Here is a 54,165-nt window from a genome sequence, read left to right as displayed (position 1 = left end):
TGCTCGCACAGCCCCTTGTACTCCCCCTTGACGTCCCCGGCGATCAAGGTCCGGTGGCCCAAGGCCATCAGCCGGAAGCACAGCGCCTTGATGTGCGCCGACTTCCCGCTGCCCGGAATCCCGGTGATCATGACGTTCGGGTTGGTGGCGAGACCCTCCTTGACCCAGGCGGCCGGGTGCGCCGAAAACGCCTGCATCGTCAGTGTGTTCCACCCCATATACACGCCGATCGGCGGCAGGCTCGCCGCGTGCAGGAAGGGGTAGATGCCGGAGGCCCGTTCGGTGTCGGCTCGGAAGACCTCCGCCTTCGCGAGCGAGGCGGTGCGGCCAGCGAAGGGCATCGCCCACCCCTTCCGGGGGGCGATGCGCATGGCCGCCTCGGGGCTCTCCAGCAGGCGGGATCGGCGCAGCTCCTTGGCGGAGAGCTGCTTGGGAACCGGCGCGCCTTCCATCTCGTCGAGGAAGTCGCCCAGCCGGGATGCCTTCAGGTTCGTGTCGCCGCCGTCGCCGCGGCGGAAGGGGAAGCCCATCAGATGCCCACCCGCCGGTCGGGCAGGCCCTGGCCGAGCGGCAGGGCAGCGACGGTGAACGCGTCGTCCTGGGCGCCCCACACCCGCCGGATCTCCAGGCCCGCGGACGAGGCGTCCGCCTGGAGTTCGGCACACGCCGTCTCCAGCTGCTCAAGATCGGTGACCGTGACGGCGATCAGTGCCGTGAGGCGGACGACACCGTGGCCGCTGGCTCGGGCGACGTCCTGGGACCGCGCGGTCATCGCCTCCCGGCGCTCGTCCTCGCTCTCCGCCCTGCCCGTCTTGGCGCGCAGCTTGCGCGCGGCATCCCTCTTCGTCTTCTCCCGGGCCAGCTCCTGCCGTGCCTTGGCCGGGCCGATCGGCTCGTACACCAAGGTCAGCGAACGCCGGGCGTTGCTGCGGGGGCGAAGCAGCGGCTGGAGGAACGTCGCGTAGACCTCGGACTGGGGGAAGCCCCGGACCTGGTAGCTGACGGTCCACGCGCCGTCGTGCCGGTACAGGCCCCAAACGGTCTCGGTCGCCGCCGGGCCCGCGAGCTCCGGTTCGACGCCCTTCGCGGCGCCGGCCCACTGAGGGTCGTCCGCTGCGGTGGCGCGCGCGGACAGCGCCAGCTGCGCCTCCGGGTCGAAGGCCGTGCGGATCGTCTGGGCCACGCCACGGGGCGGGAGCCACTCCTCGACCTGGAGACCGGCGCTCGACAGCGAGCCCGCCATGGCGTTGATCTCGCGGACCAGCACGGCGGCCGCGCCGATCTGCCCGCCGCCGGCACCCTTGACGGCGAGCCGTGCGCGCGGAGCGGACAGGGTGACGGACAGATAGGTCTCGCGGATCGTGGCGGCCGGGCCCGCGCCTTCCATGAGCTCATCGAGTGCCTGGACGGCGACGGCGGGAGCGTCGGGGGAGGTGTGGCGCTCGACCCACGAGCGCAGAGCGGCCCCGTCGTCGGGCAGGCTGCGCTGGTGGACGGAGATGCGGGTGACCGCCCCGTCCTCCTTGCACTGGCTGCGCAGGAAAGCGGCCCAGCCCTTGACGCGGATGTTCTGCCGCTCGGTGTCGATCAGGGCGAGGCCCGGGAAGGTGACCCGGCAGATCGCCGTGTACGTGTTGTCGACCGGGTTGTGCATGATCCCGATCTGACCGCCGAGCCCGTCGGAGGCTTCCAGCAGGTGCAGCCGGGCGAGCCGTCCGGGCAGGTCCATCGGCTGGCTGCCGTCTTGGGTCTTCGGGGCGAAGACCCCGGAGAAGAAGAGGTTTCTGTTCGTTGCCACTGAGATCTGGTGCCTTACTGCGAGGACGATCCATTCATCTGCCGACAGACCCAGCACGCGGCCGTACGCGAGCACGAGCAGCACGGCGGCCATGGGCAGGGCGATCAGCGCCGAGCCCCACGAGCGGGTGTAGATGGGGATGAGGGCGATGACTGCGGAGGACCCGACGAGGGTGAACCCCAGGCCGCTGAGGTCCCCCATGAAGCCGGAGCGTTCCGACTGCCATCCGCCGTAGAGAGCCGGTTCGGTGTTGGACACAGGGCGTCAGCTCCCGTCGGTTGAAGTAGGTGGTGGCGTAGCCGAGACCCCGCGGCTGGCGGAGTCCGGCGGTCGCGGCGGCGGCGGTGCCGGGGTTTCCTGGGGGACCGGCTGCATGGCCGGCTCCGACGGGCCCGAGGCGGCCGCAGGCGCGGGGGCTTCGCCGCTCCGCGGCGGGACGACCACGTGGCGGCCGCCCTGAGCACCGGTGCCGAGGCCCGCGTTGGCCGCCGAGTTCTGGAAACTCGACTCGGCCATGTCCTTGCCCATGGCAGCGACCTGGAGCCCGACCCCGACGACGCCGCCGGCCTTGCCCATGAAGCTGCCGCCCTTGGTGCCCTTCATGGACTTGGACCAGAAGCCGCCTCCACCGCCGCTTTCGGAGGCGGTGGAGTTCTCGCCTTCCAGGGCCTTGGTGTAGGCGCTGCCGCCACCGGAGGTGCCCGCGCCGCTGGGCGACGCCTGGTTCCCGCCGAACATCGAGCTGACGGAGCTGCCGACGCTGCTGATCATGCCGCTGGCCGTGCTGTTCCCGTCGCCGTTGCTGGTGATCACGATGAACTTGGCCAGCACGGGCCAGCTGGTGCCCGCGACGACGAAGATGATCAGACCGACGATGACGTTGCGCACGCCCTCGGCGGTCGACATCGCGGAGAATCCGATGCTGAAGACAATGACGATCGTCGGCTTCATCAAGATGAGCGCGGTGATCGCGTTGCGGGTCTTCGGCCACCAGTCCTTCGTCGCGTCCGACATGGACCCGGCGAGGGCGATCGGGGTCATCACCACCAGGATCATGATCCCGGCTTGGCGGACCAGCATTTCGATCCACAGGGCGCCGATCGCCAGGATGCACAGGATCGAGACCACGATCACGAAGCCCACCGCGGTCGGCGCGATGCCGCTGCCGGTGATCAGGGCGCCGCCGGCCGCCGCGGCGCCGCCGGTGCCGACGAGGCCGCTGAACAGAGTGCCCAGCTGCTTCTCCATCGCCTTCGAGGCGTCGCCGTCAGGGCCACCACCACCGTCGAAGGTGTAGTTGATCAGCGCCGTGCTCAGCGTGTCGGACCAGTTGAGCGCGACCTGCGTAGCAACGAGGTACACGCCCAGGATGGCGCCGTACTTCGCCAGGCCGACGACGGCGGTGACCAGCGGCCCGCCCGACTGGGAGATTGCGAGCTTGCTGAACTGCACCAGCAGCATGAAGGTCGCGATGATGAGCGACAGCCCGGTGGTGATGCCCAGGATCGGGCCGATGCCGGTCTTCGACAAGTCAATGGTGCTGATGGAGTTGAAGGCTTCGGCGAACTGCTTCAGCAGCCAGACCACGGAGTGGCCGAGCATCGCGGCCGCCTCTTCGAGTGCGTTGGCGGCCATTTCGGAGATCTTGCCCGCCACCCAGTCAAGCGGTGTCTTCGCTGGGGGCGGCGCCTCCGCAGCGGCCTTGGCGTTGCACTCCTGGAAGCTCTTTTTGTCTGTCTTGACACATTTTACGAGAATGTTGTGGTACTTCTCGTAATTGGGTGCATTCTTGTCGGCCTTCTTCTCCCATCGCGCCAGCTCGTTGAGCTCGAACTGGCGGGCGTCCTCGGGGTCGTTGGACCCTTCACCGATACAGACCGTCGAACCGGCGGGGAAATCCTGGCAGTCCTCGGGAGCCCGGCAGTTCATCCGGGCCGCCTCGTTTCCTGCGTCCATGTCGCAGTACTCGCCGGTCTGCTTGTTGATCCCGATCCGCTCACCGTGGCTGAACTCTTTCGGATACGGGTCCGGGGGCTTGGCGCCCGCCAGGGCTATTGACGTGCCCGAGGTCAGCACGATCAGGACGGCGGCAAGCAGGGTGACCAGACGTGCGAAGTGCCTAGCCATCGTTCACCACCCGCCATCCGTCGGCCCACGCGTACTTGCTGGCCGGGTCGTAGGCGTGGGGGTACTTCACCTTGGCCGTGTACTGCGCGTCGGTGGTGACCTTCCAGTCGGCGCCGTCCCACTTCAAGACCAGGTTGGTGACCTCGTCTCTCAGCGGGTTCTGGTCGGCGCCCTTGTCGCGGATGGTCGCGTAGCGGTCGAAGACCATCCACACGTTGACGACGTCCCCGCTCTTGTCCAGCGAGCGGGCGAGAGCGGCCTTCACGCTGGTGGCGAAGGTGATGCCGTCGGGAGTTCCGCCCGACGGCGGCAGCCCCACGCCCTCACGGACCTTGCGGACCTCGGTGACGCCCTGGTCGACCGTGCCCGGCGAGTCCTTGGATGCGATGGCCGTCCACTGCTTCCGCGCAATGACGTCGTCCAGGAGGTCGAGGTCCTGCCAATAGGACACCGCGGCCGACGTCGCGCCGAGCGAGGAGTGCTCGAAGCCGGTGCCGATCCCCTCCCCGTCTGACTTCGCCTTGAGCAGCCGGATGTGGGGCGCGTCGGCCGGGGTGAACTCCTTGACGACCGGCGCCGCCGAGCTGGCAGCCGGCGAGGCACTGGGCGACGCCTTCGCGTCCTGCTTGAGATCCCCGTCGTCGGCGTTGAGCGTCATGACGCCGAGGACCCCACCGGCGACGAGAACGGCCGCCGCAGCGGACCCCATCAGGATCAGGCGCAGCCGGGCCTTGCGGGCCTTGCTGTCGTACGAGGCCATCTACTTCCCCTGCGTCATCGAGTAGAAGCCCCAGACGAGGCCGCTGGTGACGCCGATGCCGATACCGGCGATGAGCGACCACACGATGGCCGACTTGCCGCGCGAGGCGAGCTGTGCGCGCTCGGAGTTGTGCCCGATGGCGACGCATGCCCAGCCGGTGAGGCCGCCCAGCACCGCCAGGGAGAGGCCGACACCCGCGGTCCAACCAAGAATCTTGCCGGTCGGGGTCTGGAGCGTCCCGGGCAAGGACGGCGTGAACCCCGGGATAACCGGGTCATCCGCGAGGATCATGACGTCGTTCATGGTCTGGAGCATCTGGCTCATGGTGTAAGGACCCCTTCAAGTGCAGGTTGGGCAGGTCGAACAGGAACGGATTCGGTGGGCAGGCCAGCCGGCACGGGGGCCGGAGGCAGTGGGTTGCCCCATGTGCGGTGCGCCGAGGCGAGGACGGCCGCCACCAGGGCTGCCCCCGCCTCCGCGGTGCGGCGGCCCAGACGGGTCGACTGGGCCATCCCGTGGATGCGGATGTGCGGATCGAACGGCACGACCACGACAGCCGACACCAGGGACTGGAGCATCGTGGCGGCCGCCTTCGCCGCCGCCGGCAGGCGCCCCTCGCCCGTTGCGGTCAGGGCCACGACCATGCGCTGGAGCGGAAGCCCCTCGGCAGATGCGGCCTTGACGGCGGTCTGGAGCGCGGCCACCCCGGAGCCGGTCGTCGGTGCGCACAGCACCGGGACGGCGAAGGGCAGCGAGCACCAGGCGGCGCTCAGGCCCGGAAGGCCCTGGGTGCGGGCGGCGACGATGTCATGGGCCATCGGATGGCACGTGTCGGCCACGGCCGCCTGCCAGCCGCCCCCCGACGCGAGCTGGTACCAGGCCGCCGGCTCGGCGGGCAGGTCCAGCGGACCGTGGCTCCACTCCCGGTGATCCGTGAGGACGGCCCAATCACCGGCGGGGCCACGGGACCGTGACGCGGCTGCCAGGACCTGCGCGGGCGTGAACGGCTGATCCGCCGGTACGGACGCCAGCCCCGAGCCGGGTGAATCGGGCCACGCCGGCCACGGCGACGCGAGCCGTGGGGCCGTGTCCAGCACGACGCTGGTTCCCAGAGATGGCAATGAACAGGCCAACAGGCCCGCGATAGTTGAGCGGCCGCAACCGCCACCCGACCCCAACACCGGTACAAGCAAACGGCTTTGGGTGGGCAACGCCACGGCCGTCTGTGGATTCCTAGCCAACGCTCCCCCGCATTGCAAACGTAACCATCACAGCGGTCACTGGATGTGAACACGTGTCCGGAAGTCTATGCCGGGCAGGCGTAACACTAGTGGTGCCCTTGGGGCGTACTGTGTGTCAATTCCTTTATGCGGCACGGCAGTTGTCAGCATTCATGACCTTTAACTGCCCTTTGCCCTGATCTGTTGCGCCTCGTGCGGGTGATCCCTCGGGCAACCGTCTTACTTGCTTTGGGGGTGGAAATGCGATGTGGCAGGGTGACGTTGACGCCGCCGCGGGGGTTCTGCTGGACGGGCGACGTGCTCACGGGCCCAGGGCTTCCCTCGCGATGGCACCGGACGCGTGGGCGCATGCAAGGGGGAATGTGGCTTGAAAGCCAAAGGGGGGATCGCGCTGCTGGCGGCGGGCTTCGTCGTCAGCCCGCTGGCGCTGGGGCTCGGGCTCATCCTGCTCGTCGCGGCCTTCGACGACGACAGTGGTGGCGGCGGTGGCGGCGACTTCGGGCTGAGCGCCGGAGCGCTGCGCGTAGGGCCCGGCTACGTGCCGGCCAAGTACGCGGGGATCATCCAGAAGGCCGCTGAGGCGTGCAAAGAGGGCCTGCCCGCGGCGGTGCTGGCTGCGCAGCTTGAGGCGGAATCAGGCTTCAAGCCGAATGCCCAGTCCATCGACCCGGTCACGAAGAGGCCGATCGCCGACGGAATTGCTCAGTTCATACCGGAGACCTGGGCGACCGAGGGGATCGACGGAAACGGTGACGGGAAAAAGGACGTCTGGGACCCGGAGGATGCAATTCCCTCGCAGGGCAGCATGATGTGCAAGCTCCTGAAGACCGCCAAAGGGCACCCGGAGTACAACGGTTCGCCGATAGAGCTCGCGCTCGCTGGATATAACGCTGGCTGGGGAGCGGTGCAAAGGTACAAGGGTGTTCCCCCCGCCTCCTTCGCAGATGGCCAGACCTACGACTACGTCAAAAGCATCATGGCGAACGTGGCCAGGCTGACCGCCCCCGACACCTCAGGAAAGCCTGAGATGTCAGGTGAATGGACGCGGCCGGTTGATGCGCCGCTCGGGACGCCGTACCACCAGGCCGGTGGAATGTGGTCGAGCGGCTACCACACCGGTATCGACTTCGTCGCGGGTACCGGTACCCCGATAAGGGCCGCCGGTCCTGGAACGGTTGTCTCCGCCTCGCGGGTCAATGCCTACGGCCGACAGGTGATCATTCGTCACCCCGACGGCATGTATACCCAGTACGCCCACATGTCGGAGATGAAGGTCTCTACAGGAGACACCGTCAAGGGCGGCCAGGTTATTGGCCTCTCGGGCGCCGACGGCAACGTGAGCGGCCCACACCTCCACTTCGAGGTCCGTACCGGCCCGGACTACGGAACGGACGTCAGCCCGGTCACCTACCTGCGCAGCAAGGGCGTGAACCTCTAGGGCGCGCCCAGCCGTCCACGAGGCGCAGCAGCGCGCCAAGTACCTACACCGAGGAAACATCGTGCACGACGAACAGCAGCAGCTCCGGCCGTGGGGTGCCGTCACGTCCGACTTCTGGGAGCGCGGACAGACCCCGCGGCCCGGCACCGCAGGCAGCGAAGCCGACTCCGCCGAGACCGAACCGGCGCCCCGGCGGCCACCGGCAGCCCAGGAGTCCGGCCGGCCGGCCGCTGCCGCCCCGGCCGGGCGGCCGGAGGAGAAGCCCGCTCAGTCGGAGGTCGTCCAGGCCGGGAGCGTCCAGACCGCCGAGGCGACAGTCCCCGCGCAGGGGACCACCGCCTCGGCGTCCCCCTCGCACGCCGCAGACCGGCCAGTGGCCCATCTCGACCGGATCAACGCCATCATCGCCACCTTCAGCAGGCCTGACGACCGCGACGGCCTGGCCACCGCGGCCATCGAGGCCGAGCGGCTCGATCAGGAGTTCACTGCGCAGTACGGGCAGCGCGACCCCCACACCGTCAGCATCCGCGAGATCCGCGGCTGGCTCGCCCTCCTCATGGGCCAGCCGACCGTTGCCGCTCGCTGGTACCTGCACACCACCGGGCTTCAGATCGCTCTGCACGGCGCGACCCACGCGAACACCGACAGCTCCATGCAGCGAGCCATCCACACCTGGCAGCAGGTGAAGGACCCCGCCGAGGTGGTGCAGATCGGAACGGATCTCGCCAAGGTCGTGACCGCGGTTTTCGGCGAAGACACCGACGCCTACCGCTACATCCAGGCCCGCGTCGCCCACTATCGACGGCCGCAGCAGTAGAGCATCCTGCCCATGGAGAGCCCCCGGCCCAAGGCCGGGGGCTCTCCTGCTTCCCGGCCGGAATCAACCACTTCCAACTGCCCGCTGACACATGCCGCTTGACGCATGGCGGGGTTCCCCGACAAACTCTGAACTGTCGGGGAATCCCGACAGTGAGCGGAGGTATCTGTGACCACGTACAGCCCCAGTTACACGGGCGCGCAGTGGAGGATCGCGCAGGTCGAACTGGACCCGGAGACTCGGGCGCCCGTGAAGACCGTGATGGAGCCGACCGAGCTTGCCGGCCCCACCGTCTTCTGGCCCGACGGCACCACGTCCTACGTCCTCCACTTCAAGGGAGGCAGTGCCACCAGCTGGGTCGTCGCCGACGAGGCCGAGACTGCACTGCGGGCGCTTGAGGCAGTTCGCGGCGGGCAGGAGATTGCCCCGGAAGTCCTCCGGTCGTACCTCGGTACCGTGCGGCGGCTGGAGACGCGGATGACCGCGCTGAAGGAGGAGTTGCTCCTGGTCGCCCGGGAGCCCGGCCCGAACGGCCGTCCTCGGCTTCCATTCCGGGACATCGGCGAGGAGCTTGGGCAGCACCACAGCACCGTCGCCGAACGCCATCAGCGCATCCTCGACGGCGACACCGCCCGGTGGCGGCATTGGGTGGCCGGGCGCACGGAGCGCGCGGCCATGTACTTCAACGGCGGCGAGCTTCCTCTCACTCCCAAGCCGCAGCGCGAGCACGAGACCGGCGTCTACGACAGCCAGGAGGAGCTGGGGAAGGTGCTGGCCCGCTGCCGCTGCGGATGGTCCGGTCCCGCCGGCACCAACACCGTGACCGCAGGACGGCAGGGCAAAGCCCATGAGGACAACCCGGACGCCTGAACCCCGAGGCAGCCGACTGCTTGCAGGCGTGGCGGCCGCCCCGGGGGCCCTCAATCCCGAAATGACGAAACGAGGAACATTCATGATGACCGATCGGTCCGCCCCCGTGCAGGCCCTGGCGCTGACCGGCGCCCTACTGGCGACCTGGGACGCCTTGCACCCCTTGTTCGACCAGTGGTGCCAGGGAAGCCAGGATGCGGCCAACAAGGGCGCCCACGGCCGCCACCTGGTCTACCGGGACGGCACACCCGTCGGCCGAGAACCGAAGGGAGGCCGCGGAAGCGGCCAGCCCACCATGACCGCCACCCGACTGGGCTGGATCAGCGCAGCACGGCACGTCGCCAGCTACTCCGCGGGCCAGCTGACGGGGACGGTTCTCCTCACCCGCGCGCTCGGCTACCGAGTGCCGGCCTCGGCCCTAGCCGCCGGTGCGGGGATCAATGCGCTCACCCACCTTGTGATCGACAAACGGCAACCTCTGCTGTGGCTGGCCGCCAAGGCGGGAAAGAGTGGCTACGTCGAGCACTGCACCGTCGTGCGCCATCTTGACGCGGACGGCACCGCCCGCGTGGAGGACTCGGGGCCTGGCACCGCCGCTTTCGAGCTCGACCAGGCGCTCCACCGAGCCATCGGCGCCGTCGCCGCCGTCACCACGGCGTGGATGGCCATCCATGCGACGAAGAAGGGACGTACCCGATGACCGAGGACCTGTGGAGCCTCCTGCGCTCGACCTGCGAGGTGCAGAACATGTGCGACGACCTTCGCCTCAGCGATGCGGCCGGCACGACCACGCCGGAGCAGGAGCGGCACTACCGGCTGTGCCGCGCGGCGCTCGCGCAGCGCCACCTCGCGGCCGCCGACGCCACCGGCAGCAACCCCGAGGAAGCCCGGCAGGACGCCGAGCTGACCGCGAGCCTGCTGTGGAAGCACGACACCCTGCACGGCAGCCACCACGGACCGCTCCCCGCCACGCATCCGAGGTGGAAGGTCTCGAACCTCGGAGACTACGTCCGCCAAGAGGCCGACGCCGCGGGCCTGAATCCCCGCTGACCATCTACCCCGACACGGAGAACGCCCCCGCCATCGGCGGGGGCGTTCTCCGTGTCGGCCGGCTACGGGAGGGGGGACACCAGGCCCCGGCCAGGGAAGGGGTCCGGAACTTCATGTAGGGGGCGCACCTTCCCGTCCGGGGTGATCGGGATGCTCGCCCCGTGCATCCACCGGTAGAGCTCCTCGCCGCGGCACAGCCCGTATACGTACCGGACCTTGCCGTTGTCCGCTTCCGGGCTGTTCAACAGGCTCAGCAGATAGGTGATGAGTTCACCACCGCGCTCGGCGTTGACCGTTGCCGCCTCCTGCCACGGCTCCTCGTCCCCGTCGACCTGGAGCATGATCCGCGCGGGCTCACCGTGTACGACGTCGGTCTGCTTCTCCCCGTTCGGCGGCCCCCACAGGTCGACGGCCACGATCCGGTCACCTCGCACAAGACGATCCGTGGCCGTACGAACCCATGTGTTCACCAGTGCCGACATGCTGCCTCACTCCCCGCGTGCACCGAACAACCGGACAATCGCGCCTACTTGCGCGCGAAGGCCCAGAGTGGCGCGATCTATCCCACACCACCATCTGAGTTCTATCACTGGGTAAAGGCGCCCGGCCCGCGAGTTTCTTCCGCGGGGCCGGCTGCTTCCGCGGGATCAGTGCAGATGGGCGCCGGAACGGCGTCGGCCCGACAGGAGGGTCTCCTGTCGGGCCGACGCCGTTCGAGCTGTGCTCAGCGGGGCATCTCATCCTGCTCTGTCGCGAAGGCAAGGAAGTTCATCCAGGTCGCGCGGTCGAACTCGAAGGTGCCGCCTTCGGGGTTCTTGGTATCCCTGACCGCCATCCTGGCAGCGGGGCCAGAGGCCAGGCGTCGGGCCTGGACGCACTGGCCGCCCTGGTTGTCGCTGTAGCTGGACGTGAACCAGTCTGCGGTCGGGCCGTCGTCCCGGTGGGCCATGTCAGAACTCCTTGATTGCCTTGTGGATCATGCTTACGGACTCCGTGTGTCCTGGAGCTGCCGCTTGCAGGTCGGTGAAACTCTCGTCGTAAAGGTCGGTGTCGGAGCTCCTGCGCAGGACCCAGGCGTCGGCGCGGTTCTCCAGATAGACGATTGGCGGGAACGGGGAGCGGTCACCGAATCGAAGGATGGTGAAGGCGCCGTTCATGCCGGGGTGGGCGCCGAGATCGAACGGAACGACCTGGATGCGGACGTTGGTGAGGGAGGTCGCCAGCTCTGCGATGTGTCCCAGCTGCTCCCGCATCACCTCTGCGTTGCCGACGCGCCGCTTGAGGACGGACTCGTTGATGATGGCGGTCAGCTTGAGTGGGGATTCCTCGCGGCGGAGGGCTTCCTGGCGAGTCATCCGTACGGCTACGAGTTTGTCGATCTCGGCCGGGCTGAGTTCCTGGGTCGGCAGAGGCAGAGCCCTCACGTACGCCTCGGTCTGCAACAGGCCGGGCACGAACTCGTTCTCGTAATTGTGGACGGCGGCGGCAACTGCCTCCTGCCCGAGGTACGCCTTGAACCCGGGGCTGATGACCGGGGCGAGCTCGCGCTTCTGCCACCAGTCCTTCCGCGTCTTGGTCACCGTCGCGTAGCCGACCAGGGTGTCCCGGTGTTCCGTGTCCGCGCCGTAGATATCACACAGCGCCATGACGTCCGCCGGCTCCACGATCCCGTTCTCGGCCGCTTCGAGACGGTTGATCTTCGAGGGGCTGACCACCAGGCGCTTGGCCACTGCGGCCGCGGTCAGTCCCTTCTCCTCTCGGAGGCTCCGCAGCTCGATCGCCAGCTGGAGACGGCACAGCGCCGGCGCTGCCGATCCTGCTTCCTCACTCATCCCGCATCCCTTCGTCGAGCAAGGGCCAGTGTCTCGGTTGCTCTTCTGTCGCGGCAAGAAATCTTCTGCACCAGCGCGATGAATTCTGCCAGCCCGTGAACATCTGTCAGGACCGCCTCCTTGTACGGGAGTTCGAGCGGGAAAGCTCCGCGCAGAATTCTGCGGGAAGGGTATCCACGGTAACGAACCTGGTGGCATCCTGGGTCGGTCAGTACAGAACGCGCTCGCCTCGCGACTCCAGGTGATCTTGACGCTGGTGGCTAGCGCGTACCGACCGGGAGGGAACCCGGATGTCGAAGCCCAGCCAGGTCGGAGAGCGACGGTTCGAGATCCCCGTCAGCCACGAGCTCTTACGCCAGCTCCAGGGCGCCCTGTGCATCAGGTGCGGAATCCAGGGTGGTCAGCTCTTTCCGGACGGGCAGGCGTTCACCATCTCCCCGGGAGATGCCGCTCCGATCACCTGGGATGTGCGTGCGCACGCGATGTGCGTCGGAGCCTCCCGGTGAGGGCCGAGTTCGTCAGGCGCGCCTGCTGCCTGGCCTCCCTCCGCGCGCACCTTCCCGCCGGCATGACGGGCGACGCCGTCGCCATACCGGCCCACCTAGGCGACCGCGTGCTGCACACGCTCGACGTCCTCTTCCCCCAACTGCGGCTCGTCGTGCTGGAAGAGCTGACCCGGGCCCGCACGTACTTCCTTGCCGAGCCCGGACAGGGAGGGGCCTGGGGAGAAGACGTCTGGACCCTCGACGCCGGAACCTGGCACACCCCCCACTCGCCGAGCCGACCCTGTGGAGACCTGACGGTCTGGCGGTGCCGCTCGGACGAAGGCGGCTGCGTACTGCCCGCCGCGGATCTACGGCGCGCGCTGCGCCTCGCGTATCCCACCTTCCGCTCGCCCGCCGCAGAGGCATCCGCGCAACAGAGCAACCCCGGAGGCATCTTGTGACGCCCGTAACCGCATCCCCCGGAGCCGGCCCCGAGAGCCGCCGGGTGTACGTGCTCGACCGAACCGCCACCGTGCCCACCATCGCCCGGCGCAGGGTCCGCGCCGCGCTCGTCGACTGGCAGGTACCCCCAGAGGACATCGACACAGCGGTGCAGGTGATTTCGGAGATCGCCACGAACGCGATCGAACACACCCTGTCCCGCCGCGTTTGCCTCGAAGTCGAGCGCTACCCCGACGAGATCCAGGTCGCGGTACGCGACAGCGGCCCCAGGCCCCAGGCTCCCCTCGCCGCCCGCACCGACGCGGGGATGGAGGAGGGCGGCCGCGGCCTGCTCCTGGTCCATGCCCTCGCGGCGCGGTGGGGGGCAGAGCCGGTACCGGGAAACGGTCTGCGGGTCTGGGCGACGATCCGGCCGGGGGGACCGGCATGAGCGTCTCCGCCCCCTTGCCGCCCGGTATCCGCCTGCTCGACAAGGTCGAGAAGGAGATAGTGCTGCTGATCGCGGCCGGGATCTCCACGACCGGACTCGTCGAAGCACTCGACGACCTCACGGACGGCAACGTCGCAACCCGAATCCGCAAGATCGCCGACAAGCTGGGCAGCCCGACCGTGGTCCGCAGCGGCTTGGTCTACCGCGCCCTCTGCCTCCGCCTGGTCGAGGAGCCCACCCCCCTGCCGCGGGTATCCCTGCCACGTCGCGAGCTCAAGATCCTCCATGGAGTCGCCCAGGGCCGGCCGCTGACCCGCATCGCCGAAGACCTCGACATGGAGGACTGGGACCTGAATCCGCTCGCCCTTCAAATGCGCAAGCGGCTCCGGGCCCAGGACTACGCCCACGCGGTGTACCAGGGCTGGCGAATGCAGCTGTTGACCCGAGACAGCCCCGGCATCCCGACCGGCGATACCCGGTCCTCCTCCCAGATCACCGCGGCGGCCTGGATGAAGCGCCCCCGTCCGTCGCGGTCCGTGGGCGTACAGCCGACGCCCACCACATCGCCCCCGGCCCCGGACGTCCCTCCGCGGCCCGGCCCGGGGGCGACGTGAACAGCACCGTGGACGCCGCACTGCCGCGCGCGCAGGCGGTTGCCGCCCGTCGAACGCCGGGCGCGATCCGCTGCACGCAGTGGGTCGCGCTGCCGGACGGCCGACAGCTCCTCGTGGGGGCCGAAGGGGCCGCGGATGCCGAGGCCGCCGTGCGCTGGCTCGTCGAGCGAGGCCACGCCACGGCGTCCGCCTTCGAAGACGACTGGGCCAACGCCCACAGCGACATCCTCCGGTCCCGGCTCGTGGCGGCGGACTTCGTCCAGCAGGCGCTGGACGCGCTGCGCGCAGGACACCGGCTCGTCCTGGAAGTGGCCGCGCCAGGCTGCCTCACCGAGTTCGTCATCGAACCCACCAATCTCTTCCGCTGACCGGTTCCGCACCCGAAGGAGAAGGGCACCACCATGTCCGACATCACGACCGATCAAGCCCCCAGCGCCCTACTCGGCAGTCCCCACCCCGCCCCGGCCGTGACCTCTGAGGAAGGCCGGGCCGAAGCCGAGAAGCTCACAGGCACACCGGCGACGTGGGAGCTCAAGGCAGACCGCAGTAGCACGACCGTGTGGCGGGTGACCGGTCCGATGGGCCAGTGGGCCCTGAAGGTCGGCCGCGGCGAGGGGACGGTCGTCGTTGCACGCGAGGCGGAGGTGCTCGCCCGAATCGGCGCGACCGTGCCGACAACCTCCTACGGTGCCCGGACCAAGAGCGGCGGAACCTCCACCAGCGCATGGCTGCTCACCCCTTGGCTGGAAGGGCCCTCCACCTGGGACGCTCTCCGCCCAGTCCGTGATGGGAAAGTCGACCAGCGGCAGGCGGCTCTGGCGGCCGCCGCCGATATGGCGGCCGCCGTGGGAGCGCTGCACCACGCCGGATGGGTTCACGGCGACATCCAGCCCCACCACTCCATCCACATGCCCGGCGGCGTACGTCTGATCGGCTGCTCGTGGGCGTGGAATACGAGCATCGCCCCCTCCAACGCCTTCCACGGCGGCCTGCTGCACCTCATGTCGCCCGAACTGATGACCCGAGCCGCAGCCGGACAAGGCCCGCTCGGCCCTACCCAGCCCGACGAGGTGTACGGCCTTGCCGCCAGCCTGTGGTGGGCCTCCACCGGCTCGTGGCCCCTGGACTACGCCCAGCTCGGAATCGACCCCGGCAAGTTCACGGCGAGCGCCCTGCGGCAGGTCCTCGTACGCCGTTGGCCCCCATTCGGCAACATCCCGGCCTGGCCACAACTGGAGGAGGTCCTGCGCGCCGTACTCACCGTCCGACCGGACGGACGGCCTTCGGCGCTCCACCTCGCCCAGTGGCTTCGGGCCTTGCCGGCGTAGCGGGAACAGGCGCGGCGCACGCGAAGGGGGACCCGATGATCTGTCGGGTCCCCCTTCGTCATGCCGAGCCACCACTACGCCAGCGCGGCCTCCTTCGTCGCCTCGTTCGCGTCGGTAGACCGTTGGTGCCCGATGACGGGTTCCTCGTCCCCCTGACGCCCGTGGGCGACGGCCAAAGCCGCCGATCCCTCCGCCGGCTGATGCTGCGGCGCAGGCTCTGGAGCCGCAGCCGCTTCGCGGCGGGTACGCTCCGCCTCCGCTGCGGTGACCCGCAGTTCGGGCAGGAGCTGCTTGACGGCCGTGCGCACCGCACCCGGCTTCAGGAGACCCTCCTGCTTTCCGTCGCTGTCGACACCCAGCCCGGCGCCCCTGCCGAGCGCCATGTTGGCCCGGTATGCCGCCCCGTTCGCAACCTGGGCGTTGGGGTCCAGCACACTCAGGTCACCGGCAAGGATCTGCGCCACCAGAGCGTCACGCAACTGATCCTTCTTCGGCATGGTGCTGGAGGTGACCAACGGCTGGACCGTCGCCGGCCGGACCGGGGACGGAACGGGAGCCGGGGAAGGCGCGGGTGCCGGCGCCTGCACCGGGACGACTATCGGTCCGGCGACCGCACCGCTGGGCTCCGCGACGGGAGCGACCGCCGTGGTGTGCTGAACCGGAGCAGGCCGCAGCTCGCGCGGCGCGGCCTCCACGCGGGGAGCGGGTGCCGCCCGGGGAAGCTCCTGGGGAACTGGCCGCGGCTCTGCGCGTGAAGTCTCCACCTCCACCATCGGAGCTGATCCTGGAGCTGTCGCCGGTGCGGGGGCCGGGTTGCGGGAGCCGGGTGCACGGACGTACTGCAAGGTGTCGTGCAGATCCTTCCGCCACTGCTTCCACATCTCCCGGGGATAGCCGATGAAGGGAACCCACAACAGCAGGCTGTAGCCCCGCTCTGCGTTCTTCCTTTTCTTCTTCGGGTACTTGCCCAGGACCAGCTGCTCGACCTTCTTGAGCAAGGACTCCAGGAAGATTGCGTACACCAGGGGCGGGATGACCGCGACGAGCCGACCGCCGAGGGTGGGAGACTGCCCGGCCCCGTGCGGGGTGTGCAGCAGGTTCATCACGGCCGAGGCCACGATGAATCCGACCAGGTAGAGGCGGGTCAGTTGGCTCGACCGTGCCGTCAGCGCCTCGAACAGCCTTAGCAGTGACAGGCCGAGAGCACCGGCATCCAGCAAGAGAGCGAAGCCCGTTGCAGCGGTCCATGAGCCTCCGTTGCGGTCGAAGGCGTACGCCTTTTGGGCGCCGAAGCTGAGCCAGGCCGCGATGCCTGCGATGCAGAAGATGATGATGAAGCTGACCGAGAGGCTGATGACCGCGAGGCGCCGCCGCCACGTCTTGCGTCGCTCTTCCGCCAACTTCTCGCGGTCGTCCGCAGAGAGCTTGTCCTGCTCGCGCGTGCGGCGGGACCGGAGCACCAGGGCGACGATGCCGAGGACACACAGCGCCGCGAAGCCGATCCCGGCGGGCAGCAGGAACTTCTCGTCCATCATCGGAGGCAACCCTTCTCCCTGTTCGCGGCCGCAGCCGCGGGCGGGATGGGCCTGCGGCTGGTCTCCGCCGCCTGGTGACGCATGGACACTCCGATCATCGGTTTCGGGGCTTGGGCTCCATAACCCTAGGCCGCGACACCCACAGCCCCTGATACCGCAGCATCCTCCTCCAACTCGACAACCGCGGCCGCACCTTTTCGAGGGCCCCCGGTCGTGGAAAAGCCTGTGGACCTGTATCGCGCGATACAGGTCCACAGGGCGCGAAGTTGTATCGCGCGATACAGGTTGTCGGACAAGCTACGGCGTCGCCCCGCCCTCGCCGAGTTCGGAGAGGATGGTGCGGGCGATCAGCAAGGAGACTTCGGGCTGGGCCCGCGCGACTTCGCGGACCCTTCCCTCGTCGAAGGTCCCGGGGCTGGCCTGGAACCGCAGCACCGGCGTGGCGGAGGACTCGCCGGCCTCGTCGTCACCGCCCGCAGGGTCGCCTGCAAGCCCCAGTTGGTCACGGATCTTCTCAAGGTTCGGTGCGCTCGTATCGCCCGTCCCTGCTGCCGTCGTCCACACCAGACGCACCTTCACCTGGCCGTGATTGGTCAGCACGGGAGAGAGCGCGTCGATCTGCCGCACACCGAGAACCCCCACGTTCAGCCCTTCCAGGGCTTCCAGCAGAGGCTCCTCCTTGACCATGCGGAATGCGTGTTGCCGGGAGACCTTGACCGCTCGGAGCCATGCCGACCACGAGCGGCACGGCTTGCCGGTCGCGGGATCGGTGATGTCCTGCCAGGAATCGCTGGCCTTCGCCAGCCGGACCGCTGGCCCCGCGTAATGGAAGTAGGCGGCAAGGGCCCGGCTCTCCATCGCGTCGCGCAGGGTCTGAGCCGCGTGCAGCCGCTTCTCGCAGGCGGTGATGATCTCGCCCTTCGTGCCCGCCTCAGGCAGCTCCTCGACGAGTGCCTGATGGATGGCAGTGGGCAGCCCTTCGGATACGGCCGTGGGGATGGCCGGCTCTGTAGACGGTGCGGACGATTCGGCGGAGTGCCCGTCTGCTTGTGCAGGGAGCTGGGATGCTGCGGCGGACTGTCCCGTCTGGCCGACCGTTTCGGGCGTGACGTGCACAGGGAAGCCGGTCAGCGGCGGGAGAACGTTACGTCCGTTGACCGGCTGGGCCGTCGGGTCCTGGGCAGATGGCCCGGTGGGAATCTGAGCTCCTTTCACGACCATCAGACAGATACCCTCTCCAGCTCGCGCCTGATGATGAGGCCCGTACCGAGGGCCTCATCCCGGGTGATGATCTCAGACTCAACCAAGAGCGGAATGAAGTTGGTCAGGTCCTTCCAGCGGGGCCGCTCCTTGTCGGCGATGGTCTGCGCCCTGTCTTCGAAGGCCGTTGCCGGCCCTGGGATGCGGCCGTACGTCCGCTTGTAGGCGACCAGCATGGGGATCTCGGTGTCGAGCAACGGGTAAGGGCCACCCGCCTGGTCCTCGGCGAGTAGCCGCTCTCGTGCGTCAATGCGGTCGTTGCTGTTCTCGCAGCGGCTGAGCACGAAGTACATCGACAAGGGCTTGCCCGTGGTGTTGAGGGCCGCACCCATGAGTACGGCCTGCCGCGTCTGGGGTGCCTGCTCGGTGTCGCCCTCGTCGGCACACAGCGGGATGAGCAGGATGTTGACGCGTCGGCATGCTGCCAGGAAGCACTCGTAGTTGCCGCCGCCGACGTCGACCACGATGTCGTCGACGTCGCCGCGAGCGATGATCTTGTCGATCTCTTCATCGAGTTCGGCGAACGGAAATCGGATGACTTCGAAGGGCCATGGGAAGTAGCCCCGCATCTTGGCCTTCACGGGCCACTTGCTGCTCGTCTGGCTGGCACTGTCGGCGTCGAACACCACCACCTTGCGGCCGAGGACGATCGCGAGGAACAGGGCGATCAGCATGGCCAGTCGCGTCTTTCCTGTACCGCCCTTCAGGGCGCCAACTGCGATGACGCGGGTCGTCTTCCGGGGCACGGTTTCGGTGTCCGGAGGCCCGCTAGGCTCAGGGATAGGTGTCGTCACGATCTTCCTCGCATGGGTGGATTCTGGCGGTTGGCCTGAACCGGCCCCCGTCTCTGGCAGGAGGCGGGCGCCGAGCGCTTCCCGGGAGCGAGCGTATCCGCGTGAGCTTCTCGGGACGGGGAAGACCGCGTGCATTGGATTCAACGACCAGTCTGTGGCCCGACTCGACCGGCATGACGAAGGCCCCCACCGCGCGCGGTGGGGGCCTTCGTCATGCCGGTCGAGCGGAGAGGCGAGAGGCCCCGGTCGCCATGGTCCCTGAAGCGAGTGCGTGAAGCGCTGCGGGGGAGATCGAGGTGACCGTCGGGTTGATGAAGGTGGTCAACTTGGCGATGTACTCCTCCGGGGTGAGTCCGAGGGACTCGGCTACGCGCTCCACCAGGCTCGGTTCGTGGTCGATCGTCACGGCAGGTCCTCCAGCTCGATGTCCGGGTACAGGGCGCGGAGCCGGTCGGGCTCGCCCGTGATCACCGGCCACTGCCTGGCGGCCGCCAGGTAGGCGACGTGGCCGGCCGTGGTGCTGGCCGTGCTTGCGGTGTTCGAGCGCAGAATGCCAGCGCCTCGTGCGTCAGCTTCATCCAGTGGCGCGACGGTCAGGAGGGGGAACTGGATGATGGCCGACAGGGCGTGACCGGCATCCGGTTTCAGGCCGGCGTACGCGTCGGACAGGGCCGTGGACGGCACTAGGAGCGGGATCACGCGCTGGTGGGCGATCGACAGCAGGGCCTGCATGTAGAGGCTCCCGCGAGCCGCGGCAGTGAGCGCCGTGGTGTCGAGGATGCGGCCGCCGATCACGCGGCGCTCTGTCCGGCGCTTCCCTGCCCGGCGCTGACGCCGAGAGCCCTCGCCGCCCACTCCAGGTGTTCGGCCTCCGGGCGATCGGCGGGGAAGAGCCGCGCAAGTACGGTGTCCACCTCGGCGGCCTCCTGTTCGCGCTGGAGTAGCGTCTGGATGTGTCCGGAGACGCTAGGGATCTCACCTGCGGTCTCCCGGGCCTTCAGCTGCTCCAGGACTTCCTGGGGGAGGGTGATCGCCGTCTTCTTCTTCGGAGGGGGCTTCGATTCGGTCATACCAGAGTCATACCGCATCGTTGGGCGGCTTGCGAGCCTTTCGAGTGAAGTCGTTGGCTGGAGCCAGCGGGGTCGCGATACCCTCGGCCTTCCGTTGGCTGCAACCAACAAGAGGGGTTCCGTTGACGACGTACGACGTCGACATGTTCGCCGCTGAAGTCGAGCAGCTCGTCCGCCAGGCCGACGAGGCCCAGGGAGCGGATCGCGTCGAGCTCCTGGCCCGCGCAGCCAGCAGCGCCATAGATCCCCTACGGCGCATCGAGCTGCTGATGCTCGTAGCGGATGCCGCAGGCCGCGCCGCTCACGGCGCCGCAGGGGCCGCCCGGCAGGGCGTGGGCAGGCCGGGGAACGCGCCGGTCACCTACAAGCAGATCGGTGCGGCGGCGGGCCTGTCCCCTGACGTCGTCTACCGGCAGCACACCCATGGGGAAGCCCTGTCCTGGCCAGCCGCGCGGCGGGGAGTGAACAACGGACGAACCGCCTCCAGCCGGGAAGCGGCACCGGCCAAGCGGGAAACTGGGGGAGAGGCAACTGCATGACCGAGGATGAAATCGCGCGAGGGGTCGCCCGTGGGCTCCAAGCCCACGAACACCGCCGCGCCGAAGGGCAAGCCCGTTCCCTGCTCGCGGGCCTCGCCATCCTGGCGACGGTCTTCGTCGTCTTCATCGTGGTGGTGACGTACGGGTGAGCCGACGCGGCGAGGTGTGACCGCACGGCGCGAGGGCCTGGACCGATCCGTCGATCCAGGCCCTCGTCGTGCCTTAAAAGAGAGCTCAGCCGTCGGCGCCGAGGTCCACGAGTCCGATCGCCTGCTCCAAGGCCGTTCCCGCTTGTTCCGTGACCGCCGGAGCCTCCCCTGACCGCTTCGCGTACGCCTGTGTTTCGCGCAAAACGCCGCGTACGTATACGAGCAGGTTGGCGCGCTCGGAGGCGCTGTGCCGGTCGTCCACTGCCTCGGTGAGCGACTCCCACCAGAACCCATCGTCTTCGGGGTCGACGAGGATTTCCCCGGCCTCGTAGTGCTTCAGCAGAGCCCGCGCGACCGTGTCGAGGTCGGCGTAGCGAGCTTCACCCGCCGCGATGAACCGAGCTTCTGCCAGGCGGGCCTCCATGGCCCGCTGGTCGATCAGGTGGGCGACCTGCGGCTGCCGCCGGTCTCCGGGGCGGCCGTTGACGGCGACGTACAGCCGCTTGCGGAGGTTCACCGCACTGCCCGGGTTCGGCTCCCCGAGCCGGTCCAGGTACCGCAGCACGAGGGCCATCTCCTTCCAGGACGTACCGCCGGCGCGGGCGTCGTCCAGCGCGGCGAGCTGGAAGGGATCGGCGGCCAGACGCAGCCACTCGGCCAGCTGCATCCGTAGTACCGCCGCCTTCCGGTACGGCTCCCCCGTGAGACGGCTGGCGTAATCCTGCGCGAAGGTGAGAACTCCGAACAGCTCGGCGTCGCCCGGCCATCGCTCCAGGTACGGCTCGTCCTTGCCGGCCTCGCGGTGCAGCTCGTACAACCGCGCGGCCAGCACGCGGGGCTGCTCCTCGGGAGCTTGTCGTACGGGCCGCGTTTCGCGGGCGGTCGGAGGGGGGGACCTGCGGGGACGTCGCATCGTCGTCTTGTCCCGTATCAGAGGTGCTTGGGCGCGAGGGTCAGGCGGTGGCCGTCCTTCAGTGCCTCGATGTCGTCGTAGTGATTGCGGGAAAGGCCGGACTCGACAGGCTTCGGATTGGCGGAGTCCCTGCCGTCCGGCCCCAACGCCACGAAGAAGACTGCGCTCAAGACACCGCACGCGATACCGAGGACGGTGCCCCACAGGAGCAGGAACCCGGCGTTCCGGGCCACGTAGGTATTTTCGGACCGCCGCGCCAGGATGGCGCCGATGCAGCCGGTCGCGATCATCAGCACCCCGGCGCCCACGCCGAGCCAGAGCGCCGGTTCGATCCAGGTCATGGTGGTGTCGATGGCTCCGGGGAGATCCTCACTGGCGCGCACGCGTACGTCCTCCGGGTTGGGTTGACGACGGGCTTGTCCCGTACGTCATTTCTCCAGAAAAGTTGCTCTGAGCTGCACGTTCTTCCTTTGCTGCACTCACCCGAGGGGTGGTCGCAGTCCGTAGCGTACCGCCTCCGACGCGTTTTTTTCCTACTAGGAAATGACATGCCCATGATTTAAACGCGGCCGCCGTGTGCTCGCGCATAACCGGAATTATGCGCGGCTTTTCGATCTTGAAAACGGGGCCTCCCGATGGTGTGCAGTTTTCGCATACCACTTGACCCGCCTCGGTGTGGACGTAGAAAATGAAATGCAGAAGCCGAAGACCATCGACATGGGGGAGACCTTGACCCTGCTGCACGAGCTGCACGAGCAGCTGGACGAACTCGACCGGGAGGAGGCGGGCCTGCACCAGCGCCGCGCGCTGCTCCTCCGCTCCTTCGTGAAGGAGGCCGGCGGTCTTACCAGCGCGGCCGCCCTGCTGGAGCTGGACCCCCGCGTCCTGGTCCAGCGTCAACGCCTGGAAGACCTCGCCATGGTCATCTACCGGGGAGTCGGCACCGGGACGGACGACGACGGGCGGGTCTACGGGGAGACCGGCCTGGACGACGCGACCCAGCGCCTCGCCGACGGGCGGTGGTGGCGGATCGCCCAGGTCAGCCGTACCAGAATCCGGCTCCTGGTCGTCGTCGACCGCGGTCAGGTCCGCCGGGTCTGGCCGGTCAAGGCGGGTGGCACCTGGGAGGTGAGCGCGGACGGCAAGGTCGCCCTCCCCCTCGCCGAGCACCCGCTGACCGGGCAGGAACTCGCTGTCCGCTACCCCGCGCTCGGCATCAACCTCGGAGACCACCGCCCCATGAGGCGCGGCCTGCTGCGCGAGTACGTCCCCGTCACACCGGAGCCCGCCAATGCGTGACAGTGACCCCGCCCTCATCCCGCTCACCGAAGCCTTCACCCAGGAGGCCACCTCGCCCAGGGAACCGGGACTGCCGGTCGCCAACCGGGCCACCGGAGAGATCTTCATTCTGGAGAGCCGGTGCAACACCTGCCTCCTGAACCCCGCGGCCAACGCTGTGCCCCTGCCCCCGGGCAGGAGGAAGCAGTTCACCGAGGAGGCGCGGTCCCACCCCGACGGCTACGTGGTTTGCCACAGCACCATGCCCCCGGTCTCCCCGCCCGGCACCCAGGAGGCCATGTGCCGCGGCTACACCGACTCCTACGGGCTCCCGGCTGCCGCGAAGGAAGCCATCGCCAGCGGCGTCGGCCACCTCGTCGAAATCCCGGCCCCCTCCCACCGGGTCGCGGACGTCTCGGTGGCCCGATGACCTATCCACCCGAGCCGGACGAGAAGCCTGGAGAGTACGAGCAGGCTCGTGATCACGCCCGTGCCACGGTCGGCCCCTACACCGCGGAGGAGCAGGTGACCGCCGAGAATGACCTGTCACTCCTACACGCTGATGCCTTCGCCCTGCGGCTACGAACCGATGCGGCGGAGGACCCTCCCACATTGGAGGAGTGGGGGGCCCACTACCGTCGGAAGGCCCCACTGCTGGTGCGGCTCTCTCTGGCTGACCCCCTGCGTTACGAGGCCCTAGCCCGCGAAGCCCTGGCGCGGTGGCGGCTGGCCGAACGGCGGGAGATCGCCGCGCTCGCCGGCGCCGGACTCGCAGATGAGGTCGAAGGCTGGCTTCGCCAGCAGGGCGCCTGATCGCCCGCTCCGAAGGTGACCCCCTCACCAGTTCGCCGTAGGTTGGGGGATCACCGAGATCATGTTCAAGGGGAGAGTTCTATATGGGCAGCCTGGAGCCTCAGCTCAAAGCGGCGCTGCGCGCGGCCTGGCAGGAGACTACGGCTAAGGGTGCGGGCCTGACCGAGGACGCTTTCGGCGATGCGGCGGCGCGCGCTGAGATGGTGTACGAGGTCGTTCGCTTCTTCTATGACGAAGCCAAGTTCCGCACGCCAGGACCGGCTGAGGAGCGTGAGGAGCTGGCGAAGGTCGGCGATGCTGCGCGAGATTACGCGGATGCGATGTTCGCGCTCCGCAGCCGCCCTGATGCCATGTGACCTCGGTACGCGGGTCAAGCGCGCCTCCTGGGCGGCGCCGCGCGCATGACGGCCAGGACCACGCTTAAGGCGAGGCCCTGGTCTGCCCCGCCGGGGTAGACGCTCGGCCTCTGGGCCTCGGTGTGCTCAGGGTGTCCGCGGAGACGCCGATGCAGTCCGAAGGCTCCCAGAGCGTCGGGGGCCGGGACTCTGGACGTCCGGGATTTCGGCGGCCACGTCCCACTCGATCACGGGAATGCCGTGGTCTCTGTAGTACCGCTGTTTGACTCGCTTGCGCCGCTCGTACTCCTCCCGGCCGCGGACCCCGTACACCTCGACGTAGGTGGCAGGATCGGTATCCCTCAGCACGAAGTCCGGGAACACGTCCTCGTTCGCGGCGTCGTACCGCAGAGGCTTGGTGAAGGGACGCCTCGCCGCGATGAGGTGGTCGGCCATCCTCACTTCGTACGAGGAGTCGGCGGGGATGTACGAACCGTTCGTCAGCATCAGAGCCATGTTGGAAACGGTCAGGTATCCCTTGGGGTGGCGGTCGACCAGGGCCAGGGCGATCCGGCGAGCGCTCGGGCCGGCGGCGTCGGAGAAGACGTGCGGGTGCGAACGCCGGACGCGCTCCGCAAGCGCTGCGGAGGCGAATAGAGGGCGCCGTTGGTGAGCGAGCGAAATCCTGACCCCGAACTGAGTCGGCTCCACCGCCCGAGCCTCTCCCAAGATCAGCCCGCGGTATTCGCTGGAGCCACGACGCCCAAGCCGCTCCTCGAAGGCCGCCAGTTCGGTCTCGTTGCGGACCGCGTTCTCGGGCCGGAACGGGGGAACGATGTGCAAGGCGCTGGCAGCGGGCTGGCCGTTGATGGAACAGGTGTCGACCTGCATTTCCAGCCCCGCATGGCAGTCCCGCCAGGTGACGGATTCGCCTGGCTCCCAAGACGTGAGCCGGGCCTCTTCCCACAGCCAGTGCAGGAGACCGAGCAGACCCACGGCCCTGCGTGACGGGCCGGCAGGTGCCTCGGAGGCGCGAGGTGCACGCCCTGGCGTCGGAGCTTCGAGCTGTCGGCGCAGAGGGGCCGCGAACCGGATGGACGTCCCGACTCCCGATTCCTTGATCGCTTCGGAGGCGTATCCGCTTCGCCCTGTGAGCGATGGAGCGATCTTGTGGAAAGGGCATCGGGCGAGGTGCTGGTCGCCCTCGCCGGGCCACCCCGCGACGTGATACCGGCCGGAGCGGGTCGCTCGGATGACGAGCCGCAGCCTCCAAGTCGGGCGGCACAGGCACAGTGCATGCCCGACCTCTGAGCGTGCGCGTTCAAACAATCGGGCGTACGACACCGGATTGTCGCGAATGGCGCCGAGGTCTACGGTCCGCCCGGCCAGTTGGATTCGTGCGGGGAGCCGCGGCCCTCGACCGTCTCCGTGCGGCGTCTTCTGTGGATGATCCATGTCTCCATGGTGCCCAACGTCGGACAGGGCGCTCCCTTCGGTGATGTACCACCTTTGAGCGTTCTGGTTGCGGTTCTGGGCTGTCCCGCGAGGAGTCGGAGCCCGAGCGGTCGGCGGGCGGTGAGAACGCCACGGCGGAGCGTGCGGTCTACGAACGTCTTGACCGGGGGATGTGGGTCCAACCCGACCCCCGACGAGCATGGCCGGGAACCCTGACGGGTGCTGGGCTGATCACGACTTCTTGGAGTCAGAGGGGTTGAAGGGCAGCGCGAATGCTTGCGCGGCTGTCGGCCGTGGCCGCGACCTTCGGAGCGGTCCCGAGTTCGATGTCGAGCTCGCGCAGGCGGTCGCCGACGCGGGTGGAGGTGATGGTGCCCATCAGGTTCAGGGCGGCGGCGGTAGCGGTGCTGGCGGCTTCGGGCTCGTCGGCGCGGACGTAGGCGCGCGCCAAGGCGATCTGGTCGAAGGCGCGGCTGCGGACCCGGTCGCTGGGCCGGTCGGTGGTGCCCTGCGCGATCAGGTTGATGGCGTTGCCGATCCGGCCGGGTGCGTGTTCGGCGGCTTCGAACTCGCAGACCCCGGCGGTGACGCGGAATTCGGCGAGGTCGAACCAGGCGGCCCAGCCGGGGGTCGTGGTGGTGTCTTCGTCGGCGAGGGCCTGTTCGGCGGCCCCGGTGGCGCGGGTCATCTCCTCGATGTGTCCGAGGGCCGCGTGGGAGCGGGCTTCGAGCGAGCACAGCAGGGCGCGTAGCCGGCCGGAGCGGAGTTTGCGGGTGCCGTACTGGGCGGCCTGGACGAGGTCGAGGGCGTCGTCGGTTCGTCCGAGGTGGTTGGCCTGGCGGGCGAGGCAGTTCATCAGGTGCCCGCCGATCCCGGCACCGTCTGGGCCGGCCTGCTTGGCGGCTTGCAGGCCGAGGAGGAGGTAGTTCTGGGCGTCGGCGTGGGCGCCGGCGTCATGGGTCATCCATCCGGCGACGGAGGCGAGTTCCGCGACGGCGACGAACAGGGCGCGGCCGGTCTCCTCGGTGTAGGTGCCTGTGCGGGTCAGGTGGGTGACGTGCTGGAGCTGTCCGACGACCGCGAGGCGGGACAGGCCGCCGCCGTGCGCGTTGTCCAGTTCGCGGAACGCGTCGGTGGTCGCTTCGATCCGGGCGACGTCCGACAGGCCGAGGCGGGTTCCGGGCTGATCGGGGGCGGGCAGGGGTTCGAGGTTGTGCAGGTGCAGCCAAGGCTGGACGGCATTGATCAAGGCGGCGCCGGTGAGGTGGGGCGCGCGGGACGGGGTGCGGTCGTCGGTCACGGCATCGCTCCGGGTGGTGTCGAGTATGGCGGCCACGACCGTGCGCGCGGACCACGCCTCTCCTCTCCGGACCGCTGGCACTCCGGCGGAGGCCAGACCTAGATCGGCCGGGGTGAGCGTCTGCCCAGGACACAGGTTGCTCATCGCCTCGGCCAAGAACCCGGGGACGGGGTGGCGGGGCCTCTCCCCCTTGGTGATCCACCGGGAGACACGGGAGCTGTCGGGCTTGATGTCGTGCCGTCCGTGCCCGGCTGCCACTCGGCCGACTTCCGCCGCGATCTGGCTGTAGCTGGCTCCGAAGATGCGCGCCCAGTACGCGAGAGCCTCATTGGGTCGTCCTGCCGGCTGCGCCACCGTGTCCACCTGATCCGAGTAAGGGAGAAGGGCAGGGTCAGAGGTGCGCTTCCAGGCTACGCCGAGCAGTGAACTATGGCCTGCTCTACGGCTGTTCGCAGCGATTCGCAGTGCCAACGCACCACGGGTGTTGTCGCGGAGCGCAGGCAAGCGCAGCGGGGTTCGCCGTGGAGACGCAGCGGGTGGAGGGTGCCAACTGGTCTCAGCCCGGCAGCACGACGCCGAGTGCAAGGGGGAGGGGCTACAGCCGCCCTCCTGATCTGCTCTGTGGCCGACGCCCAGCTCGTTGCGCCGGCCACAGAGGAACTGATCCGACAGCCCTACACGAAGGAGTTCGTCATGAAGCACATCGAGACCGAGACCGTCCAGGCCGCCGCCGCTGTCCAGGCCGTCGCCACCGCCGAGGTCTTCACCACGCCCGAGGTCGCCGACTTCGGCGCCGTCGCCGAGGTCACCCTGGGCAGCGGCGGCTTCAACAACCCCGACCACACCATGTACTACCAGGGCTGATCCTCCGCCTGGCGCCGTGAGACGCCACCTCGGGTGAACGCGCGCCCGGGACGGCCAGCCCTCAACGGCTGGCCCGTTCCGGGCGCGCGTTGCCATTTTCTGAATGTCTCGCCAGCAGGGAGAGCCCGCCATGAGGTACGTCGCAGGCACGGTCACCCACACACCCCCGCTCACCACCGGGCCGCGCCCGCGGGGCGGACACGAGATCCACGACGACGGCACCCTGCGTGCCTGGACCGTCGAGTACGGCGCCCACGAGGTGCAGCGGGCGCTGTCCCGGGACGGCACCGCGGAGGTGATCCTCGTCGGGGACTGCCTGGCCAGCGCCGACGAGGTCCGTGACGCCGCGGACGCGGCCGCGCGCGGCCACTGGCACACCGCCAGCCGACTGCACGGCTCCTACCTGGGGATCGTCCGGGTCGGCCGCACCCTCCGGATTGCAGGCAGCCGGGCCGCCTCCGTCCAGGTCCACTGGGTCGCCGACGCGGCCGGTTCGGTGACGTGGTCGACGTCCGCCACCGCGCTCGCCGCCCTCGCCGGCGCCGCCCCGGATCCGCTCCGGCTGCTGGCCGAGGTCACCACATGGGGCGTGGAGCCGGGCGGCGACGGCTGGTTCGACGGCATCCACCGGGTCCCGCCCGGCACGGCGCTGACGCTCGCCCCCGGCGCCCCGCCCCAGGTCGAGCGGCTCCCCCTCCCGGCCAGAACCTCCTTCGCCGAGGCTGCCGCAGCCCTGCGCCACGAACTGCCGCTCGCGGTAGGCCACCGAGCCTTGTCCGGAAAGCCGGTGTCGGCGGATCTGTCCGGCGGCGTCGACTCCAGCACGATCACCTGCCTGGCCGCCGCGCACACCGATCTGACCGCCGTCACCTATGTGGATGCCGCGATGGCCGACCAGGACGACACCCGGTACGCGGCCGAGATCGCCGCCGCATATCCGGGCATCACACGGCACCTGGTCGACGGCCGCCTCGTCGGCAGCCGTCACTTCGACCGGCTGGAGGAGCCCGCCAGCATCCCGTTCACCGACGCGCCCGCCCTGAGCGTGGGCACGCTCGGCATCCTCGGGGCCCAGCTCGCACCCGCCATCGCCGCGGGCAGCACCGGGCACCTCACCGGCTGGGGCGGCGACAACGTCCTGGACGCCATCGCGTCACCGGCCGACCGCTACCGCTCTGGCGACCGCATCGCCGCCCTCCTCGACACCTACCGGCTTGCCCGGGACCGCCGCGGTGCCGCCCACCCCGTGCTGCGCGCCGTCACCGCCTCCGGACGCAGCAACCACTCCCGGGCGCTGGCCGACCTCGCCGACAAGGTCCTGGCCGGCACCGCCCTGCGCGTGCTGCCCGACACCGCCGACGTGGCCCGCTGGTGCGGACGGCTGACCGCCGCGCGCTGGCTCACCCCGGCCGGCCGCACCGCGCTCGCCGACCTCGTCGGGACCCGTGCCGCCGTGGCCGACAGCGCCGTCGGTCCCGGTGAACTACGCGAGCGCCTCGCACTGGAGGCCACGGGAACCGAGCACGCCGCTCTGGACACCCTCGCGCGGACCCTGTGGGGCCTGCCGATGCACGCCCCGTACCTGGACACCCGCATCGTGGACATCTGCCATGCCGTCCCCGCCTGGGAGCGGCGCCGTGCAGGCGACTTCAAGCCCCTGGCCCGCGCCGCCCTCACCGGTCTCGTGCACGCCCCGGTCCTGACCCGTCGCACGAAGACGGCGTTCAACGGCGTCTACGACGGCCTGCGCGTCAACGCCCACGTCCTACGTGATCTCCTGGCCAGCTCGGCGCTATCCGACGCCGGTCTCATCGACCCCGGCGCCGTCCTGGCCTCCCTGGACCGCACGATCCACGGCTCGCCCGCGGACCTCGGGAGCGTGCACGCCCTGGTCGCCGCCGAGCTGTGGCTCACCAACCTGCCCACCGCCTTCACGACGTGGTGGGAGCCGACACCGACCCGGGAGACTCTGCGATGATCGAGCCCAGCCTCCACGCCGCCCGCGGCCCAGTCGGCGCGGCCCTCCTGGACCTGGCGACCGGCCGGTGGACTCTCCTGGACCCCATCGCCGCCACCCTCCTCGACCTGCCCGCCGCTGGAGCCGAGCGGGACGCAGCCATCGAGGACGCCACCGCACGGTGGGCCGCGACCGGCGCCGCCCCGGACCGGGTCCGGGGCGATCTGACCCGAGCCGCCGCCGACCTCGACCGCCTTCGCGCCGGGCGTCCCGTCCACCAAAGCCCGCCCGCCCCGACGCCCATCGTCCTCTTCGCCCCCGCCGCCCGTCCGTCCCTGAGGGACCGCGCGGCCGCGGGCATCGGCCTGGCCGCGGCCCTACTGCTCCTGCGGGCCGTGCCGATCCGGCACGTCGTCACCGTCGCCCGTCTCTCAGCCCGGCTGCCCGGCCGGCCCGCCGGAGTCCGCGAAGCCGAAGCCGTCCTCGCCGCCGTCCGGACCGCGGGGGCTTGGTGGCCGGGGCGCGTTGCCTGCCTGGAGGAGTCCCTGGCCTGCCACCTGGCCGCAGCCCTCACCGGCCGCCGCGTCCGCTGGGTGCTGGGGGCCCGCTTCGCCCCGCGCGGCGCCCACGCCTGGGTGGAGACAGGCGGCCACGTCCTCGGGCAGGACGACCACGACCGGCCTTGGCCGTACCTGCCGGTCCTCACCATCAGCGATTCGAACGCGTGATGGACCAGGGGTAGTTGCGTATCCACCCGTATGGGTGACGCGTTGCGCCCGATGTGACCGACACACAGCACTGCACGCAGACCACCCCGCACCCCCGCGCCCCGCTCGGGGAGCGGTTCGGCAACCGGCTGCGCCGCCGACGGCGACCGGCCCCCGAACCGCTCCCCGCCTGGACGCTCGGCAGCGAGCGCCACGAAGACCGCACCGACGGCCTGCTCACGATGGCCCGCACCCTGCCCCGCCTCATGCGGATCACGCTGGCCCTGGCCTGGCGGGCCGACCGCACAGCCCTGCTGCGCCTGGTCGGACTCCAACTCACCGCCGGCGCGCTCACCGCCGCGGCGCTGCACCTGACCCGGACCGCCCTTGCCGCGCTGTTCGCCGCCGGCGCGCCCCTGGACCGCCTCGACCGTGCCGAACTCGCCCTGCTGGCCCTGGCCGCCGTAGCCGCCGCCCGCTCCCTGGCGTCCGCCGCGACCGTCGCGACGACCGCCCGACTAGGCCCCCGCGTCGACGGCCGCGCCGAACTGGCCTACCTCGACGCCGCCACCCGCGTCCCCCTCGCCGCCTACGACGACACCGCCTGGTGCGACCACGGCGACGCCGCCAACCGCGCCGCCAAGGACGCCCACACCATCGTCGAGTCCCTCGTTGCCCTCACCGGCGCCGCGCTCGGCATCACCGCCGCCGCCGGAATCCTGGCCGCCCTCGACCCGCTGCTCCTGCCCCTGCTGCTCCTCGCGGTCCTGCCGCGCGCCTGGGCCGCCGCTCGCGCCGCCCAGGCCGCCCACCGCGCTGACCGGCACGCCGTCGGCGACCGCCGCACCCGCCACATCCTCATGTACCTCGCCGCCGGCCGCAGCACCGCCCTTGACGTCCGCGCCGGCACCATGCGGCCCTGGCTTCTGGACCAGTACCAGGCCGTCAGCCGCCGCCTGGAGCAGCACACCGCGCGCATCGGTGCCGACACCGCCCGCCGCCAGCTCGCAGGCGACACCCTCGCTGGCGCCGCCACCCTCGCCGTTTACGGCGCGCTGCTGTGGCTGACCGTCCACGGCCGGATTCCCACCGCGGACGCCGCGACTGCCCTCATCGCCGTCCAGACCAGCCGAGCCCTGCTGACCGGCATGGCCACCGGCCTGACCACCACCTACCGCATGGGCCTCTACCTGGAGGACTGGTCCGACTTCCTCGCGGACGCCAAGGCCCGCACGACGCTCCCGGCCGCCCCCGCGCCGGTGCCCGCGAACCCGGCGGTGATCCGCGCCGACCGCGTCTCCTTCACGTACGCGGGCGCGTCCGCCCCCGTCCTCACCGACATCTCCCTGACCGTCCGCCGGGGGGAGATCCTCGCCATCGTCGGCCACAACGGCGCCGGCAAGTCGACCCTGGCCAAAATCCTCGCCGGGCTCTACGCCCCTACCAGCGGGGCCGTCACCTGGGATGACACCGACCTGACCACCGTCGACCCCGACGAGCTGCACTCCCGCCTTGCGATGCTGCCCCAGGACATCGCCCGCTGGCAGGCCACCGTCCGCGAGAACATCACCCTCGGCCAGGGCGACCAGAGCGACGCCGCCGTTCTCGCCGCGGCCCGCGCCGGAGGCGCCACCGAGGTCATCGACTCCCTGCCCGAAGGCCTCGACACCCACATCCGCCCTGCCCAGTCCGGCGGCCGAGACCTCTCCGGCGGCCAGTGGCAGCGCATCGCCGCAGCCCGCGCCTACGCCCGCAAGAACGCGCCCCTGCTTATCTGCGACGAACCCACCAGCGCCCTCGACCCCCGAGCCGAGCAGGCCGCGTACGACCGCATCCGCGAACTCGCCGCCGACCGGACTGTCATCCTGATCACCCACCGCCTCGGCTCCACCCAGCACGCGGACCGCATCATCGTCCTCGACCACGGCCGCATCCTCGAAGAAGGCACCCATAACAGCCTCGTGGCCGCAGAGGGTGAGTACGCCACGATGTGGACCACCCAGGCCCGCGCCTACGCCCCCATTTCCATCTCGTAGCCAGCGGGCCCGGCGCCCTTCCTTTCTCTTGGACCTGGATGGGGAGGGCGCCGGTCGGCCGGGCGTGGGCCCTACGAGCAGTCGAAGAGCGACCGCGGCAGTCGGGTCGCTGACTGACCGGCCTACGCCTTCGTCAGGGCTACCCCGCTGTGGTCCGTTTCCCGCAGGTAGTTTGGGGGTCGGGAGTAAGGAGGGGCGCATGCCCTACGGGGAGACCGACCTGAAGTTCCAGACGATCAAGCAAGGCGAAGAGGGTGCCCGCACGTGATGCCCCGTCCCGATGTCGCCCACCGTCCCACCGGCGACATCATGCGCGCGTCGACCCGAGCAGAAGACGCCTTCGCGAAGATCCGCGCGGACCTCGGGACGGTGGCACCGCGCGATCCGGTGACAGGCGAGCTGGGCCCGCGGCGTCACCGCATGGACATCCTGCGAGACATCTGTACGGCAGACGCCTTCACCACCGTCATGAGCTGGCTGGCGTCCTCCACGATCCCCAGCATCAACACCAAGCGCAATTACGCCGACGACCTGCGGTTTTGGCACGGCTTCGCCCAGGAGCTGGAGCACGACCGCTTCTTCGTCGGGTGCATCACCCGCGGCGACGTGACCACCTGGCGGCTGAGTGAGGAGAGCCGCGGGCGGGCGGCCCGCAGCATCGCGCGCCGCCTCTCCGCCCTGTCCTCCTTGACCCTCTTCGCCGCCGAGGAGTCGCAGACCTACATCCCCAATCCGGTCACCCGCCACAACCGACCGAAGATCGACCGGCACGACGAGACCACCGCCACCCCGATGCTGGAGATCGAGGAGTACGCCAGCCTGCTCGACTGGGCGGAGTGCCTGCGTGACGTGGTCGTGGCGTCCCTCGTCTACGTCTTCGCCGGCCGCGTCAGCGAATGGTGCGAGGCCGACGTCACGGATTTCCGTGACGGCCGCAAGCCGGTCATCGACCTGACGCGCAAGGGCAACAAGGGCAGGCAGTGGGACATCCCGCACATGCTCGCCGAGCTCCTGGTCCTCCTCATCGACGGCCGCACCGACGGGCCGCTGCTGCTGGACTCCGCAGGACGACGGCTCGACCGTCACGATGTCGACCGCATCCTGACCCGCCTCGGGAAGCGGGCCGGGGTTCTCACCGGCCGCGACGTGACGCCTCACGTGCTGCGGGTCAGCCGCCTGACCCACATGCACGACGAGGGCACCGCGCTGGAGGAGATCCAGGAATTCGCCGGGCACGACGACCCAGCAACCACCCTGTCGTACATCCGCCGCCGCGGCGATCAGGAACGCCGGGCCCGGCACGCGGTTGCCGGCGTCGACAAGATCAGCAAGCAGCTCGGGCGCTGGCTCACCCTCGCGGCCTGACAGTCCCGCCGTCGCCTCATGCGTCACACCAGCCCCAGTTTTGGTAAGTAGTGCGATCTAACGCCATCTTCTTTCCCCGTCGGCCTTAAGGGGGAGCGGGCCGTCCGGCCCCCTCTGGTGAGGCAAGGGAGAAGACGATGGTGGAGAAGACCGAGAACGCCGCAGGCGCCGGTGCGGTCGTGGTGGGGCGGGCTCAGCGGCCCGGGACGGAACCGCCGTGCGCGGACGGAGCGGACGTGCAGCGGCGCGGGGCGACGGTGTGCGCGGCAGTTGTGGACGGTGCGGGCCATCACCCGGACACCGTGCGGTACGCCGCGCTCACCCCGGCGGTGATCACCCACATCGGGATGGAGCTGGGCGGGCTGGCCGGGCTGATGACGGCCGGGCAGATGGCTGCGGCCTACGACCAGCCGCCGCACGCTTCCGCCGTCTACGCCTGCTTGGAGCCGGGTCAGCCGACATCCGTTCATTGGATCGGGGACTGCCGGGCGTACGGCTGGCGGGAGGACACCGGGCTCACCCTCTGGTCCGACGACCAGACCATGGGCAACTGGCTGCGTAGGAACGGTGGTGCGGCGGTGGAGCTGGACGCCGAGCTCCACGACAACTGGTCGAGGCTCGGGCTCGCGCAGGCGTCCGCGGCCACGTGCCGACAAGTCCAGATCCCCGAGGAGGTCTACCTGATTTTGCTGGTGTCGGACGGGGTCTCGGACCAGGTGGACGCGGAGACGTGGACGGCCCTGTGCCACGCCCTCCAGGACGACCCGCAGGGCCTCGCGGACGCCCTTGTCGCTGCTGCGGAAGAGGACTGCGAGGGGTACCGAGACGACTGCACGGTGATCGCCATGCGCCGCCCCGCGCCCTGACCGGGCGTCGGTCCTGCGGTGACGGAGCGGCCCCGACCGGGCCTTGACCCGTTCGGCCGCCCGTCTACTCCCGAGGGCGCCCGCCCGGCGGGCGTCCTCGGGCATGGTGTCGCCATGACTGAGACTTCCTTCTCCCTGGAGACGGCGGGAGCCGTCGCCGAGGCGGTACGCCCCTGGCTGGACAAGGACGCGGGGGAGCCGCCGCCGGCCGCCGCGATCGTGGCCGCACTGCGGGCGGCCGAGGCCGAGCACGGCGGCCGCCAGCGCGACCTGTGGGGCCACGCGGCCGGCAATGCGGCCTGCGCGATGAGCGCCGGGGACGACTTCAGTGCTCGGTGGCTGTGGGCCACGGCTCTCGACTACACCCGGCTGGCCACCGCGGCGGAGGGAACTTTCGTCCCTCGTTCGGGTGGAGCGCTCTGCGCCGTGGAGGTCACCCTCTCGTGACGGGTGCCGAGGGCGGGTCTGGGCGCGTGCGTCAGTTCTCTGCGCCGAGGGGCACCATGCCGTACCCCATGTACCTCTTGGACTCGGTACGCGTCAGATCCAGCAGCAGCCGTGCTGCGGCCGTGTGCCCGAGCCGTTCCAACTCCCAGACGATCCGCCGGCGCCGGGACTCGATGCGTTCCGGCTTGCCCGCGAAGACCATGTGGACGACCCGGCCGAGGGATTCGACCTGCGGGTCACCGTCGATGCCGAAGGTCAGCATCGAGGCGAGGGAGTACGCCGTGACGTCGACGGTGTGAGGGTTGATGTCCGCCGGCGCCCCGCCCGCCTGGTCCGCCTTCTCCCGGAGGTAGATCGCCCGCAGAGCCGCCTCGCGCAGGTCCGCGACCACCCGTGCCTCGGCCTGCCTGCGGGCCTCCGCGCGGCCGTCTTCGAACAGCTTCCTCACCGGCGTTTCTCCTTTTCCCCGCGTGCTGCACTCAGCGGCAGCCGTAGGTGTGCAGCAGGTCCCGTGACGTGTCGTCGGCCGGTGCCAGCGGGCGGGTGCCCCCATTGACGGCGTTCTTCAGCTTGAGGGCCGGGTACTTGTACCCCTTCGGGGTGTCCTTCGAGGCTGGCCCGCCCGGCCAGATCTCCATGCGGTCGTTGCCCTCGCGGGCCCAGGTGATGACGCTGGCCCGGTCCTTGCCGTACGGGGTCCCGTCCAGGCACTGCCCCGGACCACCGAGCTCCGTGTCGTACCGGGCCCAGGCACTCAGGAAGATGTGCGACGCGACGCTGTTCGTGCCCCACACCATGGCGGCCGCCAAGGCCACCGCGACCAGTCCGCCCCTCGGGGTCAGCGCGCGGCGCTGGAAGCCGAGGCGGCGGAACAAGCCCCACGCGGCGGCGAAGCCGATACCGGCCGCGGCTGCCCACACTGCTCCGGACAGCCAGATGTGGTGGAAGGTGAGCCGGCTGTGGGTGGTGACCACGATGGCCGCCGCCGCGCAGCCGGTGGCGCAGGTCGCCGCGATGAACGGGAGGCTGGAGTCCGGTGCCGGAACGCCGGGGTGTCCCCCTCCCGCAGCCGGGATCGTCACGGTCTACCTCCTGATCGCTGTTCGCTCTGCGGCAGCATCGCACAGCCCTCCGACACCCTGACTCGATGTCACCGAAAAGTTGACATCTGCTCGGGAGATCATCGCAAAGGGCTAGGCGACGCGTCGGATGCCGGCCACGAGCTCCATCAGCCCCGCGCTCACGCCGTTTTCCTTCAGGTGTGCCGTCAGGGAGTCGTGGTCGTCGGCGGACAGCTCGCCCCTCTGCATGCCGACGTGCATGAGGGCGCTGGCCCTTGTCGTCTGGATCACCTTCTCCGAACACGTCTCCATCAGGATGGTCTGGAACAGCAAGGCCGTCCCCTCGTCCCCGGCCGCGGAGGCGTCGATCTGCGCCCGGAAAAGCATGGCCGCGCGGAGCTGATCCCTGAGGCTCTCCCGCTCCTCGGGGCCGTCGGCGGCCTCGGCCAGCAGGTGGTCCTCCAGCCTCTTGGCCTGCTCCACATCCCCGTCTTGCAGCGCCTTCAGGATCGCCTTCGCCTGCCGGGTCTCGTAGATGTCCGGCAGCTGTTGCTTCGCCACGTGCGGTCCCCCTCGTTGATGGTCTCCGCCGAGGGTAGGACGCTCCGACCCCGCTAGGGCGGGGGATCAGCCAGAAGCGGCCTGATCTGATGTACGGCCGACCTTCAGCGCGTAGGCCCTCCGCCCTGCGGAACGGGCTGACGGGCTGACGTCCGGTGGTGCAGACTGATCAGCCGGCACAGGGATAATTAACCTATATCCGTGATCTCGGAGGGAGCCAGGGTGTCCACGAGGACTGACGAAGGCCGCTACCCGGCGGTCGAAGAACTGCCCGAGCTGGTCCAGCAGGTGCTGGACGACCCGGAGACCACGGAGTCCGTCGCGGGTCACGTCCGCTGGGTCCACCACACCATTGAGAAGGCGCTGGAGCGGGAGGACTACAAGGAGCGGTACGGCACGTCGATGCGGGCGCTGCTCGGCCCCGGGGCCACCGCTCTGTGCGAGCTGACCGACAGCGGCGAGCTGCGCCTGCGGGGATTCAAGAACCAGCCGAAGGGTGTGACCGCCTCGCAGCGGCGCAGGTCGAGCGTGCTGCGTCGGCTGGCCCGTGAGGCCGATGTCCCCAGCGGCGCCATCTCCTATCCCAAGCCGCCCAAGAAGCCCACGATGCCCGCCTGGGCGCGCAGCCAGCTGCACAATGGGCTGAAGAAGCAGGTCGAGACGCAGCCTTCCGACCCCGGCCTCGCCCGGCTTCTCGTCGTCGTCGGCCTGGTCCTGGACGCCGCCCCCCGAACCGGTGAGCTCTGCACCTGCGGCATCGGCGATCTCGCTCCCGATCTGACCTGGGTGAAGATCATCCGCAATCCGCAGGCGGTCGCCTCGACCCTTCACCTGACCGAGGTCTGGCCGGTATCGCCCATCACCCAGGCCGCGCTGGAGCACTGGCTGTCGGTCAGGGCGCAGCTGGTCACGGGCCTGCAAGGAGGCGCCCGCTCCCTGCTCGTGTCCCACGGTCACGGCGCCTACCGGCGCGGCACCCCGCTGGGCAGGAAGGGGCTGATCGAGAGCTACGTCGCCCAGGTCGGGGAACTGAAGGGGGCGGTGACCGGAGTCGGCGGGAAGGGCTGGGAGCTGCCGGAGGGCCTGGAGCAGCTGCGGCTCGGGGTGCAGGAGCAGCGCAGGAGCTACGCCGCCGAGCAGGCGGCCGGGTCGAAGACCCCGCAGTGGGGTCCGGCCGTGGTGCTCAACCCCCTGCTGCCGGAGGAAGGCGAGAGGAAGAAGACGGCGGCCGCGATGGCGAAGGCGGCCCTGGCCGTCGACGCCTTCCACGCCGCTCGCGAGTTTGCCGGCGACGAGACCGACCCCAAGGTTCTGCGGGCCCGGCGCACCCTGCGGGAAGCGACGCGGGCACTCTGGGCGCGCACCGACCACACCACCACCCTCAAGCTCCTCCACCAGGCCAAGCTCGCCAACGACGACCTCGCCGCCGCGGGGTACAAGGAGCCGTTGCTGGACGCCTTGGAGCGGGCGTGAGTGAACGGCCCGTGTACGGGCCGGGAGCAGCCCACCGTAGACGGAAGTGACCTCGCACCGGAGCCGGGCCGGGACGCCGTCGGATGCGGAGGGTCGGGTACGCGTACCCATCCCTCCCCATCCCCGTTTGGCCATACTGACTGTTCGCGCCAAGGCGCGGTGCCGAACGACAACGACAGGAAGATCAACGATGGGACACCAGCGAAGTGACGCGGTGAACGGCCGGCCGGAGAGCGGGCCCGACTACGGGGACTTGTCCCGCACCGCCGTCGCCTATCGGTGGGTCCCGCGCAGAGAGGGGCACGTGCCTGCGAACCGGCAGGTCTTCCTGACGGAGCTGTCCTCCGTCCTGGCCGCGCACGCGACCGAGCGCGGCGCGCGCCTCGTCGGCGAGATGTCCGTGGACTTCCCCGAGTACCGCACGCTGCCCAAGCCCGTACGCCGAAGCCTCCTGCGCACGATGTGGCGGCAAGAGCGCTGGTGGCGGTTCGGTGATCTTGTTCTGGTCCGGGCCTGGCAGCACACCGCACCGTCCACGCCGCGCGAGGCCGAACGCGGGTAAAGCCGGTCGATCAGCCTGCTACGCCTCGCATAGGGTCCGAAGCCGACCAATGTTCGTGACCGTCGCGGGGAGTTGTTGCTGAAGATGAAGAACTTGACATCGGTGCTCGGGGCCGCCGCCGCGGCGGGGCTGCTGGTCCTCGCGAGCGGCACCGCTACGGCCGCGACCACGGCGACCAGCAGCGTTCTGCTGACGCAGGCGAAGGCCGGATGCGCCCTCGACCCGGCCGTGGCCCACGAGAGCGTCAAGATCCGCAAGACGCCAGCGGTGAACTCCACCGACCTCGGCCTTCTCCCCAAGGGGGCGAAGGCGAGGTATGTGACCTGCCCTGTGACCCTCGCCGAGAACTACTCGCTCTGCGGCTGGAAGGACGACAACCGGTGGTCGCACATCACCTACCGGGGCATCAAGGGGTACGTGCCGTTCGCCTGCGTCGTGTAATCCGCCCCCTTCGCAGTCGGGAGTCCAGGGCTGTGACCCGTCATCTTGGCTCCGCCACTGTCTCGAATTCCGAGGCCACGCCCGCTGGCCCACCTGATCACCGACGCATCCGACGACGAGGGCCACACACCATGAACGTCCGCCAGCTGTTCCGCCGCCGCACGCCCACGCCCGCCACGCAACCCGTTCACTACACCTCCGACACTCTCACCCTGACGATCACCGACCACCTGGATGTGCTGCGTCCCGACGGCAGCACCTGGGACTTGTGCGAGGGACACGACCACGAGAGCCGGACGGTGGCGCAGGTGCTGAACTGCCTGGTGTGGGAGAGCCTCGCGTCCATCCCGCCCGCAGAGCTGTACGGCCTCCAAGTCGAGCCGACCCGCATCGTCCTCCCCGGCATCGCCTCCTTCATGGCCGACTTCTACGGCCCGGACGACGAATTCCCCAGTGGACGCACTCTCGACGAGACTGGCCTGCCTCTGTGCTGGCGCGCGGTCGCCGAAGCTGCTGGGGCTTCCGCCGCCGATGCCGCCGAGTCCATCGGCTGCCCCTCCTGCCAGCACCCGCAGGACTGAGTAGGCCCTCCTCCTTTCGGGTTCTCCGCCACAGGTCAACTTGGGTGGCAGTCCTTCGATGTGCTCAGGGGTGATCCCCGGTCCCCTCCCGCAGGGCGAGGTCGGCAGGATGTCCGTCATGGCACCCGAGAATCCGTTCAACCGCTCCCTCACCTTCGTCGGCTCGTTCCAGATGGGGCCCGCCGAGCTGACTGAGTCCCTGCCGGTGCGCCAGCTCCTGCAATGGGCACTGACCACGGCCGTGCAGTCCCCGGACGGGGCTGGCGAGCTCCTCGCATTCGTGACCGCCGAGCTGGTGGCCCGTGATGAACTCCAGCTCGCCGCCAACCTGCTGGCCCAGTTCTTCGCACACAGCCAGCAGGGCGAGGAGGACGGCGACACTGCCGCCGCCGCGTACCGCGAGCTTCAGCACGGCAACCACCTCCCCGCCCTGCGGGTGGCGCACCTGCTCATCGAGGGCCAGATGCGCGGAGGCGAGGCAGAGGCCCGGCGTGTCTGGGAGGCCGAGGCCGGGCTGACCCAGGTTGCCTTCGGCGATTGGAACCCCGTCCCGGCGAACACGGTCCGGTGGCTCCTGGTGCTGACCGCCCCGGTCGCCGGCTACCCGCGCGAGCGGATCGGAGCCCTGGTCCAGGCGCTGGAACTCGCCCCCGCCGCGGTCTGACGGCAGCCCCACCATGCCCGGAGCGATGTAGGCGGCCGGGCTACTGGACGGCCTCCCCGTCATCGTCGGGGAGGCGCACGATCCAATACTCCACGGCCGCCGACGGATCAGGGCGGCGCGGCGTCCACGCGAGGCCGTCCACGTCGTGGCCCCAGCTCTCCAGCAGCTCGGACGCCCACGCCTTGGCCGCGTCCTCCCCGTCGGCGTCCGGCCCGTCGTCCATCACCGCCGTGTGATCGTCGTCGCCGACGCGGTGCAGCACCCACGCCGCGTGTTCGCTGCCCTCCATCACGTACGAGAGGATCAGCTCTCCCTCATCCTGCATTGCGGCCTCCAGGCACCAGGTGTGTCCCATACCGGGATCAACCCTGCCATCCGGCACTGACATGGCCGGTCAGGCCGCAGGTTCCCGATCAGGAACTCGGCGGCCTGCCGCCGTCGGCCGCGCGCGCGGCACGGCCGGTCACTGGCTGGCCCCGTCATCCCCGGCGGACGGTGTCGCCCACGGCAGGCCCGAAGATCCCGGGTGCCGCTCGGCGGCCAGGTGAGCCCTGTGGTTGTAGGCGCCCACGCCGGCCGCGTGCATCCAGTGCACCGCCCTCATGAGCCAGTCCACCGCCGTGTAGTCCGGGACCCGCGTCTTCGAGCGGTGCCGCTGCCAGTGCCGCTCAAGCCCCAGATCACGACGCACCGCCAGCAGCGGCTTCCCGTCGAGCGCCCCGAGCACCCGGGCCTGGGCGAGCGCGTCGAACTCCTCGCCGTCCATCGCCCGGGGCAGCGCCGCCCTCGCCCCGTCCATCGCCCAGCGCACCCGCGACAGGCCGTACACGAGCTCGGGCAACCTGTCCTCCTCGATGCCCAACTGCGCGCACACGGACGCCTCCGCCGCGGTGAAGGCCGGGACATCGATGCCGACCAGGAGCCCCTCGTCGAGGCGGCGCCGGATCTCGCCGAGCGTGGAAGTGCATGCGCCGGTGAAGGTGTCGGCGAGCTCGCCCAGGCCGTCGACGGCGGCCGCGAGATCGGCCGGTGTGTCGCCGGGCGCCTCCCAGTGCTGGCAGACGTACCCGGACAACGCCCGCTCCGCCTGCCACACGGCGGCCGCCGGTGTGTCCGCGACTGCGGGAAGAGCCCTCTGCACAGACTTGCCCGAGGCCCGTGCGCTGTAGCGCTTCTCCGGCACCGGCCCGAGCAACTGGGTCGTGACCGGGTACTCCGGCTTCTTCTCCGGCTGCACCTCGCCGGGTTGCGGCATCACCCCGCCCGGCTGCCGGCACCACTCGCCCGTCGGGTAGAGCACTTCTTCGGCCCGCAGCTGCTCCTCGGAGGCGGCGATGACCTCCGGCAGGGCGGAGACCGCACCGGAGGCGTGGGCGCTGTGGCTGCTCCACTCCCGCAGCTCGTAGAGCAGCCGCGACGTCGCGTCGAGCGCCTGGGCCACCGGGTTGTCCGGGGCCTGCCCGGCCTTCGGAAACTCGGGGACCAGGCCGTCGCCGTACTGCTGCACCAGATTCCGGAAGGCGCTCAGGTGCAGGTGCGCCGCGTGGATCTGCCGCGCCATCATCACCGCGACCGTCGTCGGTACTTCGGCGGGCCTATGCTGCGAGACCGTTGGCCCCGCGGGTACGCCGGGGCGGGCGCCGTCGCCGCGCGGCCCTGCGCTGCGGGTGTCGACGTCGAGGTAGTTGCGGCCGCCGCTGTAGGGGGCGGGGTCGGTCACCGTGAACCTGTCCGCAAGCGCGTCGAGCAGGGTCTGCGTCGCTGTGTCGTCGCCGGTGATCCGTACACGGGCGACCCCGGGCAGGGTCGTGCGGCGGCTCACGACAGGCTCCCGCGAACCGAGACCAGACCACCCAGCAGATGCCCGGCGCGCGCGGCCCGGTTCACCGCCGCCAGCCACGGGTCGCCCGACCGGTCGCCCACCGTGCCGGCGGGCACGACCAGCAGGAGCGCGGTGCGCTGGTCGCGGGCGGCCTGCCGCCAGGGGCCGGGCGTCGCGTACCCGCCTTCCTGCCGGTACCAGGCCCCGGCCCCCGCGCGCATCACCGACACCATCCGGCCCCGCTCGCACCGCAGGTGCCAGCCGTCGAGCACCGGGAAGGGCTGCCCCCTGGTCAGGTCGACGCGCTTGAATCCTTCGGACAGCCTGGCCGCCAGATAGCCCTCCGTACCGAATTCGTCCGGCTCACCCGGCTCTACGAGCACCAGCGGCACCATCCCGCCGCCCGGATTCCGGGCGAGGCTGAAGTGTGTGTAGTCGGCGTTCCGTGCCCCTTGCCGCGGTACGCGCTCCGGCTGACGGTCCTCTGCCGCCACGGGCAGCCCCCGGCGCTGCCGCTCAGCCATCAGCTCCGACCACGGCCAGATCCGTGTCCGGCCGCACACCGGGTGCGTCCAAACCGGCTGCACCGTATCGAACTTCATGCCGTCGACCTCGACGGTCCGGGCGCTGAGCCCGATGTGGACCTCGGGCTCAGCGGTGACGTCGATCGACTGGTCACACAGGAAGCAGACCACGGGGGTGCCCGCGGCCGCGAGCCTCTCCGCGAGCCGCGGAAGTTCCACCAACTCCTCCGTGCTCAGCAGCTGATCGGTCCCCGCGCTCATCAGGTACGCGGTCCCGCTCAGCGCTGTGAACTGGAGGGGCGCCTCCTCGTCCGGTTCCGCCTCGGCATCGTTGACGGCCGCAGGATCGGCGGGTTCAGGCGCAGAGGGCGGCGCGGCCACGGCCGTCCACATGTCGAGGGTGTCCTCCAGCAGGGCCTCCAGATCCTCCGCGCTCAGGGCCTCCACCGCCGCCAAGACGTCGCGCCCGTCCCCGCTGCGGGCGCTTTCCCCCGCCACGGCGTGGAAGCGCTCCGTCGCGGGGGAACAGATCGATCCGGGGGACGGCAGCAGCGAGTAGACGCTGCCGGCGAGGCTGGCGACGACGAGGCGGTCACCGCTCAGAACCTTGTCCGCGAGGCTCGCCTGGCACGGCCTGCACCGTGCCAGGCAAGCCCCGATCAGCGCGGAAGCGGTGCCCATGTCGACCCGCCGGTCGACGCCGAATCCGGAACCGTCAACGGGCCCGATCTCCGGGCCCTGGTGCTGGTGTGCGGTGCCCGACTGGGCGGACGTGTACGAGACGCCGCTGGCGTCCTTCTTCCGCCTGATGCGCTCACGCTCGGCATGGCTCTTGCGGCGACGGTTCTTCTCACTCTTCGGCACAGTTGAACTCTTTTCGGCGCGGCACGGACCCATGACCCGGCGCGCACAAAGAGCAGCGCACGGCGGAGGCGATCGTCGAGGACGACGACGGTGAAGAACTCGTACGCTGGCGCGCTGCCGGAGACCGGCGAGCTGACCAGGTCTCCAAGGAGACCCTGGCACCTTTGCCACGGTGCCCCTCCGGTCATGGGCCGGAGAAGCGGGCTTGGGCCTACGCGTTGCCCGCCCCCAGAATACCCGCCGGACATCACCGAACGGGACCGAATCACCCACCCCGGACGAGTGATTCATCCACCTCCCCGGGCCGTTTCCATCCCGGCCCGGCCAACGTTGTACGCGGCGGCGCGACCAACCGACGCGTCACCGCATGCGACGCCGCGAGCACGCGTCGCGTGAACGAAGAAAGGTCGGCGATGACCGAGCCGCACCCCGCAGACGACGACAACCTCCATACCGCCGCCGCGGCGCTCGTGACCGCTTTCGAGAACCTCGGACCCGAGCACCAGGCCCTGGTAACCGAGGAGAAGGAGACCACGGCCAAGGAGCGCCAGGGCACCGTGCGCCGCATGATCCAATCCGTCGTGGAGGCGAGCCGCATCCTGGTCCACGCGATGGAGCTGCTGGCCCAGGTCTACGGCATGCAGGCCCTCAGCATCCGCTACCAAATGGCGAAGGACGCCGACGGCCGCGACTACAGCCCCCTCCTCACCACCGGCAACCCCAACGAGAAGCTCTACGACACGGCCTCGTTCATCCGGGTCATCGTCCAGCGCCTGGGCGAGGCGTACGAGCCGACGAAGAAGTACCCCGCCCTCGCCGTCGCCAGGAAGCCGCAGGCCGTGGGGACCGTCCTGTCGAGCCTGCGCACCGCCCTCACCAGTCTGAGCGCCGAGATGACCGCCCGTGATCTGGCGGAGGACGCCGCCGAGTTCGACCCGGACCTCACTATCCTCGACGAGCTGGAGGCCAGGGTGATCCCAACCGTGCCCACCCAAGCCATGTGGTCCCCCAAGCACGTGGCGGTCTCTACCGAGCTGCACGGCAAGCTGCTGAGCGCGGGCATCGGGAGCGCCGAGCGCGAGGTCGCGATGTGGCTCATCCTCCAGGAGGACGTGCATCAGGAACCGAGCGTGATCGCTGCCCAGCTCGACCTCCAGCAGGGCCAGGTCAAGGAGGCGCTGGAGAAGTTGAAGGGGCTCGGCCTGCTGCGCCATGACGGGACGCTCGTCGGCGTCTACCGCGGCCCCGCTCCCGCCTGACGGCTCCCGGCCGGCAGGAGCGAGGAGAGGGGAGCGGGAGGGAACCCCGTCGTTCCCAGGCACACAAGAGCCGCCCCAGTGGCACGGGGGAGGGCCACCGGGACGGCTTCGCTCAGCGTACGGCCTCAGGCACCGCCCGGTCTGAGCTCCGGCGGGATCGGCCCCGCAAGGTCCCCGGTCGGCGCCACGTGGTCAACCGTGCGAGCGGGCTACGGATGAGCCGAGAGCGGTAGCGAAGCCGGTCCGATGGTCACCGTTTCGTTGACAGCCCCGCCTCGTCCACGGCGAGGCGGGCGGCGGACAGCTCATCCAGCAGCACGAGGAGGACGTCGCGGGCCGCGCGGGCAGCGACCGCCCTCTCGCCGAACGGTTCCAGGGGCGGCTGCCCGTACGGGGTGAGCCGCGAGTACAGCGTCTCCAGGTACTCGGCGATCCCGACACCGGCCCCGTCGGTCTTCAGCGCGCCGCGCAGCTTGTCCAGGGCGTACTCGGCGATTGCGCCCCCGGCCAGCTGCGGCCACGCGTCGCCGACGTCGACCATGTGCTCTCCAGCAGTCCGGAGGCGACCCTCATGGGTGCGGCACCAGGTCTCCACGGCTCGCCGCCGCGCGCGTTCGCGCCGCTGGGCGCGAACGTCGCGATCACCGTTGCGGGACTGCGCCGCCCGCTCCAGGCGGGTGGCCCTGGCTTCGGCGGCCTGCCGGTTGGCCATCCCGAGGGAGTCCGCGATCCTCCGCCACGAGGCTCCGCGGTCACGTGCCCCGCGGATCAGGTCCTGCTCCAGGGCGTCCATACGCGCGCGGGCGTCTTCCACCTGGGTCAGTGCGGCGAGGAGATCCTCCGTCGGCACGTCCGGCGCCTCCCCGTCCGTCGCAGCGGAGTACCCGAGCGCGGCGGCCCGCACTTCCTGCATCAGCCGCAGCGAGTCCGGGTAGCTGCGGCCCGCCCCGTACCGCTGACGAAGCAGCTCCTCCGCCGCTTCCTGCATCCGCTGCCGCTCCGCGTGGTCGATGGCCATGAGGGCACCCTTCCACACGCCGAGCCGATGTCACCAAAAAGTTGACACGCGAGTGGGTGGGCAACCGTCGGCCGCCGGGCTTTCGCCTCGTCAGCCTCGGGGAGGAGAGGCGAAGCCTGCGGCCCAGGGCGTCAGCTCCCCTTCCACGGTGACGTAGCCCGCGGCCGCGAGGGTATGCAGCGCCTTGGTGACAGCCTCGGGCTTCAGGCCGGTCTCCTGCCCCAGGGTCTTCGGAGACCGGTCCGTCGCCGCCGTGCTCAGTAGGTGGTCCAGGAGCTGGAGCTCGGGCTCACCGAGAGCTCCGAACGCGGCGAGCGCCGCCGGGCCCACGGGCCCCTTGCTGAAGCAGCCTTGATCGTGATGCGTCATACGCTGCTCAACGGGGCCGATCCGCCCGGAGACACGGCACGGTGCCCATCGCCTCCTTGGCCCGCAGGGCAGTTCTCCAGGTCGGCGTCGCCCGCGACAGGCGGGGCGTAACGTGATCATCTCCCATCGGCTCGACTGCAAGCGAGGTCCATGTGCGCGCTCCCGTACGGCCGTTGATGCCCGCTCTGGCTCTGACCGTCGGCCTGGTCGCCGGGTGCGGTCCGGCAGCCGACGACGGCAAGGCGAGCAGCACGGCCCCGCCGGCCGCGAGCGCACCAGCGTCGTCCGCCGAGCCTGGGCTGGTCGCGCACGATCCGCCAGCCTGGTTCGACGTCCGCGGAAAGGTGTCGTTGCCCGAAGCGGCTACGAAGGGCAGGACGAACCTGGCGGGCCAAATCCGCGGCGGCGGCGCTGGTCTGCCACTCCTCCTTCACGACGCTCGGGCCTTCGTTGCCTCCCCCACTGGAATTCAGGTTGTCGATCTCGCCACCGGCCGCACCGTGGGCGAGGAAGCAGCCCGGGGTGAGCCGCTGAGGAGCGACACCGAGGGCTACACCCTGCCGCCGGTCCTGGCCGACACGGAGGTGCTGACCCCGTTCTTGATGACGACACCTGCCTCGGGTACGTACGCCGCCGGTGCGGTCGTCGAGCTCATCGCCGTCAGTGCGGCGGCTCCGTACAAGGCCGCCTGGCGGACGACGGTCGCGCTTCCCGAGTGGGTACTCCATTCCACCAAGGTCAAGGTCGCGGCCGTGGGAGCGCAGGACGGCACGGCTGTGGTCACCGTGGTCGGCACCGACGCCGCGGTGACCTACGGCATCGACACGGCCTCGCACTCCCTGCGATGGACCCAGCCCGGCCTGGAGGCCGTCTCGGTGGCCGCCGGGATGGTCACCGGCCTGTTGGACGGCGAACCCCTCACCCCGACCCCGATCGGCTTCGATCTCGCCACCGGCGCCGAGAAATGGCGGGGCGAGAGGACCTACGGCGCGGTCATGAACGGGGCCGGTCCCGCCACGGTTCGGATCGCAGGCCTGCGGCCCGATGGTTCGAAGGCCGACCGGCTGCTGGACGTGACCAGCGGGCAGGCGCGCGCCGACATGCCCCCGGGGCTCGGTTCGGTGACCTGCACCTATGACCAAGCCCTGACGCTGGTCTGCGCGCATGCCTTTGGGATCGCTGCGGTGGACCCGGCCAGCGGAAAGCTCCTGTGGGTATTCAAGGACGGCGAGGGTCGCAAAGCACCGACGGTGACCGCGGTCTGGCACGGGCGGGTCTACGGCCGGGGGGTGGGTGGCCCCGTCGCCCTGGACGCGCGGACTGGCGCGGACATGCCCACCAAGCCCGAGGCGGCACCGCTCCTCGTCAGTGCCTACGCGGGGCTGGTCCTGGAGGACAACCGGCTCTGGAGTTACCCGGCCGGAGGCTGACGCGTCTGACGGCCCTCACCCATGCGAACCTGTCGACCTGCGTACGGGGCTCTCGCCCTACCCGTCCGGCGTTATCGCAGGCGGGTCACGGTGACCACCGCGTGCCGGGTTGTCCCCGCGAGGATCTCCACCAGGAGCGGCAGCCCCTCGTAGGCGGTGTACGTCTCACCGTCGTCCGCCTGGCCCCGCGCTCCAAGGTCGACGGCGGCGAAGGCTCGCGAGATCTGTGCGGCCAGTGTTCCCCTGACGCGCTGGGAGCGGACCCGACTTCCGTCGGGCAGTTCCAGGAGCAGGTGCCCAGGCCTGGCCGGGGTGCCGGTGAGGCCGACCACGCGGGCGTCGAGCGTCTCGGCGTGCCTGACCTTCCGCCAGTCGCGCCGTCCACCTCGATAGGTCCCGGACCCCCGCTTGGCCACAATTCCTTCGATCCCCTGCGCCTGGAGCGCCTCGAACCACACCTTCGCCGTTTCCAGGTCGTCGGTGGCGGGCACGACCTGAAGGGGCGGCCCCAGGTCCCCCACCAGGTCGACGAGGTATGCGCGCCGGACCTCATAGCTGCGCCCTCGAACGTCACCGTGGTCGGGGTGCGACAGAAGATCGAAGACGGCGTAGGTGGCGGGCAGCTCCCGGGCGAGCGCCCGCGCCCGTGTCAGGGAAGAGGCGGCCCTCGCCTGGACCGCGCCGAAGTCGATTCGTCCTGCCTGCCAGATTACGGCCTCGCCGTCGAGCACCGTTCCGGGCCTCAGCTGGAGCCCGGCCACAGCGAGATCCATCCACACCGAGGTCACCGTCCGACCGGCCCGGGTGTAGAGCTCGACGGACTCGGCAGCCCGCCGCATCACCATCCGGTGACCGTCGAACTTGCCCTCATAGAACCATCCGGCCCCTGCGGGCAGCACGGGCACCGCTTGCGCCAGCGCGACCTCCACGGGGAACTTCACCCCCTCACCCTGGAGGCCTGCGTCTACGTGCGCCCGGTGGGAGCCGCCGCACGGCGTAGCGCTGCCATTTCGTGGGGGGCATACGCGCGAATGTGGTCGGGTAGCCGGGTCACAGCGAGGGGGGCCGAGCGGGCCTCGGCGCGCACATCAATTCGAACTGGTGCTCTAATAGGTGGGGTGAGGCAAGAAACAGACCCCGCGGCGCTGCCGATCCAGAGCGCATGGACCCGGACCTACGCGGCCATGGCCCAGCTGCGCCCCGATTCCGGAGCAACCCGGCACCGCCGCGCCCTGATCAGACTCTCCTGCGCCCTGGCCCGGCAGGGCGTGAGTGGCGCCGCCTTGGCAGCGCTTCGGCGACGGGCGTCGACCCGGCAGCGGATGGAGGCGGCGTGAGCAGTGGCCGGCGCGAGCAGCAGCAGGGATCCTGTAGCGCGGCCACCTGACGGCGTGAGCGCTTCGGATGGCCGCCGGACCCCGGTGCTTCACGTTCCGATCGGCCTGATCACGCCGGACGGACAGCATCTTCGGGTGCGCCTCTTCGAGCGGCAGCAGATCGAGCTCGACAGCGGCCGCCGGGTCTGGAAGTTCAAGATCGCAGTACCCATGTGGGGGGCCTCCGCCGACGGCGGTGTGGAGGCTGTCGGTTTCACCGCATGGGTCACCGCCGAGGTGCTCGTGCCGTACTGGTGCGTGGCCTATGAAGCGGTCCCGTCCCACTTCATCCCCGCCGCCCTGCCCGAACCGGAGAGCTGGGGATGGGTGATCCGCCCCGTGCACGGCCTACGGGGCCGGTCGGTCGTGCACGAAAGCACCTGCCGTCACGCGGCGCGATCCGGCACCGAGCTGCGGACCGAGGAGGCACTGGACGCCCTGATGCGGCCCGGTGTCGACGCCTGCCACGACTGCGACGCCGCGGCTGTCCTCGTCCCGGCATTGCAGCTGGGGGAGGGGAACGGCTGACGGTGACGGAACTCAGCACGGAGCCGTCCGGGGAGCCGACCCATGGGACTCGCCGCTGGCCGGGCGGCGAGCCCGGACGGCTCACCGGTAGCGGCGTTTGACGATCACGGTGGTGGTACCGAGGCCGAGGATCGCGGCGACGACGGCGCCGAGTGCCAGCCACCCCCAGGGCAGACCCGGTTCTGCGGCCGCTGCCGCAGCTTCCACTGGCGCGGCAGCTGTCTTCTGGCTGGTGCTGGGGGCGGGGGTCTTCGCGGGGGCCACTGCCAGGGGGTCGACGTCAGGTGCCCCCGGGGTTCCCTCGCGATCGATCAGCACCTTGCGCGGGCGGATGACTCCGTACCCGATGTAGTCGTTGCGCTTGACGCCGTCGGTGGGGGCACCAGCGGTCTGGATGAGGACGCGGGCCACCTGGGACGCGGTCCAGTCGGGGTGAGCCGACCACACGAGCGCGGCGGAGGCGGAGGCCAGGGCAGTGGCGTACGAGGTGCCTCCGTCAGCCACGCACCAGCCGGTGTTCTCCTCGCAGCGGATCCGGGCCTTGCTGCCGTACGCGGCCAGGTCGGTTTCCGGCCCGTGGGAGGAGAGCTTGAGCGGCATCCCGGCCTCGTCGATGGCCCCAACGCCGATGACTCCGGGCACCAGGGCCATGAGGTTGGTCGCGTTGTTGCCCTCGCCCTCATTGCCCAGGGCAGCGAAGACGAGGGACCCCTTGCTCTGGGCGTACTGGATAGCCGCCTTGAGCCTGTCGAAAGCGTAGTAGTCGCCCCAGCTCAAGTTGATGATCTTGGCGCCGTGATCGGCCGCGTACCGGATCCCCTCGGCGCCCTCGCCGCCCGCGGCAAAGGCCATGGTCGTGCCGAGGCTCGTCCTGACGGGCATGATTTTGGCGCCGGGAGCCAGACCCTTGGGGGCGCCTCCTGTGCCGTCGCCGACGATCGCCGCGGTCATGGTGGTCCCGTGCCCGTCGTAGTCGTCGTGCGGCGAGTATTTCGTGTCCGGCTTCCCGGCCGGCGGTGACATGACCGACACGCCTGGAAGGACGGACTCGCTCCGCACGCCCGGGACTTCCTTGAAGCCGCTGTCGACGACGGCCACCGTGATACCGGTGCCGTCTGCCACCTTCCACATCTCCTGGGCCTTCATGGGCGTGAGGTAGTCCGGCGGGTCCGTGTCGGCTGCCGCAGGCATCACCGATCCTGCGCTAACCGCCAGCGCTGCGACGGTGACGCCCGCTGCCCTCCGCCACGATCCTCGTCGTACGGTGCCCTGCATTCCTGCCCCCTTGTGGTACGTGCGCTGCAATCTCGCGCGGACCTACCTCATCACACGGGACGACACCCCCTGTGGGCGGCTGTGCCCGTTCCGGTCCGGCGCCGGGCGCCCCAGCCGACCCCGAGGCCACACAAGCCCCACAGAGCGCCCGACAGTCCCGATGACCAGGAATCCCGCCCAGGTGCGCCACGAGGCCGGTACGGGGCGAACGAGGTGCCTTCCTGGGGGGTTTGAGCCCGATGGTGCGTCACGGCCTGGACGGGCGTGGTGCCTTACTTCTTCTGTCGCCGCGCGTAGCGCGTCCTTCTTATCCGTTGATCCCACGGGGCCCGCAGCCTGCAACGGCGGGTCAGGGGGGCACGGACGAGATGCAGCGCGGTGGGGTGGGGCGGGGCCTGCTTAGCCCCGTACGGGGCGAGCGGGGCCCCCGGGATCGGCCACGGCCCCGCCCCACCCCACCGCCCCTCTTTCGCGCGCCCTTGGGCGCGCACTCTCAGGACAGGGGGATAATTAACCTCCAGCGCCTCTAAGAGCTGAGCGGGCCCGCTCCGCTCACACCTGCGGCGCCGTGGGCATGGGCCGGGCCTGGTACCCATCGGTTCCCTCCGCTCCCTCCAGCCCGGAGACGCGCTACTACGTCCGGGGGTCTCTCCGCGGCTCCTCGGTACGGGTGTCCCGAGGGGGAGTGGGCCCAGTAGGGCCCACGGACCCGAGGGAGGAGTACCTGGCGCGGAGGTGAATTATCCCCAGTCCGGCTTTTCGGGGCTGCGCGGGCTTCCGTGCGCGGGCACGCCGAAGGTCCGCCTCCCGGAGGGGTGGGAGACGGGCCTTCGGAGAACGGAGGCGCGGCGTGAGGGGCAGATCCGGTCAGGTGGCCGGCTCGTCGTACGAGGGCTCGATCTCCCCGTCCGCGCAGCACTCGGCGGTCTCGTCCTCGACCTCCTCGCCGCAGCTGTTGCAGAACCAGTAGACCGGCTCGGGCTCAGGATCGTCCACGGGGATTCCCTTCGGCCCGTCGAAGTCGGCCAGCCGATGCGGCGTGAAAGGAGAGAGGACCGGAGCAACGGGGGCGACCGGACGCCGGCCCTGGCGAGCGAGTTCGATGAGGAGCTCATCGACGGCCGCCACGGATCGGTCGTCCGCGCGGAGTTGCTGGAGCACGTCGTGCACCTCGTCAACGATGAAGAGCGGCGGCTTCGGCAGGGAAGGCAGGTGGTCTTCCACGAGGGATGTCCCTTCGGTCGAGGTTCAACAGACTAGAACGCGGGTCAGACATCGACGTTGGCCTGAGCCAACAGGCGCCGGTCGGCAGACGGGGGTCCGTTGGCCTCAGCCAACGGACCCCGGAAGGGACCAGGTCAGCCCAACGCAACGATCAGGGCCGCCGCAAGGGCGCCCGCGGCCGCCACGGTGAGGTCCACCGCGACGCGCACCAAGCGGTGCTTGCCCCGCGCGATGCGGGACAGCGCGATCGTGTGCTCGGCCCGCCGGTCATGGGCCAAATCCTCCAGCAGCTGCTCGGCCGTCAGGTCGGCCCAGTGGAGAAACGAGCCCAGCGTCGATTCCGGGCGCCCAAAGCGAGAGCGGATCACCAGCAGGGTGGCAACGATCGCTCCCAGGTTCAGCAGGGCTCCCAGCCCTACCAGCAGTGCCACCCCGCCGGAGAGGTCCGCCCCGGGGACGACCCCCATCAGGATCGCGGCCATCAAGCTGGAGGCGCTCAGCATCGCGCTCGCCTTGCCGTCAAGCTTCGCGACCTCGGTAGCTGCGGCTGCCTGGGCCCGCTCGTGCTGCTTGTCCAGCAGATCGGCCGTACGCGCCGAGTCGTTCACGTTCTCCTGCATCGCTTCTCCCGCAGTGGGTGGGATTCCGAGTAGATGCCGGTCGAGGTGCCACCCCCTTCCAGCATTCAAAACAATACCACCTTAAGGGCCGTACAGGAAGGGGCTGAGCCTCAGGCGAAGGTGATACGCCGAAGGGCCCGCGCTCCGAGATCTCGGAGCGCGGGCCCTTCGGCGACGACCACCAGTCACTCGTCGACGGAACCTCGCATCGGCAGGTGGCTGACGGTGGCCAGCGGCTGCTCGGTGTGATCGATGCCGGCCGCGGCCAGCCCCAGCACCCTGTCGCCGGCCCGGTAGAAGGGGACGCCGCCAACGCGGAAGGCCTGGGCCAGCCAGCCGTTGGCCAGCAGTCGGCTGATGCTCTTCGAGATACTGCCCTGGCTGAGCTTCACAATCCCTGCCACCGTCTTCGCGGTGTCGCGGACCGTTTCGCCGAGCGGCACGGCGGTCACGTAGTAGCTCAGCACCCGGTAGTCCGCGCCGGGAAGATCTGCGGTCTGCTCCAGGAGCTGGCGCATCAGGTCAGCCGAGAACGGCAGCTCACGCGGCCGCATCATGGGAGAGCTCACGACGCCTCCTTCTTCTTCTGGGCCGTTGCGGCCGGAGCAGGTACGACCGGGAAGCGCGCGTCCCGAACGGCCTCCACCTGGTTCACCGCTGGCCCGTCGAAGGCGGCACGCGGATTGACCCGGTAGAACTTCATGTTGCCGACCCTCTCCGCTTCGAGAAGAAGCCCGCCAGCGTGCAACGTACCCAGGATCGTCGAGATCGTACCGGCACGCCCTCCAAGGATCTCAGCAATCTCCTTGTAGGTGAGCCTGAGCGGCTGAGCCCCGTCCGGCGAATGCCCTAGGTAGAAGAAGAACAGATCCCTGTGCTTCGGCGTGTAGCCGCTGTCCTTGGCGTACAGCTTGGCTAGGAGCACCTTCGGAACGTTGACGTGGCGCCCAGGGTTAGGGGTCCAGTCGTAGCGGACCCGTGTCCGCTGGATCGTCTCGTCCTCGAAGAACGCCATCTGCACGACTTCGCCGGTTTCGGTGTTCACGGCCTTGCCGCGCCGAACCGGACTGGTCCCTGCCATACCCCTCCTCACCTCGGGCGATTGCCTATACGCAACCGAAGATGCACACCGTATCCACTTAGGTTGCCTATAGGCAAGCACATCGGGGCGGGCGCGTCGCCCCATCTGGGCGGCGGAGAGCGAGAGGTGAGGGAGGGGGAGTTGCCTATAGGAAACTGGAAGTGCCAAAACTGCAATTCAAGTGGCAGTTTGGAGCTAGTCGGCAAGGCCTTGACCAGGGAAAACGATCTTCGCCTCTAACTACGTAGTAGCTGCCGGTGGCGATCTGCGGGGAGGAGGCGCCTTCGGCGCGTTCACTCGCACCGGTTCTGACCATCGTGCCGTAGTTGGTGACTTGGGTCGGGGAGGCGGCTCCGCCGCGCAACAACAGCATCCCCCAGTCCCTCCTTGCCAGCCGCTTTTCCCTCCCCCGGCCCTGGCCGGCCCGCACCTCGAACTCGGCGTCCAGCTCCTCCTGGCCCTCCTCGACCTCAGCCCCTCGCCCCGGCCACGACGGG

General features: G+C 70.0%; 67 protein-coding genes (1 of these 67 only partly in view). 33 read left to right on the top strand and 34 right to left on the bottom strand.

The genetic code is table 11. The features are described 5' to 3' along the window. The 6 genes in view from ACFRU2_RS37275 to ACFRU2_RS37250 are tightly spaced (at most 6 nt apart) and all read right to left on the bottom strand, a layout consistent with a single transcriptional unit that may run on beyond the window. On the bottom strand, positions 1–530 hold the 5' portion of the coding sequence (locus ACFRU2_RS37275; protein WP_382980657.1) for a type VI secretion protein. It extends 1,021 nt beyond the left edge of the window; 530 of the gene's 1,551 nt are visible here — the first part of the coding sequence; its start codon is at positions 528–530; the stop codon falls past the left edge of the window. Beyond that, the gene (locus ACFRU2_RS37270; RefSeq protein ID WP_382980655.1) at positions 530–2,056 is read right to left on the bottom strand and encodes an SCO6880 family protein; all 1,527 of its coding nucleotides are present in this window, start codon (positions 2,054–2,056) and stop codon (positions 530–532) included. The genes ACFRU2_RS37275 and ACFRU2_RS37270 overlap by 1 nt, the downstream gene beginning before the upstream one ends. 6 nt (positions 2,057–2,062) lie before the next feature. Beyond that, on the bottom strand, positions 2,063–3,925 hold the full coding sequence (locus tag ACFRU2_RS37265; RefSeq protein WP_382980653.1) for a hypothetical protein: 1,863 nt from the start codon (positions 3,923–3,925) through the stop codon (positions 2,063–2,065). Further along, on the bottom strand, positions 3,918–4,685 hold the full coding sequence (locus tag ACFRU2_RS37260) for a hypothetical protein (protein ID WP_382980651.1): 768 nt from the start codon (positions 4,683–4,685) through the stop codon (positions 3,918–3,920). The genes ACFRU2_RS37265 and ACFRU2_RS37260 overlap by 8 nt, the downstream gene beginning before the upstream one ends. Beyond that, complete coding sequence (locus ACFRU2_RS37255) at positions 4,686–5,009, bottom strand: hypothetical protein (RefSeq protein WP_382980649.1); 324 nt, start codon at positions 5,007–5,009, stop codon at positions 4,686–4,688. It abuts the gene before it with no gap. After that, complete coding sequence (locus tag ACFRU2_RS37250) at positions 5,006–5,782, bottom strand: hypothetical protein (protein ID WP_382980648.1); 777 nt, start codon at positions 5,780–5,782, stop codon at positions 5,006–5,008. The genes ACFRU2_RS37255 and ACFRU2_RS37250 overlap by 4 nt, the downstream gene beginning before the upstream one ends. A gap of 511 nt (positions 5,783–6,293) precedes the next feature. Here ACFRU2_RS37250 and ACFRU2_RS37245 point away from each other — a divergent pair. The 5 genes from ACFRU2_RS37245 to ACFRU2_RS37225 all read left to right on the top strand — a co-directional run bounded on the left by ACFRU2_RS37245 (position 6,294) and on the right by ACFRU2_RS37225 (position 10,101). Then, complete coding sequence (locus ACFRU2_RS37245; protein ID WP_382980646.1) at positions 6,294–7,364, top strand: peptidoglycan DD-metalloendopeptidase family protein; 1,071 nt, start codon at positions 6,294–6,296, stop codon at positions 7,362–7,364. Between the two features lie 61 nt (positions 7,365–7,425). Continuing rightward, positions 7,426–8,181, top strand: a complete 756-nt coding sequence (locus ACFRU2_RS37240) for a hypothetical protein (RefSeq protein WP_382980644.1) — start codon at positions 7,426–7,428, stop codon at positions 8,179–8,181. A gap of 168 nt (positions 8,182–8,349) precedes the next feature. Further along, on the top strand, positions 8,350–9,051 hold the full coding sequence (locus ACFRU2_RS37235) for a hypothetical protein (protein ID WP_382980642.1): 702 nt from the start codon (positions 8,350–8,352) through the stop codon (positions 9,049–9,051). 82 nt (positions 9,052–9,133) lie between these two features. Continuing rightward, positions 9,134–9,751: a hypothetical protein gene (locus ACFRU2_RS37230; RefSeq protein WP_382980641.1), complete on the top strand. Its 618-nt coding sequence runs from the start codon at positions 9,134–9,136 to the stop codon at positions 9,749–9,751. Continuing rightward, positions 9,748–10,101, top strand: coding sequence for a hypothetical protein (locus ACFRU2_RS37225; RefSeq protein WP_382980639.1), 354 nt, complete (start codon positions 9,748–9,750; stop codon positions 10,099–10,101). The genes ACFRU2_RS37230 and ACFRU2_RS37225 overlap by 4 nt, the downstream gene beginning before the upstream one ends. A gap of 62 nt (positions 10,102–10,163) precedes the next feature. On the opposite strand, the gene ACFRU2_RS37220 is transcribed toward ACFRU2_RS37225, so the two are convergent. The 3 genes from ACFRU2_RS37220 to ACFRU2_RS37210 form a co-directional block, all read right to left on the bottom strand. Beyond that, positions 10,164–10,517: a hypothetical protein gene (locus tag ACFRU2_RS37220; RefSeq protein WP_382980637.1), complete on the bottom strand. Its 354-nt coding sequence runs from the start codon at positions 10,515–10,517 to the stop codon at positions 10,164–10,166. A gap of 308 nt (positions 10,518–10,825) precedes the next feature. Continuing rightward, positions 10,826–11,050: a DUF397 domain-containing protein gene (locus tag ACFRU2_RS37215; protein ID WP_382980636.1), complete on the bottom strand. Its 225-nt coding sequence runs from the start codon at positions 11,048–11,050 to the stop codon at positions 10,826–10,828. A 1-nt stretch (position 11,051) separates the two neighbouring features. After that, positions 11,052–11,933 (bottom strand): helix-turn-helix domain-containing protein, encoded by an 882-nt coding sequence (locus ACFRU2_RS37210; protein WP_382980634.1) that lies wholly within the window; start codon positions 11,931–11,933, stop codon positions 11,052–11,054. A gap of 290 nt (positions 11,934–12,223) precedes the next feature. Between ACFRU2_RS37210 and ACFRU2_RS37205 the strand changes: the two genes are divergently transcribed. Genes ACFRU2_RS37205 through ACFRU2_RS37180 form a run of 6 tightly spaced genes read left to right on the top strand, consistent with a single transcriptional unit; the run spans position 12,224 to position 15,252 of the window. After that, positions 12,224–12,439, top strand: a complete 216-nt coding sequence (locus tag ACFRU2_RS37205; protein WP_382980632.1) for a hypothetical protein — start codon at positions 12,224–12,226, stop codon at positions 12,437–12,439. Then, positions 12,436–12,879, top strand: a complete 444-nt coding sequence (locus tag ACFRU2_RS37200) for a hypothetical protein (protein ID WP_382980631.1) — start codon at positions 12,436–12,438, stop codon at positions 12,877–12,879. The genes ACFRU2_RS37205 and ACFRU2_RS37200 overlap by 4 nt, the downstream gene beginning before the upstream one ends. Beyond that, entirely contained in the window at positions 12,876–13,310 is a 435-nt protein-coding gene (locus ACFRU2_RS37195; protein ID WP_382980629.1) for an ATP-binding protein, read from the top strand. Before ACFRU2_RS37200 ends, ACFRU2_RS37195 begins: the two co-directional genes overlap by 4 nt. Further along, complete coding sequence (locus ACFRU2_RS37190; protein WP_382980628.1) at positions 13,307–13,924, top strand: hypothetical protein; 618 nt, start codon at positions 13,307–13,309, stop codon at positions 13,922–13,924. Before ACFRU2_RS37195 ends, ACFRU2_RS37190 begins: the two co-directional genes overlap by 4 nt. Continuing rightward, positions 13,921–14,292: a hypothetical protein gene (locus ACFRU2_RS37185; RefSeq protein ID WP_382980626.1), complete on the top strand. Its 372-nt coding sequence runs from the start codon at positions 13,921–13,923 to the stop codon at positions 14,290–14,292. Before ACFRU2_RS37190 ends, ACFRU2_RS37185 begins: the two co-directional genes overlap by 4 nt. A 33-nt stretch (positions 14,293–14,325) precedes the next feature. Next, entirely contained in the window at positions 14,326–15,252 is a 927-nt protein-coding gene (locus tag ACFRU2_RS37180; protein ID WP_382980624.1) for a hypothetical protein, read from the top strand. 74 nt (positions 15,253–15,326) lie between these two features. Here the strand turns inward: ACFRU2_RS37180 and ACFRU2_RS37175 are convergent, their stop codons facing one another. The 6 genes from ACFRU2_RS37175 to ACFRU2_RS37150 form a co-directional block, all read right to left on the bottom strand. After that, entirely contained in the window at positions 15,327–16,787 is a 1,461-nt protein-coding gene (locus ACFRU2_RS37175) for a DUF2637 domain-containing protein (protein ID WP_382980622.1), read from the bottom strand. 297 nt (positions 16,788–17,084) lie between these two features. Further along, entirely contained in the window at positions 17,085–18,008 is a 924-nt protein-coding gene (locus ACFRU2_RS37170; protein WP_382980620.1) for a hypothetical protein, read from the bottom strand. Then, complete coding sequence (locus ACFRU2_RS37165; protein ID WP_382980618.1) at positions 18,008–18,976, bottom strand: AAA family ATPase; 969 nt, start codon at positions 18,974–18,976, stop codon at positions 18,008–18,010. The genes ACFRU2_RS37170 and ACFRU2_RS37165 overlap by 1 nt, the downstream gene beginning before the upstream one ends. A gap of 76 nt (positions 18,977–19,052) precedes the next feature. Then, on the bottom strand, positions 19,053–19,247 hold the full coding sequence (locus tag ACFRU2_RS37160; RefSeq protein ID WP_382980616.1) for a hypothetical protein: 195 nt from the start codon (positions 19,245–19,247) through the stop codon (positions 19,053–19,055). After that, a complete protein-coding gene (locus ACFRU2_RS37155) occupies positions 19,244–19,636 on the bottom strand; it encodes a hypothetical protein (protein WP_382980614.1) in 393 nt (130 codons plus the stop codon). The genes ACFRU2_RS37160 and ACFRU2_RS37155 overlap by 4 nt, the downstream gene beginning before the upstream one ends. After that, a complete protein-coding gene (locus ACFRU2_RS37150; RefSeq protein ID WP_382980612.1) occupies positions 19,633–19,911 on the bottom strand; it encodes a hypothetical protein in 279 nt (92 codons plus the stop codon). Before ACFRU2_RS37150 ends, ACFRU2_RS37155 begins: the two co-directional genes overlap by 4 nt. 122 nt (positions 19,912–20,033) lie before the next feature. On the opposite strand from ACFRU2_RS37150, the gene ACFRU2_RS37145 reads away from it, so the two are divergent. Together ACFRU2_RS37145 and ACFRU2_RS37140 are read left to right on the top strand one after the other, a co-directional pair. Further along, entirely contained in the window at positions 20,034–20,450 is a 417-nt protein-coding gene (locus ACFRU2_RS37145; protein ID WP_382980610.1) for a hypothetical protein, read from the top strand. After that, a complete protein-coding gene (locus ACFRU2_RS37140; RefSeq protein ID WP_382980608.1) occupies positions 20,447–20,599 on the top strand; it encodes a hypothetical protein in 153 nt (50 codons plus the stop codon). The genes ACFRU2_RS37145 and ACFRU2_RS37140 overlap by 4 nt, the downstream gene beginning before the upstream one ends. Before the next feature lie 85 nt (positions 20,600–20,684). Here the strand turns inward: ACFRU2_RS37140 and ACFRU2_RS37135 are convergent, their stop codons facing one another. Together ACFRU2_RS37135 and ACFRU2_RS37130 are read right to left on the bottom strand one after the other, a co-directional pair. Further along, the gene (locus ACFRU2_RS37135) at positions 20,685–21,431 is read right to left on the bottom strand and encodes a hypothetical protein (protein ID WP_382980606.1); all 747 of its coding nucleotides are present in this window, start codon (positions 21,429–21,431) and stop codon (positions 20,685–20,687) included. A gap of 98 nt (positions 21,432–21,529) precedes the next feature. Next, a complete protein-coding gene (locus tag ACFRU2_RS37130; RefSeq protein WP_382980604.1) occupies positions 21,530–21,895 on the bottom strand; it encodes a hypothetical protein in 366 nt (121 codons plus the stop codon). A gap of 310 nt (positions 21,896–22,205) precedes the next feature. Here ACFRU2_RS37130 and ACFRU2_RS37125 point away from each other — a divergent pair, with 310 nt between their 5' ends. The 4 genes from ACFRU2_RS37125 to ACFRU2_RS37110 all read left to right on the top strand — a co-directional run bounded on the left by ACFRU2_RS37125 (position 22,206) and on the right by ACFRU2_RS37110 (position 23,959). Then, the gene (locus tag ACFRU2_RS37125; protein ID WP_382980602.1) at positions 22,206–22,811 is read left to right on the top strand and encodes a hypothetical protein; all 606 of its coding nucleotides are present in this window, start codon (positions 22,206–22,208) and stop codon (positions 22,809–22,811) included. Next, entirely contained in the window at positions 22,804–23,220 is a 417-nt protein-coding gene (locus ACFRU2_RS37120; protein WP_382980600.1) for a hypothetical protein, read from the top strand. Before ACFRU2_RS37125 ends, ACFRU2_RS37120 begins: the two co-directional genes overlap by 8 nt. After that, positions 23,217–23,603, top strand: coding sequence for a hypothetical protein (locus tag ACFRU2_RS37115; protein ID WP_382980598.1), 387 nt, complete (start codon positions 23,217–23,219; stop codon positions 23,601–23,603). The genes ACFRU2_RS37120 and ACFRU2_RS37115 overlap by 4 nt, the downstream gene beginning before the upstream one ends. Positions 23,604–23,686: 83 nt before the next feature. Further along, positions 23,687–23,959, top strand: coding sequence for a hypothetical protein (locus tag ACFRU2_RS37110; protein WP_382980596.1), 273 nt, complete (start codon positions 23,687–23,689; stop codon positions 23,957–23,959). A 126-nt stretch (positions 23,960–24,085) separates the two neighbouring features. Here the strand turns inward: ACFRU2_RS37110 and ACFRU2_RS37105 are convergent, their stop codons facing one another. Together ACFRU2_RS37105 and ACFRU2_RS37100 are read right to left on the bottom strand one after the other, a co-directional pair. Next, positions 24,086–25,393 (bottom strand): DUF1173 family protein, encoded by a 1,308-nt coding sequence (locus ACFRU2_RS37105; RefSeq protein ID WP_382980594.1) that lies wholly within the window; start codon positions 25,391–25,393, stop codon positions 24,086–24,088. Between the two features lie 247 nt (positions 25,394–25,640). Beyond that, a complete protein-coding gene (locus ACFRU2_RS37100; RefSeq protein ID WP_382980592.1) occupies positions 25,641–26,693 on the bottom strand; it encodes a transcriptional regulator in 1,053 nt (350 codons plus the stop codon). Positions 26,694–27,386: 693 nt separating this feature from the next. Here ACFRU2_RS37100 and ACFRU2_RS37095 point away from each other — a divergent pair. The 7 genes from ACFRU2_RS37095 to ACFRU2_RS37065 all read left to right on the top strand — a co-directional run bounded on the left by ACFRU2_RS37095 (position 27,387) and on the right by ACFRU2_RS37065 (position 34,935). Beyond that, positions 27,387–27,557, top strand: a complete 171-nt coding sequence (locus ACFRU2_RS37095; protein WP_382980590.1) for a hypothetical protein — start codon at positions 27,387–27,389, stop codon at positions 27,555–27,557. 130 nt (positions 27,558–27,687) lie between these two features. Next, on the top strand, positions 27,688–29,535 hold the full coding sequence (locus tag ACFRU2_RS37090) for an asparagine synthase-related protein (protein WP_382980588.1): 1,848 nt from the start codon (positions 27,688–27,690) through the stop codon (positions 29,533–29,535). After that, entirely contained in the window at positions 29,532–30,242 is a 711-nt protein-coding gene (locus ACFRU2_RS37085; protein WP_382980586.1) for a lasso peptide biosynthesis B2 protein, read from the top strand. The genes ACFRU2_RS37090 and ACFRU2_RS37085 overlap by 4 nt, the downstream gene beginning before the upstream one ends. Positions 30,243–30,295: 53 nt before the next feature. After that, positions 30,296–32,257: an ABC transporter ATP-binding protein gene (locus ACFRU2_RS37080; protein WP_382980584.1), complete on the top strand. Its 1,962-nt coding sequence runs from the start codon at positions 30,296–30,298 to the stop codon at positions 32,255–32,257. A gap of 267 nt (positions 32,258–32,524) precedes the next feature. Beyond that, positions 32,525–33,622 carry a tyrosine-type recombinase/integrase gene (locus ACFRU2_RS37075; protein ID WP_382980582.1) on the top strand — a complete coding sequence of 366 codons (1,098 nt, stop codon included), beginning with the start codon at positions 32,525–32,527 and terminating at the stop codon, positions 33,620–33,622. 137 nt (positions 33,623–33,759) lie between these two features. Next, a complete protein-coding gene (locus tag ACFRU2_RS37070) occupies positions 33,760–34,488 on the top strand; it encodes a SpoIIE family protein phosphatase (protein ID WP_382980580.1) in 729 nt (242 codons plus the stop codon). A 114-nt stretch (positions 34,489–34,602) separates the two neighbouring features. After that, complete coding sequence (locus ACFRU2_RS37065; protein ID WP_382980578.1) at positions 34,603–34,935, top strand: hypothetical protein; 333 nt, start codon at positions 34,603–34,605, stop codon at positions 34,933–34,935. A gap of 31 nt (positions 34,936–34,966) precedes the next feature. On the opposite strand, the gene ACFRU2_RS37060 is transcribed toward ACFRU2_RS37065, so the two are convergent. The 3 genes from ACFRU2_RS37060 to ACFRU2_RS37050 form a co-directional block, all read right to left on the bottom strand. Further along, positions 34,967–35,383 carry a hypothetical protein gene (locus ACFRU2_RS37060; protein ID WP_382980576.1) on the bottom strand — a complete coding sequence of 139 codons (417 nt, stop codon included), beginning with the start codon at positions 35,381–35,383 and terminating at the stop codon, positions 34,967–34,969. Positions 35,384–35,414: 31 nt separating this feature from the next. After that, positions 35,415–36,017, bottom strand: coding sequence for a hypothetical protein (locus ACFRU2_RS37055; protein ID WP_382980574.1), 603 nt, complete (start codon positions 36,015–36,017; stop codon positions 35,415–35,417). Positions 36,018–36,128: 111 nt separating this feature from the next. Beyond that, positions 36,129–36,557: a hypothetical protein gene (locus tag ACFRU2_RS37050; RefSeq protein WP_382980572.1), complete on the bottom strand. Its 429-nt coding sequence runs from the start codon at positions 36,555–36,557 to the stop codon at positions 36,129–36,131. Positions 36,558–36,779: 222 nt separating this feature from the next. On the opposite strand from ACFRU2_RS37050, the gene ACFRU2_RS37045 reads away from it, so the two are divergent. From ACFRU2_RS37045 to ACFRU2_RS37025, 5 genes are all read left to right on the top strand, one after another. Beyond that, complete coding sequence (locus ACFRU2_RS37045) at positions 36,780–38,030, top strand: hypothetical protein (RefSeq protein ID WP_382980570.1); 1,251 nt, start codon at positions 36,780–36,782, stop codon at positions 38,028–38,030. 190 nt (positions 38,031–38,220) lie between these two features. Continuing rightward, on the top strand, positions 38,221–38,592 hold the full coding sequence (locus ACFRU2_RS37040; RefSeq protein WP_382980568.1) for a hypothetical protein: 372 nt from the start codon (positions 38,221–38,223) through the stop codon (positions 38,590–38,592). An 84-nt stretch (positions 38,593–38,676) separates the two neighbouring features. Continuing rightward, entirely contained in the window at positions 38,677–39,033 is a 357-nt protein-coding gene (locus tag ACFRU2_RS37035; protein WP_382980566.1) for an SH3 domain-containing protein, read from the top strand. Between the two features lie 131 nt (positions 39,034–39,164). Continuing rightward, a complete protein-coding gene (locus tag ACFRU2_RS37030) occupies positions 39,165–39,614 on the top strand; it encodes a hypothetical protein (protein WP_382980565.1) in 450 nt (149 codons plus the stop codon). Between the two features lie 118 nt (positions 39,615–39,732). Continuing rightward, the gene (locus ACFRU2_RS37025; RefSeq protein WP_382980564.1) at positions 39,733–40,278 is read left to right on the top strand and encodes a hypothetical protein; all 546 of its coding nucleotides are present in this window, start codon (positions 39,733–39,735) and stop codon (positions 40,276–40,278) included. 40 nt (positions 40,279–40,318) lie between these two features. On the opposite strand, the gene ACFRU2_RS37020 is transcribed toward ACFRU2_RS37025, so the two are convergent. The 3 genes from ACFRU2_RS37020 to ACFRU2_RS37010 all read right to left on the bottom strand — a co-directional run bounded on the left by ACFRU2_RS37020 (position 40,319) and on the right by ACFRU2_RS37010 (position 43,488). Beyond that, positions 40,319–40,603 (bottom strand): hypothetical protein, encoded by a 285-nt coding sequence (locus ACFRU2_RS37020; protein WP_382980563.1) that lies wholly within the window; start codon positions 40,601–40,603, stop codon positions 40,319–40,321. Positions 40,604–40,741: 138 nt separating this feature from the next. Next, positions 40,742–42,100, bottom strand: coding sequence for a hypothetical protein (locus ACFRU2_RS37015; protein WP_382980561.1), 1,359 nt, complete (start codon positions 42,098–42,100; stop codon positions 40,742–40,744). Continuing rightward, positions 42,097–43,488 (bottom strand): hypothetical protein, encoded by a 1,392-nt coding sequence (locus ACFRU2_RS37010; protein WP_382980560.1) that lies wholly within the window; start codon positions 43,486–43,488, stop codon positions 42,097–42,099. The genes ACFRU2_RS37015 and ACFRU2_RS37010 overlap by 4 nt, the downstream gene beginning before the upstream one ends. A gap of 413 nt (positions 43,489–43,901) precedes the next feature. Here ACFRU2_RS37010 and ACFRU2_RS37005 point away from each other — a divergent pair, with 413 nt between their 5' ends. After that, on the top strand, positions 43,902–44,747 hold the full coding sequence (locus tag ACFRU2_RS37005; protein ID WP_382980559.1) for a hypothetical protein: 846 nt from the start codon (positions 43,902–43,904) through the stop codon (positions 44,745–44,747). Positions 44,748–44,997: 250 nt separating this feature from the next. Here the strand turns inward: ACFRU2_RS37005 and ACFRU2_RS37000 are convergent, their stop codons facing one another. Next, positions 44,998–45,765, bottom strand: coding sequence for a hypothetical protein (locus ACFRU2_RS37000; RefSeq protein ID WP_382980558.1), 768 nt, complete (start codon positions 45,763–45,765; stop codon positions 44,998–45,000). A gap of 90 nt (positions 45,766–45,855) precedes the next feature. Next, the gene (locus ACFRU2_RS36995; RefSeq protein ID WP_382980557.1) at positions 45,856–46,134 is read right to left on the bottom strand and encodes a hypothetical protein; all 279 of its coding nucleotides are present in this window, start codon (positions 46,132–46,134) and stop codon (positions 45,856–45,858) included. Between the two features lie 500 nt (positions 46,135–46,634). Between ACFRU2_RS36995 and ACFRU2_RS36990 the strand changes: the two genes are divergently transcribed. Then, entirely contained in the window at positions 46,635–47,564 is a 930-nt protein-coding gene (locus ACFRU2_RS36990) for a hypothetical protein (RefSeq protein WP_382980556.1), read from the top strand. Between the two features lie 71 nt (positions 47,565–47,635). Here ACFRU2_RS36990 and ACFRU2_RS36985 read toward each other — a convergent pair whose 3' ends face one another. Next, positions 47,636–48,505 (bottom strand): hypothetical protein, encoded by an 870-nt coding sequence (locus tag ACFRU2_RS36985; protein ID WP_382980555.1) that lies wholly within the window; start codon positions 48,503–48,505, stop codon positions 47,636–47,638. A 177-nt stretch (positions 48,506–48,682) separates the two neighbouring features. On the opposite strand from ACFRU2_RS36985, the gene ACFRU2_RS36980 reads away from it, so the two are divergent. Continuing rightward, positions 48,683–48,901, top strand: coding sequence for a hypothetical protein (locus ACFRU2_RS36980; protein WP_382980554.1), 219 nt, complete (start codon positions 48,683–48,685; stop codon positions 48,899–48,901). A 135-nt stretch (positions 48,902–49,036) separates the two neighbouring features. Continuing rightward, positions 49,037–49,468: a DUF6233 domain-containing protein gene (locus tag ACFRU2_RS36975; protein ID WP_382980552.1), complete on the top strand. Its 432-nt coding sequence runs from the start codon at positions 49,037–49,039 to the stop codon at positions 49,466–49,468. Between the two features lie 81 nt (positions 49,469–49,549). Here the strand turns inward: ACFRU2_RS36975 and ACFRU2_RS36970 are convergent, their stop codons facing one another. The 6 genes from ACFRU2_RS36970 to ACFRU2_RS36945 all read right to left on the bottom strand — a co-directional run. Beyond that, the gene (locus ACFRU2_RS36970) at positions 49,550–50,659 is read right to left on the bottom strand and encodes a S8 family serine peptidase (RefSeq protein ID WP_382980550.1); all 1,110 of its coding nucleotides are present in this window, start codon (positions 50,657–50,659) and stop codon (positions 49,550–49,552) included. A 951-nt stretch (positions 50,660–51,610) separates the two neighbouring features. Continuing rightward, positions 51,611–51,967 (bottom strand): hypothetical protein, encoded by a 357-nt coding sequence (locus ACFRU2_RS36965; protein ID WP_382980549.1) that lies wholly within the window; start codon positions 51,965–51,967, stop codon positions 51,611–51,613. A 134-nt stretch (positions 51,968–52,101) separates the two neighbouring features. Further along, positions 52,102–52,587, bottom strand: a complete 486-nt coding sequence (locus ACFRU2_RS36960; protein ID WP_382980547.1) for a Pycsar system effector family protein — start codon at positions 52,585–52,587, stop codon at positions 52,102–52,104. 185 nt (positions 52,588–52,772) lie between these two features. Next, positions 52,773–53,156: a hypothetical protein gene (locus ACFRU2_RS36955; RefSeq protein ID WP_382980545.1), complete on the bottom strand. Its 384-nt coding sequence runs from the start codon at positions 53,154–53,156 to the stop codon at positions 52,773–52,775. Beyond that, positions 53,153–53,632, bottom strand: coding sequence for a winged helix-turn-helix domain-containing protein (locus ACFRU2_RS36950; RefSeq protein WP_382980543.1), 480 nt, complete (start codon positions 53,630–53,632; stop codon positions 53,153–53,155). Before ACFRU2_RS36950 ends, ACFRU2_RS36955 begins: the two co-directional genes overlap by 4 nt. 181 nt (positions 53,633–53,813) lie before the next feature. Continuing rightward, positions 53,814–54,165 (bottom strand): hypothetical protein (locus ACFRU2_RS36945; protein ID WP_382980541.1); only part of this gene is annotated, 352 nt, incomplete at its 5' end.

Source organism: Streptomyces sp. NPDC056883 (assembly GCF_042788835.1).
Taxonomy (GTDB): Bacteria; Actinomycetota; Actinomycetes; order Streptomycetales; family Streptomycetaceae; genus Streptomyces; species Streptomyces stoeckheimensis.
The sequence above is the reverse complement of the archived record's forward strand: the minus strand, read 5'-3'. Positions and strand labels throughout refer to the sequence as shown.

Bases quoted from the DNA above. Each gene is read 5' to 3' on its own strand.
- ACFRU2_RS36995 (WP_382980557.1), bottom strand. From the start codon at position 46,134: ATGACGCATCACGATCAAGGCTGCTTCAGCAAGGGGCCCGTGGGCCCG.
- ACFRU2_RS37180 (WP_382980624.1), top strand. From the start codon at position 14,326: ATGTCCGACATCACGACCGATCAAGCCCCCAGCGCCCTACTCGGCAGT.
- ACFRU2_RS37215 (WP_382980636.1), bottom strand. From the start codon at position 11,050: ATGGCCCACCGGGACGACGGCCCGACCGCAGACTGGTTCACGTCCAGC.
- ACFRU2_RS37110 (WP_382980596.1), top strand. From the start codon at position 23,687: ATGGGCAGCCTGGAGCCTCAGCTCAAAGCGGCGCTGCGCGCGGCCTGG.
- ACFRU2_RS37175 (WP_382980622.1), bottom strand. From the start codon at position 16,787: ATGATGGACGAGAAGTTCCTGCTGCCCGCCGGGATCGGCTTCGCGGCG.
- ACFRU2_RS37095 (WP_382980590.1), top strand. From the start codon at position 27,387: ATGAAGCACATCGAGACCGAGACCGTCCAGGCCGCCGCCGCTGTCCAG.
- ACFRU2_RS37085 (WP_382980586.1), top strand. From the start codon at position 29,532: ATGATCGAGCCCAGCCTCCACGCCGCCCGCGGCCCAGTCGGCGCGGCC.
- ACFRU2_RS37030 (WP_382980565.1), top strand. From the start codon at position 39,165: ATGAACGTCCGCCAGCTGTTCCGCCGCCGCACGCCCACGCCCGCCACG.
- ACFRU2_RS37090 (WP_382980588.1), top strand. From the start codon at position 27,688: ATGAGGTACGTCGCAGGCACGGTCACCCACACACCCCCGCTCACCACC.
- ACFRU2_RS36970 (WP_382980550.1), bottom strand. From the start codon at position 50,659: ATGCCTGCGGCAGCCGACACGGACCCGCCGGACTACCTCACGCCCATG.
- ACFRU2_RS37040 (WP_382980568.1), top strand. From the start codon at position 38,221: ATGGGACACCAGCGAAGTGACGCGGTGAACGGCCGGCCGGAGAGCGGG.
- ACFRU2_RS37225 (WP_382980639.1), top strand. From the start codon at position 9,748: ATGACCGAGGACCTGTGGAGCCTCCTGCGCTCGACCTGCGAGGTGCAG.
- ACFRU2_RS37140 (WP_382980608.1), top strand. From the start codon at position 20,447: ATGACCGAGGATGAAATCGCGCGAGGGGTCGCCCGTGGGCTCCAAGCC.
- ACFRU2_RS37000 (WP_382980558.1), bottom strand. From the start codon at position 45,765: ATGGCCATCGACCACGCGGAGCGGCAGCGGATGCAGGAAGCGGCGGAG.
- ACFRU2_RS37065 (WP_382980578.1), top strand. From the start codon at position 34,603: ATGACTGAGACTTCCTTCTCCCTGGAGACGGCGGGAGCCGTCGCCGAG.
- ACFRU2_RS37105 (WP_382980594.1), bottom strand. From the start codon at position 25,393: ATGGATCATCCACAGAAGACGCCGCACGGAGACGGTCGAGGGCCGCGG.
- ACFRU2_RS37020 (WP_382980563.1), bottom strand. From the start codon at position 40,603: ATGCAGGATGAGGGAGAGCTGATCCTCTCGTACGTGATGGAGGGCAGC.
- ACFRU2_RS37170 (WP_382980620.1), bottom strand. From the start codon at position 18,008: ATGGTCGTGAAAGGAGCTCAGATTCCCACCGGGCCATCTGCCCAGGAC.
- ACFRU2_RS37230 (WP_382980641.1), top strand. From the start codon at position 9,134: ATGATGACCGATCGGTCCGCCCCCGTGCAGGCCCTGGCGCTGACCGGC.
- ACFRU2_RS37255 (WP_382980649.1), bottom strand. From the start codon at position 5,009: ATGAGCCAGATGCTCCAGACCATGAACGACGTCATGATCCTCGCGGAT.
- ACFRU2_RS37115 (WP_382980598.1), top strand. From the start codon at position 23,217: ATGACCTATCCACCCGAGCCGGACGAGAAGCCTGGAGAGTACGAGCAG.
- ACFRU2_RS37035 (WP_382980566.1), top strand. From the start codon at position 38,677: ATGAAGAACTTGACATCGGTGCTCGGGGCCGCCGCCGCGGCGGGGCTG.
- ACFRU2_RS37165 (WP_382980618.1), bottom strand. From the start codon at position 18,976: ATGCACGCGGTCTTCCCCGTCCCGAGAAGCTCACGCGGATACGCTCGC.
- ACFRU2_RS37120 (WP_382980600.1), top strand. From the start codon at position 22,804: ATGCGTGACAGTGACCCCGCCCTCATCCCGCTCACCGAAGCCTTCACC.
- ACFRU2_RS37260 (WP_382980651.1), bottom strand. From the start codon at position 4,685: ATGGCCTCGTACGACAGCAAGGCCCGCAAGGCCCGGCTGCGCCTGATC.
- ACFRU2_RS37265 (WP_382980653.1), bottom strand. From the start codon at position 3,925: ATGGCTAGGCACTTCGCACGTCTGGTCACCCTGCTTGCCGCCGTCCTG.
- ACFRU2_RS37190 (WP_382980628.1), top strand. From the start codon at position 13,307: ATGAGCGTCTCCGCCCCCTTGCCGCCCGGTATCCGCCTGCTCGACAAG.
- ACFRU2_RS37075 (WP_382980582.1), top strand. From the start codon at position 32,525: ATGCCCCGTCCCGATGTCGCCCACCGTCCCACCGGCGACATCATGCGC.
- ACFRU2_RS37070 (WP_382980580.1), top strand. From the start codon at position 33,760: ATGGTGGAGAAGACCGAGAACGCCGCAGGCGCCGGTGCGGTCGTGGTG.
- ACFRU2_RS37210 (WP_382980634.1), bottom strand. From the start codon at position 11,933: ATGAGTGAGGAAGCAGGATCGGCAGCGCCGGCGCTGTGCCGTCTCCAG.
- ACFRU2_RS37150 (WP_382980612.1), bottom strand. From the start codon at position 19,911: ATGACCGAATCGAAGCCCCCTCCGAAGAAGAAGACGGCGATCACCCTC.
- ACFRU2_RS37125 (WP_382980602.1), top strand. From the start codon at position 22,206: ATGCAGAAGCCGAAGACCATCGACATGGGGGAGACCTTGACCCTGCTG.
- ACFRU2_RS37005 (WP_382980559.1), top strand. From the start codon at position 43,902: ATGACCGAGCCGCACCCCGCAGACGACGACAACCTCCATACCGCCGCC.
- ACFRU2_RS36960 (WP_382980547.1), bottom strand. From the start codon at position 52,587: ATGCAGGAGAACGTGAACGACTCGGCGCGTACGGCCGATCTGCTGGAC.
- ACFRU2_RS37025 (WP_382980564.1), top strand. From the start codon at position 39,733: ATGGCACCCGAGAATCCGTTCAACCGCTCCCTCACCTTCGTCGGCTCG.
- ACFRU2_RS37205 (WP_382980632.1), top strand. From the start codon at position 12,224: ATGTCGAAGCCCAGCCAGGTCGGAGAGCGACGGTTCGAGATCCCCGTC.